This window comes from Cellulomonas wangleii, assembly GCF_018388445.1.
Lineage (GTDB): Bacteria > Actinomycetota > Actinomycetes > Actinomycetales > Cellulomonadaceae > Cellulomonas > Cellulomonas wangleii.
The window spans coordinates 3,090,931-3,148,601 of record NZ_CP074405.1 but is presented as its reverse complement, the minus strand read 5'-3'; the positions used below and the strand labels follow the sequence as shown (position 1 = coordinate 3,148,601).

Below are 57,671 nucleotides of genomic sequence, written 5' to 3'. Positions count from 1 at the left end.
CCGGTCCTGACGGTCGAGCGCCTCGACAGGCGCCCTGACCGGGTCGCCCCGCTGGTGAGCGGCCCGGCGATCGACCGCGACGTGGCGCTCGCGCTGACCGGGCTGCTGCAGGGCACCGGGCTGACCGCGCACGACGACCTGTGGACCTTGTTCGACGTCCGCCCATCTCGCTCGCCGTGGGCGTCGTTCGGAATCGGGAGGCGGAAGGTCGCTCCCCCCGCGCTCGTCGACCTCGTCGCACGGTCCGTGCGCCACGTGCGCGGTGTGCCCGTGACGGAGGCGCTGCTCGTCGTCATCGCGCCCGATGCGGGTGGTGCCGTGGACGTCCTCGAGTCCGGCGAGGACGAGGACGCGGTCGAGGTGTCGCAGGACTCGGGCTGGCCCCACACGTGGTCGCGCTTCGCGATGGCCGGCGAGCCGGTCCGGCCCGGGGCTTCCAGCCTCGTCAGGGACGACGCGCGTGCCGTGCTGGTCGACCTGGAGTCGACGTCCGTGTTCCACGACTACGAAGGAGCCCGCATGGCGGCGATGGTGGGTCTGACGGTCCCGCTCGTGGCGGACAGGGCACGGGTGCACCGCGCGTTCGGGGCCGTGCACGCCACGGTCGTCGACGCGTCGTCCGAGGTGTCGGAGAAGCTCGCCACGGTCGCGACCGTCCGTGAGTTGCTGCTCCGGCGCGAGCTCGGCGCGCTCATGGCAAGCCCGGAGCAGTTCGAGACCTGGTCGAACCCGGCGCTGCTGACGAAGCGGCTGGACGGGGACATCGCGGACGCCGACCGTGAGCTGGTCGATGCGCTGCCGCGTCTCGTCGACGCGGCCGGTGCGGAGCTGGAGAAGCGGCTCGAGTCGCGGCGGGAGATGTGGGACGACAGGTTCACGGTGCTCGGAGGGGTCGCGGCGGTGGCGACGCTGGTCGGGCTGTTCGCGGCGTTCGCCTCGTTGCCCGGCCCGGCCAGCGGGTCCTTGCTCGACTCGATGCCCGACGCGGTGGTCGCCACCGTGGTCGGCATCGCCGCAGGGCTGCTCCTCGGGTTCGGTGTCGTGGCCGGAAGGCGGCGGTCCCGATGAGCGCGGACGCCGAGGAGAAGCGTAGGTACGAGCAGGCGCAGCGCAGGTACGAGGCGGCCATGTCGCCCGAGTACCAGGCAGCACTGCGCGCGCAGACCGAGTACGACGCCACGCCCGAGGGGCAGCGGATGCTCGCAGCGGAGCTCGAGACGGCCGACCCCGCCGCGGCCCGGGGGCTCCGGGCACGCGCCACGGCGGGCGTGTCGGCACGCCGCGCATGGCGGGAGCAGGCGGGCTTCATGGGCGCGGAGGACGCCGCGGCGTCCGACGACGCCTGGCGCGCGATGGTCGCGCTGCGCCACGAGCTGGGCTACCAGGCGAGCCTGCTGGCGGCCCAGACGGAGGGGTTCGGCGATCCTCCGGACATCTCGGTGGGGCCGGTTCTCGCGCTGTTCGACGAGGTGGCTCGCCTGGACCGCGAGCAGCGCGATCCGGCCGAGGCTGAGACGGTCGACCCCCTGTCGTACGCGACGCGCGCCGACCTCGTCGCCGAGTGGGTCGACGCCGACCTCCGGCAGGCCGATCCCGGGGACGTGCCGGTGCTCATCGCGCTGGGTCTCGATGTCCGGTGGGACGTCGAGACCTCGACGGTCATCGTCCGTGGCGATCTCGATGCCGCCCACCGTTGGGGGTACGCCACGGGCGCGACGCGAGCAGACGGGAGCACCGAGGTCGTGCTCGCGCCGTGCATCGACGTGCACTTCGCCCGCTCGAACCGCTCGACCGCGTGAGGCGCGGCGCCCTGGCCCGTCACGTGTGACGGGCCAGGGCGCGGCTCCTCGGCCCGCGGGGCTGAGGGCGCCGGTCTCAGCGCGACGACGCGAGCACACCACCCGGGCCGAACGCGAGGCGGGCGAACCGCTCCCCGACGACCCGGTGCGTCGCGGCGTCGGGGTGCAGCGCGTCGGGCAGCGGGTGGGCCGCCGCGTCCGGCGTCCCGTACAGCTCGCGACCGTCCAGGTAGGCCAGGTGCGGGTCGTCCTGCCGACGCTGGGCGACGATGCGGCTCAGCTCGTCCCGGACCACCGTGAGGGTCAGCCGCCCCGCCGGGACCTCGGCCGGGTCGCCGGTGGCGACGAACCGCACCGTCCCGGACCCGAACGTGCTCGGGTCGAAGGCGCCCGGCCCGGGGGTGTCCTCGTGGATGGGGCACAGGACCGGGGAGACCACCAGCAGCGGGGTCTCGGGGTGGCCGTCACGGATCGTGTCGAGGAACCCGTGGACCGCGGCGGTGAACGTCCGCAGCCGCATGGTGTCGCCGTTGACGATGTTGATGCCCATCTTGACCGAGATCAGGTCGGCGGGGGTGTCGCGCATCGTCCGTGCGGTCTGGGGGTCCAGCAGCGCGCTGCCGCCGAACCCGAGGTTGACCAGGTCCACCCCGGCCGCCCGTGCCGCCAGCGCGGGCCACGTGCCGGTGGGGGTGGTCGCGTTGGACCCGTGGCTGATCGACGAGCCGTGGTGCAGCCACACCGGGCGGTCACCGGTCGGCACCGGGTGCACCGGTGCGTCGGTGCGCAGCGCGACGAGGGTCGCGAGCTCGTTGTGCGGCAGCCACAGCTCGACGGTCTTGTCGCGGTCGGGCAGCCCGGTGAAGGCGACCGTCCCCGGCTCGCCGGGGCGGACCTCGCGGCCGCCGGTGACCGGGTCGATCAGCAGGAGGTCGCCGCCGTCCACCGTCGCGCCGGCGACGACCTCGCCGTCGACCAGCAGCTCGTAGACGCCGGCCGGGCGGGCCGGGCCGCCCACGTACGCCAGGCGGGTGGGGTGGGCGTCGAGCTCGACGACCGTCGCGCGGGTGCGCAGGACCAGGCGCACGCCGGACGGCTGTGCCTCGGCCATGAGCAGCTGCGGGTCGGGCAGCTGGCGCCGCACCCAGGCGGGCAGCCGGTGGGGCTGCACGCCGCGGGGCGTCCGCTCGAGCTCCAGGGCGCCGTGGACGAGGTCGTCGGTCAGGGGGGTCGGGGTGAGGGAGGTCATCATCTCGTCGTCTCTCGCGGTGTCGGTGTGCGGTTCAGGCGGTCGGCCACGCGCGCAGAGCCGCGTCGAGGGCGTCGGTCGTGCGCGCCCACGACTGCTGGGCGTCCGGCGCGGAGTGGTCGAACCCGCCGATCGCCTGCAGGTGCAGGAAGCCGTTGACGGTGCTGCCGACGAACCGCACGGCGTGCGGGACCTCGGCGTCGGGCAGGTCGTACCCGCGCAGCACGCCGGCGGTCAGTGCGGAGACGCGGGCGCCCGCGGCGCCGGCCCGCGTCACGTCGACGCGCACCTGGGTGGCGGCCCAGCGGCCGGGGTGCTCCCGGGCGTAGTCCCGCATGACGTCGACGAGGGCCTGCAGCGCCTCGCGCCGCGCCCGCCCGGCCAGGGCGACGGACAGCCGGTCGCCGATCTCCTCCAGCGCGCGCACGGCGATCCGGGTGCGCAGGTCGTCGGTGCCGCGCAGGTGCGCGTACAGGCTCGCGGGCTGCACGCCGACGCGGCGGGCGAGCGCCGAGACCGTCACCTGGTCGAAGCCCACCTCGTCGGCCAGCTCGGCCGCGGCGGTCGTCAGGGCCGGCACAGTCAGGCCCGCGCGGCCTGCCATCAAGGCGTCTCGCTATACGTCACAGGATGCAGCCTATGCCCTGTAGGCACGGCTCCGACGTCGGACGACCGCGCTGCGGACGAGCGGTCGTCAGACGGGCGTCACGACGGCGCGCGGGCCGTGCGTCGCCTGCCACGCGTCCGCGACGCGCTCGAGGGGGAACGTCACCGTCGGGACCACCACGGCGCCCGACGCGATCCGCCCCAGGTAGGCGACGGCCTCGTCGCGGTAGCGGCTCATGTCGACCGAGCCGATGCCGCTGCCGCGCACCCGGAACCGGCGGCTGCGCAGCAGCGCGGCGGGCATGGCCGCCGTCGGGCCGGCGACGGCGCCGACCTCGACGTACAGCGTGCCGTCACCGGCCGGGCCGGCCGCCAGCGCGCGGAACGCGACCTCCGCTGGTGCGCCCCACAGGTAGTCCAGGACGAGGGCGGGTGCCTCGCCGTCGAGCGCCGCCGCGAGGCTCTGCACGTCGGCGTCGGCGTCACCCGTGAGCTCGACCGGCTCGGCGCCGAGGGCCAGCACGCGGACGAGCGCGTCGGCACCGCGGCCCGCCCCCACGACCCGCCCGGCGCCCAGCCGGCGGGAGTTCTGCACCGCCAGGCCGCCGGCCGTGCCCGTCGCACCGAGCACCAGGACGGTGCCGAGGGCCCCACCGCCGGCGAGGTGCTCGGTGATCGGCATCCACGACGACATCCCCGGGTTCATGCTCGCGGCGACGGCCACCGGGTCGATGCCGTCGGGCAGGGGGACGGTCCGGGTGCGCGGTGCGGCGAACCGGTCGGCGAACGTGCCCCACGGCTCGTGCACCTCACCGGCGTAGACGAGCGCACCCTCGCGGGTCCGGCCCACGCCGTCCATGCCGGGGACCATCGGGTACCGCTGCCCGCTGCTGTAGTGCGTCCCGCGGGCGCGGGAGCGCACCAGCGGGTGCACGGCAGCGGCGACGAGGTCCAGCAGCACGTCGTCGGGGCCCGCCTGCGGGTCCGGGAACTCGCCGTACCGGGGGGCCTCCTCCGGTGCCGGCACCACGGCTGCTCTCATCGCGGTCCCCCGTCCGCCCCGACGCACCGGCTCGTGCGCCGCGGGCCCGTGGCGGATGTGTCCCGGCCGCGAGGCCCGTCGCGGCGAGCCTAGGTCGGTGGTGCGACCCCCGCCACACGGCGCCGCTCAGGGCCGGTAGTACACCGCCAGCGGGTGCCCCGGGCCGTCGACGACGGTCACCGGTGTCGCGAACACCTCGGACAGGATCTCCGCCGTCATGATCTCCGCCGGGGACCCGACGTACCGCACCTGGCCCTCGGTCATGGCGACGACGCGGTCGGCCCAGGCGGCGGCGAAGTTCACGTCGTGCACGACGAGCACGACGGTCTTGCCGAGCTCGTCGGCGGCGCGGCGCAGCTGGGCCATCATCGCCACGGCGTGCTGCATGTCGAGGTTGTTCAGCGGCTCGTCGAGCAGCAGGTACTCGGTGTCCTGCGCCAGCACCATCGCGACGTACGCGCGCTGCCGCTGCCCGCCGGACAGCTCGTCGAGGTAGCGGTGCTGCAGGTCGACCAGGCCGAGGAAGTCGAGCGCCGTGTCCACGGCCGACTCGTCGTCGCGGGTCAGACGGCCCTGGGAGTGCGGGAAGCGGCCGAGCGCGACGAGCTGGCGCACCGTGAGCCGGGCGACGAAGTGGTTCTCCTGCCGCAGGATCGCCAGGCGCCTGGCGAGGTCCCGCGGGCGGGCCGTCACGACGTCCATGCCGCCGACGGTGACGCGCCCCGCGTCGGCGGCGAGCAGCCGGCCGACGATCGTCAGCATCGTGGACTTGCCTGCGCCGTTGGGCCCGACGAGAGCGGTGACGCCGCCGGCCGGGATGTCGAGCGCGACGGGACCGAGCGCGTGCACGTCCCCGTAGGACTTGGAGACGTCGACGAGGGTGATCACCGCAGGCCCTTCCGCAGGAGGTAGACGAGGAACACGAGCCCGCCGCCGAGCTCGATGACGACGGTGACGAGACCGGCGGCGTAGAACACGTGCCGCAGCACCACGTACGCGAGCAGCAGCACGGTGGACGCGATCGCCACGACCATCGGCAGCGTCCGGGCGCTGCGGCTCGTGCCGACGACCTGGTAGGTCAGCAGCGCGGCGACGAAGCCGAAGAACGTCATGGGGCCGACGAGCGACGTGGACACCGACACGAGCACCGCGACGAGCACGAGCGTCACCCGGACCTCACGCTGGTGGCGCACGCCGAGGCTGATGGCCGTCTCGCGGCCCAGCGCGACGACGTCGAGCACGTGCCGACGGCGCCACAGCACCGTGCCGACGACCACGCAGACGAGCGCACCCCAGGGCAGGTAGGACGCTGAGGACGTGCCGATCGAGCCGAACAGCCGGGCGGACAGGATGTCGAACTCGCTCGGCGTGAGCAGCCGCTGCATGAACGTCGACAGCGAGCCGAACCCCATCCCCAGCACGACGCCGACGAGCAGCAGCAGGTGCAGGTCGGCGCGCTTGCCGGTGAACAGCCACCCGTACAGCAGGGACGCGAACGCGACCATGAGCACGCTCTGCAGGGCGACCTTGGGCAGGCCGTCCGTCGCGGCGAGGGCACCGGCACCGAACAGGAACACCAGGGCGGTCTGGATCACGCGGTACAGCGCGTCGAAGCCGAGGATCGAGGGGGTGAGGATCCGGTTGTCCGTCACCGAGTGGAAGGCGACGGTGGCCACGCCCTGGCAGAACGCCACGACGAGGATCGTGCCGACCGACGTCAGCCGGCTGCGGACGATCACCCAGAACCCGCTCGACCCGGGGTCCGCCGGGTTGTCCCAGACGAGGATGCCGACGGCGGCGACGACGCCGACCAGCGCGACGAGCGCCAGGCGCAGGCCGTAGCCGCGGGCGGTGTCGCGCAGCGGGACGCGGGGGGACGGCGGGGCGGACGCGACGGCCGTCGCCGGTGCCGTGCGGAGCTCAGCCACGGCGGCGCACCCGCAGGACCAGTGCGAGGAACCCGGCCGCGCCGACGAGCCCGAGGATCATCCCGACCGGGACCTCGAACGGCATCCGCACGACGCGTCCGAGGATGTCGCAGGCGGTGACGAGCGCGATGCCGCCGAGGCACACCCACGGCAGGTTCGAGCGCAGGTCGTCACCGCGCAGGAGGGACACGACGTTCGGGACGACCAGCCCCAGGAACGGCAGGAAGCCGACCACGACGGTGGTCACCCCCGACGCGACCGCGACCATCGCGGTGCCGAGCAGCAGCACGCGGTCGTAGTCCAGCCCGAGGTTCGTGGCGACGTCGCGGCCCAGGCCCGCGACCGTGAGCCGGTCGGCGAGCACGAGGATCGCGACGCAGACCGCGGCGACGACCCACAGCAGCTCGTACTGCCCGCGCACGACCGAGGTGAACGAGCCCATGAACCACGTGCCGAGCAGCTGCAGGTAGTTGGTCGAGACGGCGATCAGCGTGGTCAGCGCGCTGACGACGGCGCCGAGCATGAGCCCGACGATCGGCACGACGAGCGTGGTGCGCACCTGCACGCGGCGCAGCACCGCGAGGAAGACCATGGTGCCGACGAACGCGGCGGCCGAGGCGATCACCATGCGTGTGGCCAGACCGACGGTCGGCAGGAGGATGACGGACAGCAGCAGCCCGAGCGCCGCCCACTCGCTGGTGCCGCTGGTGGTGGCCTCGACGAACCGGTTCTGCGTGAGCTGCTGCAGCACGAGCCCGCTGACGGCCATGGCGCTGCCGGCGAGCACGAGGGCGAGGGTGCGCGGCACCCGCGTGATCTGGAACATCGCGCCGCCGCCCTCGGCGGACAGGTCGTAGACGCCGACGAACAGCGAGGCGACGACGAGCGCGAGGGTGACGAGCACGGCGAGCAGCAGGCCGCCCGGCCGCCGCCCGTGACGGGCGGCGGCCGGCGCGGGTGCCGTGAGGGTCGAGGTCACGCGGCGGCGGAGAACGCCTGTGCGATCTGCTCGTACAGCGCGGTGTAGGCCTGGATGTCCTCGGTGACGTAGAAGTTCGGGTCCAGGTAGACGATCTGGTCCTTCATGACGGCGGTGACGGACGCGAGCGCCTCGGACGCGCCGATGAGCTCGGTCGCCGGGCGGTAGTCGCCCTCGCCGACGCCGGAGCCGTCGCGGTCCAGCACGAGGATCCAGTCCGGGTTCGCCGCGGCGATGGCCTCGACCCCGATGTCGTCGCCGTGCGTGGTGTCCTCGCTCGCCTGGTCGATCGCGGGCACGAGGCCGAGCGTCGGGAAGACCGTGCCGATGCTGCGCCCGGTGACCGGTGCGGCGTAGCTGATGTCGCCGCCCGAGGTGATGAGCCCGACGACCGTGCTGGTGCCGTCGTACGCCTCGGCGGCGTCGGCCACGGCCGCCTCGAAGTCGGCGACGATCTGCGCGGCCTCGTCCTCGCGGTCGAAGATCTGGCCGAGGATCTCGACCTGCCGGATCAGCTCGTCGGCGATCTCCTCGCCCTCGCGGGGGGCGATCTCGATGACGGTCGCGTCGGGGTTCTGCGCGACGATGTCGTCGTAGTGGTTGCCGAACCGGTAGCCGCCGATGATCAGGTCGGGCTCGGCCGCGACGATCGACTCGAGGTTCGGCTCGCGGTGCGTGCCGACGTCCAGGACGTCCTCGTTCTCGGTGTACACGGGCCAGATGCCCGAGCCCATCACGCCCTTGGGTGCCGCCACCAGCGGGACGTCCCACGCGGACAGGGTCTCGAACACCCGGTTGTCGAGCGCCACGACCCGCTGCGGGTCGACGGGCACCTCGACGGTGCCGTGGTTGTCCTCGATCGTGACCGTCGTGGCGGTGGTCGGCTCGGCCGACGCGGCCGGCTCCGCGGCGTCGGCGCCCGCACCGCAGGCGGCGAGGACGAGGGCGAGCGGGGCGGCCGTGAGGGCGACGGCCAGACGGCGGGCAGGGTGGCGGGAGTGCATGGCTGAGCTCCGGGAGGTGTGGACGGGCGCGACAAGGCGCGTCGATCCCAGGGAAGGGCACCCTAAGACGACTTAGGGGAGGCTACCCTCTGCTGGGACGTGGTCCTGCCCGGCGGACGCCCGCCGGCGCGCCCCGCAGGACGCGCCGCGGCCGTCACGTCACGTCGGGCCGGGACTCGTCGTCCGTGCCACCGGACTCACGGCGCCGTGTGATCCCGACCAGCGCCGCACCGCCCGCCACCAGCCACAGCGCGACGAGCGCGAGCCCTGCGCCCGGTCCGCCAGTGCTCGACAACCAGCCGCGGTCCGACGTCCCTGCGCTGCCCGGTCGGCCGCCCGGCGTGGCGCGGGTGGGCGTCGGGTGCGTCGTGGTCCGGCACTCCTCGTCGGCGAGCACCTCGTCGGCGAGCACCTCGTCGGCGAGTGCCGCGACCGCGAACGTCACGTCGGCGAGCGCCGCGACCGCGAACGTCACGTCGTCGTCGTCGACGCACGGCTCGGCACCCGGCGCCGTCACGACGTTGCGCAGCACCTGGCCGTTCACGTCGTCGTCGACCCGGACCCGGTACGTCAGCGTCTGCGTGCCCGCCACCGGGCCACCGCTCCAGACGAGCTCGACGCCCCCCTGGGCCACGGCGACCCCGCCCGTGGTGGTCTCGATGCTGTCCTCGATCAGCGTGGCGTCGTCGACCACGTCCGTCAGGTCGTCGGTGACCAGGAACTCGGGGATCTCGCCCCCGGGGTCGACCGGGCTCAGCGTCACCGTGTAGGTGACGACCTGACCGGGCTGGACCTCGGTGCCCGACGGCGGGTCGCTGCTCTTGACCGCCGTCCACGGGGCAGTCGCCTGCGCGTCGGTGTTGGTGACCGTGCAGGTCACGTCGTCACCGGCGGCGAGCTCCAGCACGTCGCCGTCGACCGCGACGGGCCCGGCCGCGTCCTCGCACACCCAGCCCACCTGCGTGTAGCCCTCCGGCCCGTCGACCTCGGACAGCGTGTACGCCCCGGGCGTCACGGGCACGTCCGTGACCGTGGGGCCGCGCGTCGCGCCGGTGACCGTCTCCGGGCCCTCGGCCCGCAGCGTCCACTCCTCGGGGGTCGCCGTGCCGCCCTGCTCGTTGAGCACGTCCTTGACCAGCGTCAGGCGCGGTGCGGCGAACGTGTTGGTGACGGTGCAGGTGACGGCCTCACCGTTGGCCACGGTGACGGTGTCGCCGTCGAGCGTGCCACCCTCGCAGGACCAGTCGGACGCGGTGTAGTCCGCCGGTCCGTCGGCCTCGGAGAGGGTGTAGTCACCCGCGCTGACGTCGACGCCCGTGACGGTGTCGCTGCCCGTCTCCCCGGTGACCCCGGTGGTGGGGCCGTCGGCAGTGAGGGTCCAGTCGGTGGCCTCCGCGTCCCCGCCGTGGTCGTTGACGACCTCCTTGACGAGCGTGAGCGTCGCCGGCTGGTCGTCGTTGAGGACCGTGCAGGTGACGTCCTGCCCGAGCTCCAGGAGGACGGCGCCGGACTCGACCGGCAGGTCGCCCTCGTCGTTCTCGCAGGCCCAGTCGTTCGTGGTGTACCCCGAGGGGCCGCCGGACTCCGACAGCGCGTGGCTGCCGTACTCGACCTCCGTCGAGGTGATGGCGTCGTCCCCGGTCGCACCGCTGTGGGACGTCGTCGGGCCGGTCGCGGTGAGCACCCAGTCGCGTGCGTCCGCGGTGCCGCCGTCGTCGTTCGTGACCTGCTTGACGAGAGTGAGGGTGGACGGCACGGCGGTGTTGGTGATCGTGCAGGTCACGTCCGCGCCGTTGGCGAGGGTCAACGAGCCCTGGTCCAGCGGCACGTCAGCGCCGCCCGCGTCGACGCAGCCCCATTCCCCGGCCTCGTACCCGGGGACGAACGACTCGGACAGCGCGTAGGTGCCGGCGAAGACGGCGACGGCTGTCACCCCGTCCGCCCCGTTCCCCTCGACGACCTCCTGGCCCGGGATGTCCTCCGGGGCCGCGCGCACCGTCCAGTCGGCGGGCGTCTGCGGTGCCCCGGTGGCACCGGTGTCGACGACCTTGCGCAGCGTCAGGGCTGCCGGCTGGTCGTCGTTCGTGATGGTGCAGGTCACGGCCTCGCCGTTGGCGATCGTGACCGTGGTGCCGTTCAGCGCGCCGCCCTCGCACGTCCACGCCGACGCGGTGTACCCGGCCGGGCCGTCGGCCTCGGACAGGGCGTAGTCACCGGCAGCCACCTCGACGTCGGTGACCGCGGTGCTGCCGGTCGCGCCGGTGACCCCGGTGGTCGGGCCGTCGGCGGACAGGGTCCAGTCCGTGGGCTCCGCGGTGCCGCCGGAGTCGTTGGTGACCTGCTTGACCAGCGTGAGCGTGCCGGGCTGGTCGTCGTTGACGACGGTGCACGTGATCGCCTGCCCCAGGGCGACGGTCACGGAGCCGTCCGTGACGGGCACGGTGGTCTCGTCCGTCGCGCAGGTCCAGTCGCCCGGGGTGTACCCGGCGGGGCCGGACTCCGTCAGGGCGTAGGTGCCGATCGCGACGGGCGCGTCCGTGATCGCCGGGTCACCGGTGGCGCCGGTGAGCCCCGTGGTCGGTCCGGTCGCGGTCAGCGTCCAGTCGCCGGGGACGGCCGTACCGCCGTCGTCGGCGGTGACCTGCTTGACGAGCGTCAGCGTGGCGCCCTGCGCCGTGTTCGTGATGGTGCAGGTGACGTCCGCCCCGGTGGTCAGGGTGACGGCGCCGGCCTCGACGGCGACGGCCGCGCCGGCCGCGTCGACGCAGCCCCACGTCCCGGCGGTGAAGCCGGCGACGGTCGACTCGGACAGCGCGTACGTGCCGGCGAAGACCCCGACACCGGTGACACCGTCGGCGCCGTCACCGGAGACCGGCGCCTGGCCCTCGATGCCCTGGGGCGTCGCGGTGAGCGTCCAGTCGGCCGGCGTCTGCGTCGCCCCGGTGGTCCCCGCCTCGACGACCTTGCGCAGCGTCAGGGCCGCCGGCTGGTCGTCGTTGGTGATCGTGCAGGTCACGTCCTGGCCCAGCGCGATCTCGACCGCACCGTCCGCGACCGGCACCGACGTCTCGTCGGTCGCGCACACCCAGTCGCCGGCGGCGTAGCCCGCGGGCCCGGACTCGTTCAGCGTGTAGGTGCCGATCGCCACCGGGGCCGCGGTGATCGCGGCGTCCCCGGTGACCCCGGTCAGCCCGGTCGTCGGCCCGGCGGCGGTCAGGGTCCAGTCGGTCGCGGCGGCCGTGCCACCCTCGTCGTTGACGACCTGCTTGACCAGGGTCAGCGTCGAGGGCTGCGCGGTGTTGGTGATCGTGCAGGTGACATCGGTCCCGCTGCCGATGGTCACGGCGCCCCCGTCGACGGCGACCGTGCCGCCGTCGGCGTCGACGCAGCCCCACGTCCCGGCGGTGAAGCCGGCGACGGTCGACTCCGACAGCGCGTACGTGCCGGCGAAGACCTCGACGGCGGTGACCCCGTCGGCTCCGTCACCGGACACGGCGTCCTGGCCCTCGATGTCCTGCGGTGTGGCGGTCAGGGTCCAGTCGGCCGGGGTCTGGGTCGCCCCGGTGGTCCCGACGTCGACGACCTTGCGCAGCGTCAGGGCCGCGGGCTGGTCGTCGTTCGTGATCGTGCAGGTCACGTCCTGACCGAGCCCGATCTCGACCGCGTCGTCCGTGACGGGCACGGCGCCGCCGTCGTCCGCACAGGTCCACTCACCGGCCGTGTACCCGGCGGGGCCCGACTCCGACAGCGCGTAGCTCCCGATCGCCACGGGGGCGCCGGTGACGGCCTCCTCGCCGGTCACCCCGCTCACGCCGGCGGTCGGCCCGTCCGCGGTCAGGGTCCAGTCGTCCGTGCCGGACGTCCCGCCCTGGTCGTTGGTCAGCTCCTTGACCAGCGTCAGCGTGGGCTGCTGGGCGGTGTTCGTGACGGTGCAGGTGACGCTCGCGCCGTTGGCGAGGACCACCGCGTCGTCGTCGACGGCGACCTCGTCACCACCGGCGTCGACGCACTCCCACGCGCCCGCGTCGAAGCCCGCGACGGTGGACTCGGACAGCGCGTACGTGCCGGCGAGGACCTCGACGTCGGTGACGCCGTCGGCCCCGTTCCCGGAGACCGGGTCCTGCTCGCCGGTGCCCTGCAGCGTGGCGGTCAGCGTCCAGTCGGCGGGCGTCTGCGTCGCACCGGTGGACCCGGCGTCGACGGCCTTGCGCAACGTGAGTGACGCGGGGTCGTCGGCGTTGGTGAACGTGCACACCACGCTCTCGCCGCGTCCGGCCGTGATCTCTGTGCCGTTGACGGCGGTCCCGTTCACGAGGCACTCGAGGTCGGTCTGCTCGTACCCGGCGGGCCCGGTCTCGCTGACCGTGTACGGGTGGCCGGGCCGGATCTCGAACGTCTGGGCGTCGGCCTCGGCGGCGCCGGGGGTCTCGATCTCGGTGAGCCCCTCTACCTCGGGCGTCGTGCCCGGGGTGGCGCGCAGCGTGAAGTCGGACGGCACGGCCGTGCCGCCGGCCTGGTTGACGACCTCCTTCACCAGCGTCAGCTGCGCCGTCTGGTTGGTCGCCGTGCACAGGACGCGCGCGGCGATCGGCGCGGTCACGCCCCCGTTGAGGCCGTCGGCGAAGCCGGAGATCTGGTTGCCCTCGGTGTCGACCCGGATGCAGGACCACGACCCCGTCGACGCGGGGAACTCCTGCAGGTCGGAGCGCTGGTCCACCTGCAGGTACGTCGCCGGGCCGCCGGACTCCGCGAGCTGGTAGGGGACGCCCGGGGTGATGGGCACGTCGGTCGCGCCCGCGCTCCCGCTGGTCCCGGCCGGCCCGGGCAGCTGCCCGGCGGGCGCGTCCGGCGCCGGGAGGGCCGCCAGGTCCCACAGCGTGGGGTCGGCCGTGCCCTCCTCGACGTACTTGGCGAGCGTCAGGCGGGACTCGCAGTCGACGGTGTTGCGGAGCGTCAGCGTGTTGGCGCCCTCGATCAGGGTCAGGCCGTAGCCGCCCGTGGGGACGGGGGTCGGGTCGACGGCTGCACCGTCGATCTCGACGACCTGCGGCGTGGAGACCACGCAGAGGTCCGGGTCGATGTCCGGGGCCTGCAGCACCACCTGCTCGTCGACCGTGACGCTCTCGCCGGCGACGTACCCGGGGCGGGTCACGCCCCACGCCTGGCTGGTGGCGCCGTCGGCGCCCGGACCCGTGAGCGTCAGCTCGGAGGTGAAGCCGGGCGGCTGGTTGCCGTTCGGCACCGGTGCGGCGCCGTCGATCACCCACTCCTTGTCGACGGTGACGGTGGCAGGTGCCGCCACCTGGTTGTAGACCGTGCAGCTCACGGCGTCCGTGTTCGGGACGTCGACGGTGAAGCCCGCCGCCCCGACGTTGGTGACCGTCACGCCCTGCCCCGTCACGAGGTCGGTGCAGACGGCGTTCGCCCCGGCGACGGGGAACAGGACAGCGCCCTCCTGGGCCTCCTCCTGGACCTCGATCGTCCCGGTGGCGGTCCCGCCCGCGTAGGTGATCGGGAAGTTCACGGCGCTGGTGGCGTCGGTCGTCGCGCTCGTGGTCGGCAGCGTCACCCCGGGCGTGGTCGTCGAGGCGCCGAAGGTCCACCCGGCGCCCGCGGGCGTGGCGGTCGCGAGGTCGCCGGACGCGTCGACGAGCTGCTTGACGACCGACAGGGACCCGGTGCAGTCGCCGAGCGCGAGCTGGCGCAGGGCCTGGCCCACGACGGTGTAGTCGGCGACCTGGAAGTAGTCCGCGGTCCCGGTGTTGGTGCCGTCGTACGCGGTGGGGCCCGAGATGGCGGCGAGGTTCTGGGCGGTGGCGGGGTCGCTGACCCCGGCCCCGACGCCCACGGCGAGGACGCGGGTGTCCTGCGCCTTCAGGGCGTTGGCCGAGAAGATGCCGTTCTCCATCTCGCGGAAGCGGGTGAAGTTGCCCGGACCCTCCGCAGGCTGGGAGTAGAACGTCGGGTCGCCGTCCGTGATGACCACCGCGACGTCGTACGATGCCGCGGCCTCGGCGGCCTCGGCGGCCGCGGCGATCCCGCGGTCCCAGTTGGTCCCGCCGGTGGCGGTCCACGAGGCGTAGCGGGACGTGAACTCGTCCGCGCCCGCCTGCGTCGACACCGAGGTCAGGCCGGGGTAGTTCTGGGTCGCGCCGGCCGCGGGGCTCCCCGTGGAGAACGAGAACAGGGCCATCTCGGACGGTGTGCCCACGAGCGAGTTCGTGAACGTGTCGGCCGCGGCCTTGAGGCTGACGAGCTGCTGCGACGTCACCGAGCCCGACAGGTCGAGGATCAGCGCGACGCGCAGCCCGCACTGCTGCAGGGGCGCCGGGTTCGTCCGCGACTGCTGCCACACGCCGCCCGACGCCGAGCGGTTGGTGCCGCCCGTCCCGATCATGAAGTTCGACTGCGAGGTGTACGTGTTGCCCGCGCGCAGGGTCGAGCCGGTCCGGAACTGGTACGGCGTCAGCTGCGACCCGCTGCCGTCGCCGTTGCCCGTGCGCAGGGTGGAGTTCTGCGTGAACCCCTCCGGCACGCCGGTCTGCACGACCCAGAACCGCCGGTCGCAGTTGGCGCCGGCCCCGACCCGGCAGCCGAAGAGCCCGGTCTCGGTGTCGGGGACGACGAAGCTGCAGTCGCCGTCCGCGTCGGACACGCACGTCGCCCAGGCGTCGGCGACGGGGGTCGTGGGGGCTGTCGTGCCGTCGTAGAGCTGCAGGGTCACCCCGGCCAGGCCGGAGACGCCGGTCGTGCCCTGGCGGTCGGCGCCGACCCGGACGGTGATGACCGCGTTGTCGCCGGTCGCCGGCGGGACGGCCAGCGGCGCGGCTGCGGGGGAGTTCGCCTCGGCGGGCGGGGCGCCCACCAGGGCGACCGGTACCGCCAGACCCAGCGCGAGCGCCGCCGAAGCCAGTGCTGCCCCGATCCGACGCAGGCGTCGCGAGCCGTTGTCCATGGCGTCCCCCCCAGTTCGCATGGCGCCGCGCCGCAGAGGGCGCGCTGATCGAAAGTAACAGGAACCGGACGGATCGGAACCTCGAGGCGGGGTGGAAGGGGAACGACGAGCCGTGCCGCGGGACCGCGGCCCTCCTTCTCCGGGAGGAGGGCGACCGCCGCGACGTCTCCGACGACGGCAGGTGACGACGCCGGGGTGCGTCTCCGTAGCGTCGCCGACGGACGCCCGGCACGGGCCCGCCCCCGACGGAGGAGACGCGATGATCGAGGTGGACGCGCTGACCAAGCGCTACGGCAGCACGACGGCGGTGGACGGGCTCACGTTCACCGCCCGGCCCGGGACGGTCACCGGGTTCCTCGGGCCCAACGGGGCGGGCAAGTCGACGACGATGCGCGTCGTGGTCGGGCTCGAGCGCGCGACGTCGGGGACCACGCGGGTCGACGGCAGGCGCTACGCCGACCTGCCGGCGCCCCTGCACGCGGTGGGCGTCATGCTCGACGCCCGCTCCGTGCACCCCGGCCGCACGGCCTACAAGCACCTGCTGGCGATGGCCCAGACGCACGGCATGGGCAAGGCCCGCGTCCGTGAGGTCATCGCGCAGACCGGCCTCGAGCCGGCCGCGCACCGCCGTGCCGGCACGTTCTCGCTCGGCATGGGCCAGCGGCTCGGCATCGCCGGTGCGCTGCTGGGCGACCCGCAGACCCTGGTCCTCGACGAGCCGGTCAACGGCCTGGACCCCGACGGCGTGCTGTGGGTGCGCCGCCTGGTGCGTGAGCTGGCCGCCGAGGGCCGCACCGTCCTGCTCTCGTCGCACCTGATGCACGAGCTCGCGCTGTGCGCCGACCGCGTCGTCATCATCGGCCGCGGGCGGCTCCTCGCGGACGCGACGGTGCAGGACATCGTCGAGCGGTCCGAGCGGGCCGGTGCGGTGCGCGTGCGCACCACCGACCCCGAGCCGCTGGCCCGCGAGCTGCTCGCCGCCGGCGCCCAGGTCGTGCCGCAGGAGGGCGGGGTGCTGCAGGTGCGTGGCGCGTCCGTCGACGAGGTCGGCACCGCCGCCCGCCGCTGCGGGGTGACCGTCCTGGAGCTCGCCGCCGAGTCCGGCACCCTCGAGGAGGCGTACCTGCAGCTGACCGGTGACGCCGTCGAGTACCGCACGGCCGACACCCGTGGGGGTGCCCGATGAGCGCCACCACGACGCCCCGGGAATCCCGTGCCGCGGCCGGTGCCCGCACCGACGGCCCCACGTTCGCCCGTGCCGTCGCGTCCGAGTGGACGAAGCTGACGTCGCTGCGGTCCCCGTGGTGGACGGGTCTGGTCACCGTCGTGGTGGCCGGTGCGCTCGCCTTCATGTTCGCGACCGCGTCGTCCGTCGACCCCGGGTTCGAGCCGACCCGTGACCTGGCCACCGGCCTGATGCTGGCCCAGGTGGGCCCCCTGGTGCTGGGGGTGCTGGTCGGTGCGGGGGAGTTCCGCACCGGTGCGGCGCGGACGACCTTCACGCTGGTGCCGCGCCGGTGGCCGGTGCTCGCGGCGCAGGTCGCCGTGGTCGCGGTGTTCGCACTGGTGGTGGGCGTCCTGACCGTCGCGGCCAGCGTCGTCGGGGTCCTGCCCCCGGCCGCGTCGCGCGACCTGCCGCTCGGCCTGACGGTCGGGGACACCCCGGGCGTCCTGGTGGGCATGGTGCTGCTCGTCGTGGGGGTGGCCCTGGTCGGGTACGCGCTCGGCACCCTGCTGCGCCGCACCGTGCCGGCGCTGGTCACCGCGCTCGGCGTCGTGCTGATCCTGCCCATCGTGCTGGCGATGGTGGGCGACCCCGGCGGCGGCTCCATGGGCGCGGCAGCTCCCCACAGCGTCACGGCCCCCGGCACGATCGGGGCGTTCACCCCCGGCACCGCCGGCCAGCTTCTGATCACCCCCGCCTCGTCCGGTCCGATGCCCGGCATGCCGGACCTCGGCCCCGTCGGCGGTGGCATGGTCCTGGGTGCGTGGATCGTCCTCCTCCTCGCCGTGGCTGCGGTGCGGCTGCGGACCCGGGACGTGCGATGACGACGCTCGACCCCGGCCGGGCTGCCACACGCCCGCCCCGCGGTGCGCCCGCACGCCGCGGCCCGACGTTCCTCCGCGTGCTCGCCGCGGAGTGGACCAAGCTGACGAGCGTCCCGTCGAACGGCTGGCTGGCGCTGGGGACGGTCGCGGTCGCGGCGGGCACCGCGTACGGGCTCGGCCTGTTCGTGCGGACCGGCGACGGCCGGTCCGGGTCCTGGGTGGTGGTGTCCGGGTTCGTGCTCGCGCAGCTCGGGTTCCTCGTGCTCGGGTCCGTCGTCGGGACGGCCGAGCACACCACCGGCACGGCCCGCACGACGTTCACGGCGGTGCCGCGCCGGCTGCCCGTGCTCGCGGCGCAGGCCGTCGTCGTGGCCGTCGCGGCAGGGGTGACGGCCACGGTGGCGCTGGGGGCGTCGTACCTGGCGACCACCGGGGCGCGTGGCGGGGACGTGCCCGCCGTCGACCTGGCCGTGCCGGGCACGACCCGCGCACTGGTCGGGTTCGTGGTCGTCGCCGTGGCGGTGGCCCTGCTCGGGCTCGGGCTGGGCTCGCTCCTGCGGCGGCCCGCCGACCCGCTCGTCGCCGGCGTGATGCTCGTGTTCTTCCTCGACGTCGCGCTCGGCGCCAACCCCGGCCGGGTCATGGACACGGTCCGGGCCCTGCTGCCGTCGTCGGGTGCGCGTCTGCTGCAGGACGACGCGGCGCTCGCGGCGCTGGACGCGACGACCCGCGGACCGCAGCTCGGCGTCTGGGGCGGGGGAGCGGTCGTCGGGGCGTGGGTCGTGCTGGTCCTCGCCGCCGCGGCGTACCGGTTGGGGCGCCATGACGTCCGCTGACCCGTCCACCGCCGGGCCGTCGCCCGCCGACCCGTCCCCCGCAGGGGTGGCGGCGCGCGCCACGGGCCGGCAGGCCGGTCCCACCGACGGTGCGGGATGGGAGGGTGGGCCGGTGATCCGACGCGCGGCGGTGGTGCAGGTGCCGAGCACGCGCGACGAGCCACCGCTCACCGAGGCGCAGGTGGCCGGTGGCAGCCCGGTCGCGCGGCTGGTCGCGGCGCGCCCGTGGGTCATGGACGCCACGGTCGCGGTCGTCGTCGTCCTCGTCGGGCTGGTCGGCTCGATGTTCATCTGGGAGACCGCGAACGGTGCGGTCGGCCTCGGTCTGTACCAGCCCGACTCCGGGGTCGCGCAGCGCGTGACCGTGACCTGGCTGGTCGGTACCGCCGCCGGTGCCGGCCTGCTGCTGCTGCGGCGGGTGCGCCCGATCACCGTGACGGTGCTGCTCGTGGTGGCCGCGCTGGCGTCCTTGCAGGTGGCGGGGGTGCTGGGGGTGCTCGGCGCGTGCCTCGCGTGCGCGCTGTACAGCGTCGCGGCGTCACGCGGGACGACGACGACGTGGCTGGTCTTCGGGGCCGTCCTCACGGTCGTCACGGTCGCGCTGTGGTCGTGGCAGGACCTCGGCCTGCTCGAGATGGTCCTGTGGAGCAACGCCGTGGTCTCCCAGTCGGACCCGTCGGAGTGGAGGACGGTCCTGGACGCACCGCTGTTCTCGGCCGGCCGTCGCACGGGGTCGGTGCTGCTGCTGCTCGCGCTGCTGCTGCTGGGGGTCGCCGTCGGGTCCGCGGCGCGGGCCCGACGCCAGCACGCCGCCGACCTCGTCGAGCGGTACCGGGCGCTGGCCCGGCAGCGGGACGACGGCATCGCCCTGGCCCGCGCCGCCGAGCGCGCGCACATCGCACGGGAGATGCACGACGTCGTGGCGCACAGCCTGACCGTCATGGTCGCCCTGGCCGACGGCGCCGACGCCGCGTTCGAGCGGGCGCCGGACCGGTCGCGCGACGCGCTGCGGCAGGTCGCGCGCACCGGCCGGTCGGCGCTGGTCGACATGCAGCGCGTCCTGGGGGCGCTCGGCCCGTCCGTGGTCGACGGGACGGACCGGCGCGTCGAGCCGACCGAGCTGGACCTGCCGACGGTCGTCGAGCGCTTCGCCGCCGCCGGCCTGCCCGTGACGGCGGACGGCCTGGACACCGCGCTGCCGGCGGACACGTCCGTGCGCCTCGCGGTGCTGCGGATCCTGGGCGAGGCGCTGACGAACGTGCTGCGGCACGCCCCGGGTGCCGGGTCGGTCGACGTCGCGGTGCGGCGCACCCCGACGACCGTCGAGGTCGACGTGGCCGACTCCGGCGGCACACGACCGGGGTCCGGCGGTGGCACGGGACGTGGCATCGTCGGCATGCGCGAACGCGCGGCGCTGCTCGGTGGGCACGTCGAGGCCGGCCCGCGGCCGGAGGGCGGCTGGCGCGTGCGTGCCGTGCTGCCGTGGACGGGCGAGGGCGGGGCGGACGGGGAGCAGGTGCACCGGGAGCAGCTGGACGGGGAGCCGGGCCGGGACCGGACCGACGACGGGGGACGACCGTGACGACCGTGCTGCTGGTGGACGACCAGTCGCTGCTGCGCGTGGGCTTCCGGATGGTCGTCGAGAGCGAGCCGGACCTCGAGGTCGTCGGCGAGGCGGCCGACGGTCGGGTCGCGCTCGAGCAGGTCGCCGCCCTCGCCCCGGACGTGGTGCTCATGGACATCCGGATGCCCGGCATGGACGGCATCGAGGCGACCCGGCGGATCGTCGAGGAGCACCCGGCCTCCCGGGTGCTGGTGCTCACCACGTTCGACGTGGACGACCTGGCGTTCGCGGCGCTGCGCGCCGGCGCCAGCGGGTTCCTGCTGAAGTCCGCCCGCCCCGACGAGCTGCTCGACGCGATCCGCACCGTCGACGCGGGCACCTCCGTCGTGGCGCCGAGGGTGCTGCGCCGCATGCTCGACCTGTTCGCCCCGCACCTGCCGGGGGACGGCGAGCGCGTCGACCCCGACCGTGGGCCCGACCCGCGGCTGCGCTGCCTCACCCCGCGCGAGCTCGACGTGCTGCGGCTCATCGCGGAGGGCGCGTCGAACTCCGAGATCGCGCGCGAGCTGGTCGTCTCGGAGACGACGGTGAAGACGCACGTCGGCAACGTCTTCGCGAAGCTCGCTGCCCGCGACCGCGTGCAGGCGGTGATCATCGCCTACGAGTGCGGCCTGGTGTCGGCCGGTGCCCGTCGCGCCTGAGGGACGGCGCCGTGGTCAGCCGATGACGAGCTCGCTGATCAGGTCCCCGTCCGTCGTGAAGCGGTGGTCGACCACCGCGGACGGTCGTCGGGAGGCTGTCGTGGGCGTCGGATGTCGTCGTCACGGGCACCAGGGCGGATCCTCCCCCGGGGAGAGGGTCCGGACTGCGACGGTGCTCCGCGTCGCGTCAGCCCGCTGCGGCGGCGTCAGGCCAGCGACAGGAAGAGCTTCTCCAGCTTCTGGACGTCCAGGGTCGGGGCCTCGCCGTCGGCGGTGGGGCCGTCGCCCTGCACCAGGCACTGCTTCATGCCGGACGCGATCATCGCGAACCCGGCGCGGTCCAGCGCCCGCGAGACGGCCGACAGCTGCGTGACGACGTCCTCGCAGCTGCGACCCTCGTCGAGCATCCGCACGACCGCGGCGAGCTGGCCCTGCGCACGCCGGAGCCGGTTGCCGACCTTGGTCATCTCGTCCTTGTCCAGCTCCATGCGTCCTCCTGGGAACCTGCCGCGGCACCGTGGGGTGCCGCGGCACGGGCGTGCGGGGGTGGTGGCGTGGGGGTGCGGCCCGTCAGCGGGGGCAGGTGCACTGCTGGTCGCGGGGCACCTCGGCCATGACGTCCTCGGCGTGCTGGCCGCAGCCGTCCCAGGTGGTCTTCTGGCAGGTGGCGCAGCGGACGGGGTAGCACATGGTGGCTCCTTCGAGGGGTGAGGTCAGGGTGGGAGGTCAGCGGCGGGCGGGGGTGCCCGCAGCCTGCCACGCCGGGGTGCCGGCGTGGCGGGGGTGGTTCACGCAGCGGTCCGGGGGGTCGCGGCCGGCTGGGCCAGGGACGGGTGCACGGCGCTGAGCGTCAGCCAGCCGCCGGACAGGTTGCGGGCGTCCAGACCGGCCTGGAGCAGCACGCGGGTGGCGATGTGGGACCGCACCCCGCTCGCGCAGTGCACGCTGACCGGCCGCCCGGCCGCGGCCGCGCGCACCTCGTCGAGCCGGCCGCGCAGCTCGGTGTGCGGGACGTTCAGCGCCTCGGGCACGTGCCCGCGGGCGAACTCGCCGGGCGAGCGCACGTCGAGCACGAGCGTGTCCGCCCGGGCGGCGTCGAGATCGGCGGGGTGCCACTGCGGTGTCGTCCCGTCGAGGACGTTCTGCGCGACGAACCCGAGCATGTTCACCGGGTCCTTGGCAGAGCCGTACGGCGGTGCGTACGCGAGCTCCAGCTCGGCGAGGTCGTCGGCGGTCATCCCGGCGCGCAGGGCCGTGGCCAGCACGTCGATGCGCTTGTCGACACCGTCGCGGCCCACCGCCTGGGCGCCCAGCAGGCGACCGTCGGGGGCGAAGGTCGCCACCAGGTGGATCTGCTCGGCGCCGGGGAAGTACCCGGCGTGGTGGGCCGGGTGGATGCGGACCACCTCGTGGTCCAGGCCCGCGCGGGTCAGCGCCGCCTGGTTCGGGCCGGTCACGGCCGCCGTCAGGCCGAAGACGCGCACGATCGCGGTGCCGAGCACGGGCGCCTGCGGCGTGGTGCGGTGACCGACCATGGAGTCGGCGGCGCGCCGGCCCTGCCGGTTGGCCGGCCCGGCCAGCGGGACGGGCCCGACGGCGCCGGTGACGGCCTGCGTGACCTCGACGGCGTCGCCGACGGCCCACACGTGCGGGTCGGACGTGCGCTGGTCGGCGTCGACGCGGATGGCGCCGGTGGGGCCGAGCGCGAGGCCGGCGTCGCGGGCCAGGTCGCTCGCGGGGCGCACGCCGACGTTGACGACGACGACGTCGGCGGGCAGCTCGGTGCCGTCCGACAGCGTGACCGTGACGGAGCCGTCCTCGCCGCGCGGTGCGACGCGCTGGGCCGCGACGCCCAGGTGCAGGCCCACGCCGTGGGCGCGCAGCTCGTCGGCCAGCAGGGGCGCGAGCTCCGGGTCGAGCGGGGGCAGCACGTGGTCCGCCAGCTCGACGAGGTGCACCCGCAGGCCGCGGGCGGTCAGCGCCTCGACGGCCTCGAGCCCGATGAACCCGGCGCCGACGACGACGGCCGTGGGTGCGGGTGCGTCGGCGGCGCGGCCGGTGAGCAGCTGCGTGACGCGCCCGCCGAGGGCGTCCAGGTCGGGCACCGTGCGCAGGGAGTGCACGGCCGGGTGGTCCAGCCCGTCGACGGCCGGGCGCACCGCGACGGCACCGGGGGCGAGCAGCAGGGCGTCGTAGCCGAGGGTGTACCGCCCGTCCGCGGTGACGACCGTGACCGTGCGGGCGGCGGTGTCGACGGCGGTGACGCGGCTGCCGGTGCGCACGTCGAGCGCGAGCGCGGCGGCGAGGGACTGCGGGGTGTGCAGCAGCAGGGAGCCGCGCTCCGCGATCTCACCGGACAGGTGGTACGGCAGGCCGCAGCTGGCGAACGAGACGTAGTCGGACTGCTCGAGGACGACGATCTCGGCGTGCTCGTCGAGCCGGCGGGCGCGGGCGGCGGCGCTCATGCCGCCGGCGACGCCACCGACCACGACGATGCGCCGGACGGGGTGGGGCGCGGTGCTGGTGGACATGCCGCCACGATACCCCCGGGGGTATGTGTGTGCCACGCTCGGCGGCTGTGCCGTCGGCCACGGCGGCGCCCCTCGGCGGTCGAGGTGGCCCACGTGCTCGGCGTGGGAGCGCGCGCCGCGCACCCCTGTCTCAGCGGGACGTGCCGACCGGGTCGACCGGGTCCTGGGGGTCGCGGTGGTCGCGGACCTCGACCGGGTGCTGCGCGTCGGCCCGCTCCGCCGCGTCCACCGACTCGGTCGCGGCAGCCGGCCGCCGGCGGTCCCACACCTCACGCCCCTTGTCGACGCCTGCCTGGCCTGCGGCCCGCGCGCGGTCCAGCCAGCGCCGCGCCCACGCGAACTCCGTCGCGAGCAGCGCGAGCCCGGCGAGGATCGCGAGGATGCCCGGGCCGGGCAGCACGAGCATCGCCACGCCCGTGAGCACCACCGTGCCGCCGACGACCGTCACCGCCACGACGCGCACGGGACGCGGGAGCGCGTCGATCTGCGCGCGCACGCGCGTCCACCGGTCCGACCAACCCGCCACGGCACCTCCCTGTCGGGACGCCGCTGCGCCCGTTGCTCCCTCAACGGCGGGGACCGCCGGGGCGTGCCCGGTGCGCCGGAGACTAACCCAGCCGGGCGACGACCGCCGAGGCGACCACGTCCGTGACCTCGGGCACCACGTGCAGGTTGAGCGCGGGCTCGAACAGCTCGGCCTCCAGCAGCACCAGGCCGTGCTCGACGGAGTCCACGGTGTCGACGCGCGCGTACAGCGGGACGCCGCTGCCCGTGGCCCGGTCGACCGCGCGGACCACGTCGAGCGCGAACTCGGCCTCGGCCGCGGTGACGTCGACCCGCTGCGGGTTCTCGGCGTACACGCCCCCGATCAGCCCGCCGCCCGGGGCGAGCAGCGCGCCCTTGGCGATCGCGTGCGTCAGCGTCCCGTCGACGACGTACAGCGCCTTCTCGCGTCCCTGCGACAGCTCGGGCACCTCCGGCTGCACCATCACGACGCCGCCGGCCGCGAGGACCCGGCCCGCGAGGTCGAGGGCCCGCGGGTCGTCGGCGCGGAACAGCCCGGTGTCGCGCGCCCCGGCGGACACCGCGGGCTTGAGCACCACGTGCGCGTCCGGCGCGGTCGCGGCCAGGTCGTCGCGCACGTCGTCGAGCGACGTCCGGTACGTCGTCGGGACCACGCCCACCCCGAGGTCGGCGAGCTCGGCGAGGTACCGCTTGTCGAGGTTCCAGCGCACCAGCGACGGGGGGTTGAGCACCCGCGTCGCCTGCTCGGCGACGTCGAGCCACGCGAGGAACTCGGTGAGCCGCTCCGGGTAGTCCCACGGGGAGCGCAGCACCAGCAGGTCGTGCGCGGCCCAGTCGACGGTCGCGTCGTGCCACACGACGGGCGCGGCCGCCACACCCCGTGCCCGCAGCGCGGTGACGAGCGGCGCGGTGTCGTGGTCCGGGTCCTCGGCGGGGTAGGTGTCGGTCACGACGACACCCACGCGGGGGGTTGCGCTCACGGGCGGACCCTACGACGAGCCGCCCACGCGTCCGGCATCGGTAGGGTCGCGGGTCGTGACAGCTGCGCCGGACGCCCCGGCCGGGCCGCCGCCCGGGACGCTCCCGCCGCCCGCCGCGGAGCGCGGCCGCCTCGCGGTCGCGGCCGTCGTCGTCCTGGTGGTGGCCGTGCTGGGTGCCCTGGCGCTCCGGACGACGCCGCTGCGCGCGGTGCTCGACGCGGGCGGCTGCACGGTCCTGGCGGGGGAGCGCGACGTGCGCCCGCCGGAGGTGGTCCGGGGGGCGGCCGCGCGGGTGCACGAGGCCGTCGGCGGTGCCACGGCGACCGTGACCACGACGTGCCGCCTGGTGGACACGACCGCGCCGACCGGCCTCGGCGCCCCGGACCCGGCTGCCGACCCCGCCGCGTGGGAGGTCGGTGTGGACGCGGAGGTCGTCGGGATCGAGGCGCTCCCGGCCGCGGCCGAGGCGGTGCTCGGCGCCGTCACGGCCGGGCCCGGCGCGTGGCGCCTCGACGTGCACGACGCCGCGCGGACGCTCGCCGTGGCCCTCGCGCCCGGCGGCGACGCCGACCTGGCCGTGGACGCGCTGGCGGTGCGTCGCGTGCCCGGGGTCGACGAGGTGTGGTTCGGGCCCGAGGCCGGGCGGGTGGTCGTGGCGGGCGGGGAGGCGGTCGCCGACGCGCTGGCCGCCGTCGCCGGGCGGGACCTGCCCGTCACGACGGTCGAGGCGCTCGACCACTGGCTCGAGGTGGCGCAGGTGCACCCCGGGGCCTGGCCGGACGCCGAGGCGGTGGCGCTGGCGGTCGACGTCGCGGCCTGGGAGGGCGTGTGGCGTGTCGTGCTGCGGGGCGGTGAGCCCGCGTCGCCCGACCTCACGGTCCACGCGGACGACGACGCCCACCGGTCCCACGTCGCGTCCCGGCTGGCCTCCACGCTCCGCACAGGACCGCCGCTGGGCTACCACGTGACGACCGACGCCGGCACCCTGGACGGCGTCCTTGCCGGCCCCGACGCCGCGGGTGCCGACGCACCGGACGCCGGAGCCCCGGATGCGTCCGGGGAGGCCGCGCCCGCGGGGGTGCCCGCCTGCACCGGCGACGGTCTGCGGCTCGAGGTCGCGGCCGTGGACGCGGCGCTCGGCGCCCGCTTCCTCGTGCTGCGCGCGACGTGGACGGGCGCGGCGCCGTGCGTGCTGTCGGGCGTGCCGACGCTCGCGTTCACCCGGGAGTCGGGCACCCGGACGCCCGACCTCACGCAGCTGCCGGACCTCGTGGCGCCCGACGTGCCGCCGCAGGTCGTGCTGGGACCCGGCGCCGCCGCGCTCGCGCAGGTCCGGTGGCGCGCCATGTCGACGTCGCAGGACCCCGACGTGGCCGTCGTCGTCACGGTCCGGGCGGTCCGGGACGGCCCGGCGGTCGACCTCGTGCCGCCGGTCACGCTCGACGTGCTGGCGGGTGCGACCGTCGAGGTCGGACCCTGGCGCTTCGACGAGGGTCTCCTCGACCCCGAGGAGTGACGCCGCGCCGGTGGCTCAGCCCCGGCGCCCGCGCGTCCGGGCTCCGTGCAGCGTGCCCGGACCTGCGGCGTTCCGCTCGACGGCGCCGAGCAGCCGTGCCACCCGCTCCCGCAGCGCCTCGCCGGCCGGCGGGGGACCGGTCCTGTGCCGTCAGCAGGCAGGATGGGCTCGTGCGCGCGGTCGTGGTGGACGAGTTCGGAGTGACGCCCCAGGTCAGGAGGGTCCCCGACCCCGTGTGCCCGCCCGACGGCGTGGTGGTCCGGGTGGCCGCGACGGGCGTGTGCCGCAGCGACTGGCACGCCTGGCAGGGGCACGACGACGACGTGCGTCTGCCGCACGTGCCCGGTCACGAGCTGGCGGGCACGGTGGTCGAGGTGGGTCCGGCCGTGCGCCGCTGGGCGGTCGGCGACGTGGTCACGGTGCCGTTCGTCATGGCCTGCGGGGACTGCGCGACGTGCCGCGCCGGGGACCAGCAGGTGTGCCCGCACCAGACGCAGCCCGGCTTCACGCAGTGGGGGTCGTTCGCCGAGCTCGTGGCGCTCGACCACGCCGACACCAACCTCGTGCGCGTCCCGGACGGCATGTCGCCGGTTGCCGCCGCCGCACTGGGCTGCCGGTTCGCCACCGCGTACCGCGCCGTCACCGTGCACGCGGCCGTGGCGCCCGGCGACGAGGTCGTGGTGCTCGGCTGCGGCGGGGTCGGCCTGTCCGCGGTCATGGTCGCGGCGGCCGCCGGTGCGCACGTCGTCGCGGTCGATCCGGTGCCTGCCGCCCGGCGTGCTGCGCACGAGGCAGGGGCGGCCGTGACCCTGGACCCCGGGGACGACGCGCCCGCGGCCCTCGCGGCGCGCCTCGTCGAGGCGACCGGGGGCGGGGCGCACGCGTCGCTCGACGCGCTCGGCAGCCCAGCGACCGCACAGGCGGGCGTGCTCGCGCTGCGCCGCCGTGGCCGGCACGTGCAGGTCGGGCTGCTGCTCCGTGAGGACGCGTGGACGGCGCTGCCGATGGACCGCGTCGTCGCGTGGGAGCTGTCCGTGCACGGGAGTCACGGGATGGCGGCCCACGAGTACCCGGCGATGCTCGCGGCGATCGCGGCCGGCCGGCTCGCCCCCGCGGCCCTCGTGTCGCGCACCGTCGGGCTCGACCAGGCGGCGGACGCCCTGGCGGCCATGTCGTCCGGCCGTCCGGCGGGCGACGCCGCGGGGATGACCGTCGTCGTGCCCTGAGCGGCCCGCCGCACGGCCGGTACCGGTCCGGGTTGTCGGGCTGCGTCCGTTTCCCCCGACCGGGAGGTGCGGCGGAGGGCTGTGGTTGACGTCACGTGCCCGGGTCCGGTAGACCTTGGGCCGGCGGCACAACGGCGTGACGCCGATCGCAGGACACGGGTCCGGTTCCTCGGTAGGCCGAGACCCGACGTGCTCGCCGGTCGCATCGCGACGGCGGCGAGCACGTGCGAGGTGGGAGCGCGACCACCGCCCCCGAAGGCCTCGGCAGCAGTCCCGCTCGTGGCACCCCCTCGTGGCATCCCCTCGTCGCATCCCTCGACGTGCACGAGGCCCGGACGCGCACGTCCGGGCCCCGCTCCTGCCAGGTGCGTCGCGCCGTCAGCGTCCCAGCGTGTCGATCGCCGCGACCTCGTCCGGCGTCAGCGTGAAGCCCAGCACCGCGAGGTTCTCCTCGATGCGCTCGCGTCGCACCGACTTCGGGATCACGACGACGTCGTGCTCGATGTGCCAGCGCAGCACGACCTGTGCGGGTGTCACGCCGTGCGCGCGCGCCGCCGCGACGATCGGCTCCGCGTCCAGGTCGGTGCGCTTGAGCGGGCTGTACCCCTCGACGACGACGCCACGCTCGCGGTGCGCCGCGAGCAGCGCCGGGTCGTGGTCGACGGGGGAGTAGGGGATCTGGTTGACGGCCGGGGCCTCGCCCGTCGCCGCGATCAGCTCGTCGATCTGCGCGATCGAGTAGTTCGAGACGCCGATCGATCGCACGAGGCCTTCGTCGCGCGCCTCGCGGAACCGCTGCCAGACGTCCGGGCGGGCCTCCTTGCCCGGCGGCCAGTGGATCAGCCACAGGTCGAGGTGGTCGGTCGTGAGCGCGACGAGGGACTCGGCGAGCGTCTGCCGCTCGCGCCCCGCGTGGTCCGGGGGCAGCTTCGACGTCAGGAAGACGTCGTCGCGGTCGATGCCGCGCGTGGACAGCACGCGCCCGACCTGCGCCTCGTTGCCGTAGCCGGTCGCGGTGTCGACGTGGCGGTAGCCCAGCTGCAGCGCGGCGCTGACGGCGAGCTCGGCGTCCGAGCCCTCCGCCTGCCAGGTGCCGAAGCCGAGGACGGGGATGGCGCCGCCGGGCAGGGACAGGGTGGGGGTGGGGGAGTCGGGCATGCTCCATCCTTGCCCACCGGGTGCGTCATCGCAGGTCGGGGCGCTCCGGCGCGAGCGACTTCTCGAGCGTGAGCAGCAGGCGGGTGACGGCGGTGTGGCGGTCGGCCCGGGCGGTGCGCACGGTCGACCACGCGAGGTACAGGACCGACCACACGACGCCCAGCGCCCACTCGGCGTCGAACCGGGGGTCGATCGAGCCGTCCCGCAGGCCGCGTGCGTACAGGGCGCCCAGGGCGGCGTCGTTCGTCGGGTCCTGCGCCCAGGAGTCCTCGGGGACGATGCCGGTGAACAGCACCGTCAGGAGGTCACCCAGCTCGAGGTACTCCTGCGCGACGCGCAGCAGCGCGTCCAGGGCCGTGTCGTCGTCGAGCCGCGCCCGCGCGTGCGCGGCGGTGAGACAGGCGGCGGCGTGGACGCCGACGGCGGCGAGCAGGTCGTCGCGCTCCGGGAAGTAGCGGTGCAGCGTGGTCCGACCGACGTCGGCCAGCTCGGCGACCCGGCCCAGAGAGGCCGAGGGGTCGACGGCCAGAGCGCGGATGGCGGCCTCGAGGATCGCCTGCCGGGTCCGGGCGCGGGGGCCCGTCACGGGTGGGGGTGCCTGGTTCGCCACGAGCGAACGGTACACCGGAGAACTGGTAGGGATTGCTATTGACCACAATGGAACAGGAGTGTTCCACTCGCAGGATGGTCGCCGCACCGTCACCGCCCGAGACGCCCACCGCCGCAGCCGAGCCGGACGGGCGCCGCCGCCTGCGCATCCTGCTCGAGCTGGTCCGGCCCCACCGACGCACCCTCGGCACGGGCCTCCTGCTCGGCCTCGCCGGCACCGGCCTCTCCCTGGCCACCCCCATGGTCACCAAGTGGGTCCTCGACACGCTCGGGACGGGTGAGTCCCTGGCGCGGCCCGTCGGGTGGCTGCTGGCGCTGTTCGCCGTCGGGTCGGTGGTGGGGTACGCCCAGTGGGTCCTCATGGGGACGCTGGCCGAGCGGATCGTCCTCGACGCGCGCGAGTCGCTCGTGCGCCGCTACCTGCGGGCCACGGTCGCGGCCGTCACGGGCCGCCCCACCGGCGAGCTCGTCACCCGCGTCACCTCGGACACCGTCCTGCTGCGCGAGGCGACGTCGTCCAGCATCGTCGGGCTCGTCAACGGGGTGGTGGCGCTCGTCGGCACCCTCGTCCTCATGGGCGTGCTCGACCGCGTGCTCCTCGGCACGACCATCGCCGCGATCGTCGTCGTGGGCGCGCTCATGGCCGTGCTCCTGCCCGGCATCGGCGCCGCCGAGCGGGCCTCCCAGGAGGCCCTGGGCACGCTCGGCGGCACGCTGGAGGGGTCGCTGCGGGCCGTCCGCACGGTCAAGTCCAGCCGCGCGGAGGACCGCCAGGCGGCCACCGTCCTCGGCGCCGCGCGCGAGGCGCGCGACCACGCGGTGCGCGCGGTGCGGACCGCCGCGGTCGCGTGGAGCGTGTCGTGGGGCGGCATCCAGCTCGCCATCATCGTCATCCTGGGGCTCGGCGCGTGGCGCGTCGGCCAGGGCGAGCTCGCCGTCTCCAGCCTCGTGGCATTCCTGCTCTACGCCTTCAACATCGTCGGGCCCATCACCGACCTCACGCAGTCCCTGACGCAGCTGCAGTCCGGGATCGCGGCGGCGGGGCGCATCAGCGAGGTGGCCGCGATGGACGTGGAGCCGCAGGCGGCGAGCGCGCCGGTGCCCGCACGCCCCGCGCCGGACGGCCCCGACGGCGTCCACGTCATCGAGCTGCGCGACGTCACGGCCGCCTACGGTCCGGGCCTGCCCCCGGCAGTGCGCGAGCTGTCGCTGACGGTCCCGCGGCACGGGCACACGGCGCTCGTCGGGCCGTCCGGTGCAGGCAAGACGACGGTGTTCTCGCTGCTGCTGCGGTTCCTGGAGCCGCAGTCGGGGCAGCTGCTGCTGGACGGGCGTCCGTACGCCGGCTGGAGCCACGCCGACGTGCGCTCCCGCTTCGCGTACGTCGAGCAGGAGACCCCCGTCGTGCCGGGCACGATCCGCGACAACCTGCTGTTCAGCAACCCGGCCGCGACCGACGAGGAGCTGCGCCGGGCGCTCGCGGCGGTACGCCTCGACGGCGCCTTCGACGCGCTTCCCGACGGGCTGGACACCCGGCTGACGGAGACGTCCGTCTCCGGTGGACAGCGTCAGCGCATCGCGCTCGCCCGCGCGCTGCTGTGCCGCCCGCAGGTGATGCTGCTGGACGAGGCGACGGCGCAGGTCGACGGACTCACGGAGGCCGCGGTGCACGACGCGATCCGCGTGCTGGCGACCACCGGCGCCGTCGTGACGGTCGCGCACCGGCTGTCCACCGTCGTGGACGCGGACACGATCCTCGTGCTGGAGGACGGCAGGGTCCGCGCACGGGGGACCCACGCCGAGCTTCTCGCGTCGGACCAGCTGTACCGGGACCTCGTGGAGGCGCTGCGGATCACCGATGTCCCCGCGGACGCCGACGTCGGGTGACGCCGCCGGACGTCAGCCAGGCCCACCCGCCGGCGGGCCGAGCCCCGGGTGGCGGCGCCGCAGCACGGCCGGCGCCGCCCACCACCACGACTCCCGCAGCAGGGACCCCACGAGCGCACCGTCCGCCACCCGCAGGTCGACGAGCAGCAGGTCCGTCCCGCGGTGGTGGTCGGTCGTGGAGTACACGGCGGGGTCCTCGGCGGCGAGCGCCCGGCGCTCCCCGTCGTCCTCCACGTGCACCGTCAGACGGTGGGCGTCCCACATGCGTGCCACCAGCCGGCGGTGGAACCAGGCGGGCTCGCCCCAGCTCAGCCGCTCGCCCACCTCAGGCAGGTCCAGCGCGAGCCGTCGCACGTGGTCGACGTCCATGCCGCCATGCTGCCGCGGGCGGGCACCGTGCGCGAGGCCTACTCCTCCGAGCCGGGGCCGGTGCGTCCGGGGCCGGCCTCGAGCCGCTCGCCGGGGTGGCCGGTCAGGCCCAGCTCGTCCGCGAGGTACATGAACGCCCGCGCGTACGGCTGGCCCGCGATGTCCTGCCGGACCTGGTCCCAGTCGATCTGCTCGCGCAGCGCACGTGCCATGGGCAGCAGCCACGTGAAGTCGCAGTAGTGCTCACCGAGCACGCGCATCTTGGCCGAGATGATGTCGGTGGCCGGCATCACGGGCATCCGGACCGCCAGCACCTCGAGCTGGTCGGCCCGGGCCAGCTGCTCGTGGGTCACGGGCTCGCCGACCATCCGGAAGATCACGTCGACGAGCTGGCCGTGGTGGTAGGCCTTGAACAGCCAGTTCTCGGCGGGCTGCTGCACGTCCAGGCCCGCGGCGGCCAGGGCCGCGCGGGCCGCGTCCACGTCGTCCTCCGCGACCGCGAAGTCCGCGTCGTGGCTCGGCTCCGGTGCGCCGCGCGCCCAGGCCGCGTACCCGCCCACCAGGGCGAACGGGATGTCCGCCTCCAGCAGGGCGACCGCCGTGCGGCGCAGTCCGTCCTGCAGGGCGGCACGGTCGTCCGGGGTCGCGGCGCCGGCCGGTACGGGCAGCGGCGCCGGGGCGGCACCGGTGAGGGGCGGCGGGGCGTCCGTCGGTGTCGGGGTCTGGGGCATGCACGGTGTCTACACCGGCTCGGCGTGGGCCGCGCGCCGAGCGGGACCGACCGCGCGAGGCGTGCGCCGTCCCGGCCCGCGGGGTGCGACGGGCCCGCCCACCGGTGACAATCGCGAGGTGCGGCTCGCGACCTTCAACATCCTGCACGGGCGCTCGCTCGTGGACGGGCGGGTCGACCTGGACCGGTTCGCCGACGCCGTGCGGCGGCTCGACGCGGACGTCCTGGCCCTGCAGGAGGTGGACCGCGCGCAGACCCGCTCGCACGGGGCGGACCTCACCGCCGTGGCGGCCGACGCCATGGGCGCCTCCCACCACCGGTTCGTCGCCACCCTGCACGGGGAGCCCGGCCTGTGGGTGGCCGGCACGGGAGAGGAGCAGCCCGACATTGCGGCGTACGGGATCGCGCTGCTGTCCCGCCGGCCCGTCGTGGCGTGGCACGTGCTGACGCTGCCGACGCTGCGCCGTCGCGCACCCGTGCGGTTCCCCGGTGCCCGCTGGCCCGCGTTCGTGCGCGACGAGCCGCGCACGGCGCTCGCGGCGGTCGTCGAGGACGACCGGGGCCCGTTGACCGTGGTCGGCACGCACCTGACCTTCATCCCCGGGTGGAACGTGCGCCAGCTGCGTCACCTGGTGCGGGTGGCGCGCACCCTGCCCGGTCCCACGGTGGTCATGGGCGACCTCAACCTGGCCGGGGAGCAGCCCGCGCGCCTGTCCGGTCTGCGCTCGCTGGTGGTGGCGGACACCTTCCCGGTCGCCGAGCCGGTGCGGCAGCTCGACCACGTGCTGGCCGGCCCGGGGCTGCGGGCGGCCGGTGGCGGGGAGGCGCTCGACCTCGGCCTGTCCGACCACCGGGCGCTCGTCGTCGACATCACGCGCTGAGCCGACGTGACGGCCGGGCGGGGCGGGACTGCCGGCCGTGCAGGGCAGGGGCCACCGCGCGCTCCCGCAGCCCGCGGCCCGGTGCGCGGCGAGCGGTCTCGCGCAGCGGACGTGCGGTTGCGGGCCGGCGCGACGCCGGGTCACGGTGGTGGACGTCCGACGGCGTCGGACCGGGGTACGTCGCCCCGCCCGCGGTGCGACCCGTTCGTGCACCGCAGGTGCGGGGCCGCGCGTCCCGGCCGACGTCACCAGGCCATCGGAGAGGAGCACCCGTGCTCACCCTGACCGAGAACGCCCGCACCGCCGTCGAGACCCTCACCAGCCGCGCCGGCCTGCCCGACGAGGGCGGCCTTCGCATCGCCGAGCAGGAGTCGGGAGGCTTCGAGCTCGCGCTCGTGGCCGGCCCGGACCCCGGTGACGACGTCGTGGCGCAGGGCGACGCCCGCGTCTACGTGGACCCCCGCGCGTCACGGACGCTCGCCGCCCAGCAGCTGGACGTCGAGGCGTCGGGCACCGGGACGTCGTTCACGTTGACGCCGCAGTGACCCGGTCGGCAGCCGCCGCGGCCTGACGCGGCCCGGCCGGTGCACGAGGGGCCGGCCACCACCCGGTGGTCGGCCCCTCGCCGTCCGGGTCCGGCGGCGCTCAGGCGCCGCCGAGCATCTCCTCGAACGACGGCACGGCGTCGTAGAGCCCGCCGCGGGCGACCGGCTCGCGGGCCGCGACGCGCGCCGCGAGCTCGCCCGCCGCCCGCCGGATGCGTGCCGGCAGCGGTGAGACCTGCTCGGTGCCGGCGTCGGCCCAGTCGTCGGTGGCCGCGAACACGGTGGTCGGGACCACGTCCGCCTGGAGGTACGCGAAGAGCGGGCGCAGCGCGTGCTCGAGCGCCAGCGAGTGGCGCACGGTGCCGCCGGTGGCGCCCAGCAGCACGGGCGTGGCGCGCAGCGCCTGCGGGTCCAGCACGTCGACGAACGACTTGAAGAGCCCCGCGTAGGACGCGGCGTACACGGGGGAGACGGCGACGACCCCGTCGGCACCCGCGAGCGCGCTCTGGGCGGCGGCGAGCTCGGGGCGGGCGTAGCCCGTCAGCGTCATGTCGACGACGTCGTGGGCGAGCGGGCGCAGCTCGACGACCTCGACGACGGTGTCGATGCCCCGGGCGGCGAGGTCGGCGACGGTGGCCTCGGTCAGCCGGTCGGCGAGCAGGCGCGTCGACGACGGCTGCGACAGGCCGCCGGAGACGACGACGAGGGAACGGGACGGCATGGGGTCCTCCTGGGTGGGTCCGTCAGCGGGTGGCGGCGTCCGCCGCGGCGAGGTCGTCCTCGGCGGTGCGGCCGGTCCAGTGGTCGGCGGCCGCGACGGGCTGTGCGGCCTGCTGCCCCGCGGCGCGGGCGGCGGCCACGCGCTCGGCGTGCGTCGGGGGGTTCGCCGGCACGTCCGCGGGGCGGCGCGACTCGGCCTCGCGGCGCAGCACGGGCACGACGTCCTCGGCGAGGATGTCGATCTGCTCCAGCACGGTCTTGAGCGGCAGGCCGGCGTGGTCCATGAGGAACAGCTGGCGCTGGTAGTGACCGACCTGCTCCCAGAAGGCGCCGTACCGGTCGATGACCTGCTGCGGGCTGCCGACGGTCAGCGGCGTCTCGCGCGTGAAGTCCTCCATCGACGGCCCGTGCCCGTAGACGGGCGCGTTGTCGAAGTAGGGGCGGAACTCGTCCCAGGCGTCCTGGCTGTTCTTCCGCATGAACACCTGGCCGCCGAGCCCGACGATCGCCTGGTCGGCACGGCCGTGCCCGTGGTGCTCGTACCGCTGCCGGTAGAAGCTCACCATCTGCGCGGTGTGCTCCATGGGCCAGAAGATCGCGTTGTGCAGGAACCCGTCGCCGTAGTACGCGGCCTGCTCGGCGATCTCGGGGGAGCGGATCGACCCGTGCCAGACGAACGGCGCGACGCCGTCGAGCGGGCGCGGCGTGGACGTGAATCCCTGCAGGGGTGTGCGGAACTTCCCGCTCCAGTCGACGACGTCCTCCTCCCAGAGGCGCCGCAGCAGGGCGTAGTTCTCGATCGCGAGCGGGATGCCCTGGCGGATGTCCTTGCCGAACCACGGGTAGACCGGGCCGGTGTTGCCGCGGCCCATCATGAGGTCCATGCGCCCGTCGGCGATGACCTGGAGCATCGCGTACTCCTCGGCCAGGCGGACGGGGTCGTTGGTGGTGATGAGGGTGGTCGCGGTCGACAGCACGATGTTCTTGGTGCGGCCGGCGAGGTAGCCGAGCATGGTCGTGGGGGACGACGGCACGAACGGCGGGTTGTGGTGCTCACCGGTGGCGAAGACGTCGAGCCCGGCGGCGTCCGCGTGCTCGGCGATCGTCAGCATGGCGCGCACGCGCTCGGTGTCGTCGGGGGTCCGGCCGGTCGTGGGGTCCGTCGTGACGTCTCCGACGGAGAAGATCCCGAACTGCATGGTGCACCTCGCTGGTCCAGGTCGATGCGTTTGCATCGATCAGGCACCTCAACCGCGCGGGCTGCCCGACTATTCCGCCGGCGTGGGCGTCGGCGACGGGAAGTCCGGTCGCGTGGACACGACCGTCGTCAGCCGGTCCGTGTCCGTCATCAGGGCCCGGGTCATCCCGGGTTCCTGCGCCACCAGCCCGGCGGCCACCAGCAGCAGCAGCAGGCCGAGCCGCACGCGCGTACCGCGCCGCAGGCCCCCGCCGCGGGCGCCGTCACTCGCCGACGAACGCATCGACCCTCCGGTCCTCGTGGTGGGCACGCACCGGCCGTGCCCGGCGCGTCTCGACGACCGAGATCACCTCGAGCGTCGCCAGCGCCAGCAGCGGCGGCACCAGCATCACGGCACGGCCCTGGGCCGACGTCGCCCACGTGAGCAGCGAGCCCCAGCCGCGGTGCACGTCCAGCACCACCCCCCGCACCCGCTCGACCGGCGTCGCGTTGGCGTCGGGCGCGGGGTTGGCGTCGCCCTGCGTGCGGATGTACGCCTGCAGCACCGGCGAGCCGTCGGGCTCGAGCAGGGGCTCCATCCGCCCCGAGCCGTCGTCGACCTCCTGCATCGCCGGCAGGTTGTGCAACGACACGATGCGGTGCGTGACGAGGCCGGCGGATCCCACCGGCTGGAACGTCACGATGAGGCCCGGCTTGAGCTCCGACGGCTCCGTCACCGCGTGCAGCACCACCACGTCGCCCGCCAGGAACTGCGGGGCCATCGACCCCGAGGTGACGATGAGCAGCCGCTCGCCCTGCGCCTGGAACCACAGCGGCACGGCCAGCGAGACGAGGTACGCCACGACGCCCACGGCGACCACCGCCCACAGCGCCACGCCCGTCGCCCGGCGCCACCACGGCACGCGCGGGCGCACCGTCGCCCGGGGGGCGCGGCGCTCGACGAGAGGCCGGGTGGTCGTCGTGGCGTTCACGGTCGGATCAGTTGTTGACCGTCTGCTCGGAGTCGACCTGGAACGTCAGCGCGGCGGTCGTGCTCTGGTACTCGTTGCCCGCGTCGCGCGACATGTCGACGCGGACGCACAGCGTCTCCGCGCCCGTGACCGCGGCCAGGACGCGGTCACCCGTCTGTGCGCCGGGCGTCGGGCTGCCCACGATCGGCGTCACCGCCCCCGGAAGGCCGAACTCCCGCTCCACCAGCTCGAGGGAGTCCCCGAGCACGAGGGCGTCCTCGACGCTCGTGAGCGTGCACGTGGCGTCCTGGAGGATGCGCGTGCGCAGCTGGGTGGTGAGGTCCGCGGCGTCGTCCGCGCCCTGCGCCGCCGACAGGCTCACGGCGTACCGCAGCTCCAGCGACCCGGTGTTGCGCACGGTCACGGGCGCGACCACGGTGCCGCCCGGCGCCAGCCCGCCCATGGGCATCTCGAACGACGCGCCCTCGGCGGCGAGCACCAGGGTGCCCGTCCGTAGCGCACCGGGCAGCGTGTCCTGGTCGGTGAACAGCGCCGACGTGGTCAGCGACGTCACGCCCACGGCGGCGAGCACGAGGATCGAGCCGGTGGCCCACGCGCGCCGGTGCCGTGCGACGTCCTGCCGCGACGGCGCGGGGTCGATCATCTCCTCGAGCAGCTCGTCCATCATGGGGCGGTCCCTCCTGCGTGCCCGGGGCGGTCGGCGCGTCCCGCGGCCCGCGGACGCACCCCACCCTCTTCGGCAGGACTCGGCTTCCCGGTCACGAACCTTGAGCGGACCGCCCGCGCTTCACCCGATGGGGTGAAGCGCGGGGGTGCCGGGCGGGTGCACGTCGCCGGCCGGGGCCGGCCGGGCCCACAGGTAGCCCTGCGCACGGTCGACCTCGAGGCGGGCCAGGGTGCGGGCCGTCGCCTCGTCCTCGACGCCCTCGGCGACCACGCGCAGCCCGAACGAGTGCGCGAGGTCCACCATGGCCTGCACCACGACCTCCGACCCCGCCCGGCCGCCCTCGCCCAGGTCGGCGACGAAGAGGCGGTCGATCTTCAACTCGGCCACCGGCAGGTCGCGCAGCTGGGAGATCGAGGTCGTCCCCGTGCCGAAGTCGTCGATCGCGACGGCCACGCCCAGCGCCTGCAGGCGCTCCAGCACGGGGACCACGCGCGAGGGGTCCGCGACGAGCGCCGTCTCCGTGATCTCGACCTCGAGCAGCGAGGGCGCCACGCCGTGCTCCGCGAGGAGCCGCTCGATCGTGTCGACCACGGCAGGGCTCACGACGTCGTGCGCGGACAGGTTGACCGCCACCGGGACCTGGTGCCCCTGCTCCTGCCAGCGCGCGAGCTGGCGCACCGACTCCTCGAGCGCGAACGTCGTGACACGGTGGATGAGGCCGGACTGCTCGGCCAGCGGCACGAAGACGCCCGGCGGCAGCAGGCCGCGGGTCGGGTGGCGCCAGCGGATCAGCGCCTCCAGGCCGACGGTGCGCTGCGAGGCCAGCTCGATCTTGGGCTGGTAGTGCATCTCGAGCTGCGCCGGCCGGTCGTCGGGACGCTCCCCGAGCGCCCGGTGCAGCTCACCGAGGAGCACCAGGCGGGCCGGGGACGAGTCGTCCGCGTCGGGCGAGTACACGCTGACGCCGGCGCGGTGGTGCTTGGCGGCGTACATCGCGATGTCCGCGGTGCGCATGAGCGAGGAGGCGTCGGCCGCGTGGTCCGGCAGGCACGCCACCCCCACGGACGTCTCGACGTGCAGGGCGATGTCGGTGAGCTCGAACGGCTGGGCGAACAGGCCCCGCACGCGCCGCGCCAGGCGCTCGGCGTTGGCGACCGTCCGCACGTCGGGCAGCAGGATCGCGAACTCGTCGCCGCCGAGGCGCGCCACCACGTCGTCGTCCCGCAGCGCGTGGCGCAGCCGCTCGGCCACCTGCTGCAGCAGCTCGTCGCCGTGGTCGTGCCCCAGGGTGTCGTTGATGTCCTTGAACCGGTCGATGTCGAGCAGGATCAGCCCGACGCGGGCCCCCTCGTCGGCGACGCGGTCGATCGCGCGCTGCATCTGGTCGGACAGCAGTCGGCGGTTGGGCAGCCCCGTCAGGGAGTCGAGCAGGGCGAGGCGCGCGTTCTCCAGCGCGGTCGTGCGCAGCCGGCGTGACGTCGCGTGCACGATGCGGAACAGCAGCAGCCACAGCAGCGCCAGGCTGCCGACGACGACGAGGCCGACGGTGCGCGTCGTCGAGCGCAGCGTCTCCTGGGTGGCCGTGCGGTCGAGCATGACCTCCGCCGCGCCCACCCGGTCGTCGGGGCTGACGCCGGACCGGGCGTCGGGTGTCGCCGTGTCGGCCAGCGTCACCGGCACGTAGACGTCGAGGACGGTGCGCTGGTCGTTGGACGCGCGCCCGGCGCGCACGTCGGGCTGGACCAGGGCGTCCGGCGTGCCCGACTGCATGACACGGGCCAGGCGTTCCGCGTGCGGCAGGCCGGTGGTTGCCGCGTCCGACGAGTACATGAGCCGCCCGTCGGCGCTCCACAGCCGCAGCTCGACGAGCTCGTCGTCGAACCCGCGGGTGGCCGTCGCCACGGCCGCCTGCTCGGCGGTGGACAGCACGCCGGTGGCGAACGCCGAGGAGGGCACCACACCCGCGGCGTACACCGCGACGCGCGTGGCCGAGCCGGTGCCGTCGCGCAGCGCCTGCCCCCGCAGCTGCGTGGACGTCACCAGCACCAGCGCCACGCCCACCAGCACCATCCCGACGAGGCTCACGACGGCGAACCGGCGCGTGGGACTCGGACGTCGGCGACCAGCTGGCACGTGCACCTCGCGGCTCGGGGCCCCGGTGGACGGGGGGCTCGCCCGCCAGGGTATGCCGTGGGGCCTCCGGGGTGCGGCTGCCCCCGCAGGCCGCGCGTGTCCAGTGGTGCGGGAACGCGCCGGCGACCCGGCGTGTTGTCACCGTCGGTGCCGCCGCGCGGGCGGGACCGGAAGGAGCGCGGCCGTGACCGACCCCCGCACGTACCCCGTCACCAAGTCCGACGAGCAGTGGGCGCTCGAGCTCGAGCCCCAGGAGTTCGCGGTGCTGCGCCGCGCCGGCACGGAGCGGGCGTGGACCGGTGAGCTGCTCGACGAGCACCGCGCGGGCGTGTACCGGTGCCGCGCGTGCGGCAACGAGCTGTTCCGCTCCGACACCAAGTTCGACTCGCACTGCGGGTGGCCCAGCTTCTTCTCCCCGCTGGCCGGCGACAGGGTGGAGCTGCTGACCGACCGCAGCCACGGCATGGTGCGCACCGAGGTCCGCTGCGCGCGCTGCGGGTCGCACCTGGGGCACGTGTTCGACGACGCCCCGCAGACCCCCACGGGCGACCGGTTCTGCATGAACTCCGTCAGCCTGACGTTCGAGCCGGCGGGCGCGTCCCCCGGTGACGCGGGGCCGACCGCCGGCTGAGGGCCGAGCGGGTGACGACACGCCGCGACACGCCGCCGTCGAGGAAGTCCGTCCTGGACACGACTGAAGTGCACGGCACGCCATGCCGATAATGCGGACGTGGACGAGGTCCTGACTGTTCGGCGATGGCGGCGATACGGTGCCGACCGCCTCTACGTGACGCACGAGACGGGTGCGCGCGTGGGTTCCGTCGACCTCCAGTCCGGCGAGGTCGTCGCGGACGACCCCGTCCTGGAGGCCAGGGTGCGACGCGCGGCGCAGGCGTACCTGCGCTCGGACGTCCCCGAGCTCGTGCTGCCCGTCACCTCCGCGCTCGCCTCGATCGACGCCCTCGAGGGCGTCGGCCCGGGGGCGTGGCCGGGCGAGGACGAGGACCATCCCCGCGGCGAGCGCGGCAGCCCGGTGGGCTCGCGGCTGGAGCGGCTCGCCGAGGAGGGCTGGCAGGTCCTGCACGACGTGCCGCTGGGGCGCCAGGGCACGGTCGTCGAGCACCTGCTGCTGGGGCCGGGCGGCATCTGGACCGTGACCGAGCGGCGCCACCCGGGCAGTCACGTGCGGGTCGCGGGGCGGACCCTGCAGGTGGACGGCCGTGCGCTGCCGTACCTGCGCGACGCGCGGCTCGAGGCGGGCCGGGTGCAGGGTCTGCTGCAGTCCGCCGGGTGCGCGGGGGTGAGCGTGCGTGCGGTGCTCGTGGTCACCGGTGACCTCGACCGCGACGTGCAGGACCCGCCGCAGGACGCGCTCGTGGTGGCGCGGCACGAGGTGCCGAACGTCTTCCGCCGGCTGCCCGAGCGGCTCGACCCGGCACGGGTCCCGGCCATCGCGCAGGTGGCCCGCCGCCGCACCACCTGGGCGCGCTGACCGCGCGGCGACCGCTGCGGGAGGATGGGCGCATGAGCGACGAGCCCGTGCTGCGTGTCGAGCGGGAGCTGGGGCTGTTCCTGCGCCGCGCGCGGGCGGCCTCCGCCGGTGTGGCGCGGTCCGTGCACCCCGACCTCGACGGCTCCGCGTACCTGCTGCTGTCGGCCGTCGCCCGGACGCCGGGGACCCGGACCAGCGACCTCGCGGAGCTGCTGGGGGTGGGGCGCGGCACGATGTCGCGCCAGGTGACCCGGCTGGAGCGGCTGGGCCTGCTGGTGCGGCGCCCGGACCCGCACGACTCGCGCAGCCAGCCCCTCGAGCTCACGGCCGAGGGGGAGCGGCGGATGGCCCACGCGCGTGCCGCGCGCCAGGAGTACCTGCACCGCTCGCTCGAGGGGTGGCAGGACGACGAGCTGCTGCGGCTCGCCGACCTGCTGGGGCGCCTCAACGACGACCTGGTCCGGGGCGCGGGGCGGCCCGCCGACCCGCACTGAGGCGGGCGGGCCGGGCCGTGCGCGCCGGCCCCGGAGGGGCGGGCTGCTCGTCAGCGAGCCGCGGCGGGCTGCCCCTGGTCGGCCTGCGCGGCGAGCCGCTGCTCCAGGCCCGACGCCCGACCCAGCGGGACCTCCCGCAGCGCCAGCACGGCGACCAGCGCCAGCAGCGCGACGGGCGCCCCGATGAGGAAGAGCTCGGCCACGCCGGTCCCGAACGCGTGCTCGACCACCTGGCGGACCGGACCGGGCAGCGTCGCGAGGTCCGGCAGGGACGCCGCACCGCCGGACCCCAGGGCGGCGGGGTCGGCGCCGAGGTCCGTCAGCCCGTCGGCGATCCGGTGCGACACGCGCGTGGACAGCACGGCACCCAGCGCTGACACGCCGATCGCCCCGCCGAGGGTGCGGAAGAACGCGACCGTCGCGGTGCCGGCGCCCATGTCGGTGATCGGCAGCGTGTTCTGCGTCGCGAGCACGAGGTTCTGCATGAGCATGCCGACGCCGGAGCCGATGACCAGCATGGACAGCCCGACGAACGTGAAGCTCGTGCGCTCGTCGATGGTGCCCATGAGCGTCAGGCCCGCGGTCAGCAGGACCGCACCGGCGACCATGATCTTCTTGTAGTGCCCGCTGCGGGAGATCGCCCGCCCCGAGAGCGTCGAGGCGACGAACGTGCCCAGGACCATGGGGATGGTGAGCAGGCCCGACTCGGTCGGGGTCTTGCCGCGGGCCAGCTGCATGTACTGGCTGAGGAAGACCTGGGTGCCGAACAGTGCGATCCCGACCGCGACCGACGCGAGGACCGTGAGCACCACGGTGCGGTTGCGGAACAGGTGCAGCGGGATCATCGGCTCGGCCGCGCGCGACTCGACCGCGACCACGGCCACGATGCCGAGGGCGGAGCCGCCGACCATGACCGCGGTCTGCCACGACAGCCAGTCGAACGAGGACCCGGCGAACGTCACCCACAGCAGGAGCGTGGCGATGGATGCCGAGAGCAGGACCGCGCCCGCCCAGTCGATCTGCACGCGCCGTCGGGCCAGGGCGGGCAGGTGCAGCGTGCGCTGCAGCACGACGATCGCCGCGACGGCGAACGGCAGGCCGACGAAGAAGTTCCAGCGCCAGCCGGCCGCGTCGGTGATGACGCCGCCGAGCAGCGGGCCGCCGACCATGCCGACGGCCATGACGGCACCCATGAGTCCCATGTACCGCCCGCGCTCGCGAGGGCTGATGATGTCGGCGATGAGCACGGTGCCCAGCGCGGTCAGGCCGCCGGCGCCGATGCCCTGCAGGGCGCGCATCCCGATGAGCATCTCCGTGGTGTGGGCGAGCCCGGCCAGCGCCGAGGAGATGACGGAGACTGCCAGCGCCAGCTGGATGAGCAGCTTGCGGTCCACGAGGTCGGCCAGCTTGCCCCAGATCGGCGTCGAGACGGTGGTGGTCAGGAGCGTCGCGGTGACGACCCACGTGAACGCGGACTGGCTGCCGCCGAGGTCCGTGATGATGCGGGGCAGGGACGTCGACACCACGCTCGTCGCGAGGATCGAGACGAACATCCCCAGCAGGATCCCGGACAGGGCCTCGAGGACCTCGCGGTGCGTCATCGGTGCGGGGGAGGCCCCGGCGGGGGTGGGGCTGTCGACGGTGGTGCCGTCGACGGGGGGAGTGCTGCTCACAGACGGTGCTCGCTTCCGGGCGCGGGGACGGGTCGACCGGGCGTCGTCGGCGGTCGGGCTGGGGGTCGGACGGGCTGAGGGCGGCCGCGGCCGGCCGGGCGGACCGGGCGGGTGAGCGGTCGAGAGGGCGCGGTCGGGTGCAGGTGCCGACAGTTGCTCCAGGCAACTCTACGTCCGATCGTTACCCCGGGCAACATCTTTGGGGTGGTCCGTCACGGTGCGCCGCCGCGGCCCCGCGGGTGCGGGCCGGGCGGCGCACCGCTCCCGCAGGTCAGGCGGACGCGGGCCGGCCGCGCCGCTGGACCTTCAGGCCCTCCATGTCCTCGAGCTGCACACCCTTGGTCTCGGGCACCTTGGTCAGCACGAAGAAGAACGAGATGAGCGCGAAGCTCGCGTACATCGCGTACGGGATGGACGCACCGAAGCGGTCGAGCATCTCGGGGAACGACAGCGTGATGAGGAAGTTGGCCACCCACTGCGCCGACGCGGCCACGCCGAGCGCCGCCGCACGGATGCGGTTGGGGAACATCTCGCCGAGCAGCACCCACACCAGCGGGCCCCACGTCGCACCGAAGAACACGACGAACGCGTTGGCCGCCACCAGGGCGATCACGCCCCACGAGCCCTCCAGGCTGATCGCGTCGCCCGTCCCCGTGGCCTTCGTGAACGCGAACGCCATCGTCCCCAGCGCCACGGTCATCCCCAGCGAGCCGATGAGCAGCAGCGGGCGCCGCCCGACCTTGTCGATGAGCCCGATGGCGATGAACGTCACCAGCACGTTGGTCACGGCGGTGAAGGTGGAGATGAGGAACGACTGGCTCTCCTCGAACCCGACGGCCTGCCACAGCGTGGTGGAGTAGTAGAAGATCACGTTGATGCCGACGAACTGCTGGAAGACCGACAGCAGGATGCCCACCCACACCACGGGCAGCAGCCCCAGCACCGGGCCGCGCAGGCTCGCCTGGTTCGCCAGCTCCTGGTCGGTGCGGATCGTGGTCTCGATCTGCGCGACGCGCTCCTCGGGGTCCTCGTCCGCACCGAGGACGTCCGCGAGGACCGCCTTGGCCTCCTCGCGGTGCCCCTGCGCCACGAGGTAGCGCGGCGACTCCGGGATCCGCAGCGCCAGGATCCCGTACACGGCAGCGGGGACGACGCACACCAGGAACATCCACCGCCACGCCGCGAGCCCGAACCACAGCTCCTGCGACGCGCCCCCGGCCGCCGTCGCGAGCAGCTGGTCCGACAGCAGGGCGGCGAAGATGCCCAGCGTGATGGCGAGCTGCTGCAGGGACCCGAGCCGGCCCCGCAGCGACGCCGGGGCGATCTCCGCGATGTACGCGGGGGCGATGACGGACGCGATGCCGATGCCGATGCCGGCCACGACGCGCCAGATCGCCAGGTCCCACGCGGAGAACGCGAACGCCGAGAGCACCGAGGAGACGAAGAAGAGGACGGCGCCCAGCACCATGACGCGCGTCCGGCCCCAGCGGTCGGACAGCCGGCCCCCGAGCCACGCGCCCAGGGCCGACCCGAGCAGCGCGACGGCCACCACGAACCCCGTGACGACGCCGGACAGCTCGAACGTGCCCTCGACCGCGTCCACGGCGCCGTTGATCACCGAGGAGTCGAACCCGAAGAGGAACCCGCCGACGGCGGCCGCGACCGCCAGGCCGATCGCCTTGCCCTTGTACTTCGTCGCGCCCGCAGGCGACCTCTGCCCCGATCCCGCGTCGCCCATGGTCAGCACACCCCCCGCCAAGTCCGGGCCCCTCCCGGTCAGACTTACTGTGGCCCTGCCCCGTGCGGTGCGCACGCGGGGCGGGGCGGCGGTACGGCGGGTGGCGACTGGTGCGTCGCCCGCCGCCGGGGGATCATGCCGCGATGAGCACGGACGGGAACGGGACGGGCGCGGCGGCGGGCGGCTCGGGGGGTGGGCGGCGGCACCACCGTCCCGTCGTCATGGACCCCGCCGCGGCCGACGAGCTGCCGGGCGACGTGGACCCGGCGCTGCGCGACGAGATCGCGCACACCACGGCGGGTGCGCTCGTGCGCCACGGCCGGGCCACGGAGGACCCGCAGGTGGTGGCGCGCCTGGTGGCGCTCGTCGAGACCGAGGGGCTCGACGAAGTGGCGGCGATGTGGGCGGACAGCCCGCCCGAGACGCTGCCGGGGGCGCTGTGGCGCCTGTACGTGCTGCGCGAGTGGGTACGGCGCGACCCGGCGACGGTCGCCGACCGGTACCGCCAGGGCGTGGCCGCCGCACCGGTGCACGACGCGGTCGCCGGCGTGGTCGACGCGCCCGGACCGCAGGACGTGCGCGCGGTCGCGGACGCCGTGCTGTCCGGCGTGTACACCGGCGACCTCGCCGTCGCGCTGGAGCGCGCGGCGGCGTTCTGCCAGGTCCTGGCCACCGGTGCCGCCTTCGACGCGGACCACCTCGAGGAGCTGGACCCGCGGGCGGCCGTGCGCCAGACGCGCGGCGCCGCCTCCCTGGTCCGCACCGCCGAGGAGCTCGTGCGCGCGGCGCAGCTGTGGCGGCTCGACCGGCTCGAGTGACGCCCGCCGCGTACACTGGTCACGCGACGCCGGGTCGGTAGCCCCGGGCTCCATCATCAGCCGCTTCGAGCGGCCACGCGCCGAGAGGCGCTCCGGCCCGGCGTCGTCTCGCACGCGAGGGTGCACCACGGGGCGGCGTCCCGCATGAGACCTCGGTCCGTCACGAGCCCTGTTCTGCGCCCGTTACGCTGAGCAACGGCCCCATCCCCGGGGCTCATCACCAGTCGACGACCCGGAGCCTTCCGTGCGCCTGCGCCTGACACCGCGCGACACCTCGTACTTCGACCTCTTCGCCGCGTCCGCGACGCATCTCGTCACGGGTGCGAACCTGCTGGCGGAGATGCTCGGCGCCGACCGCGCCACCCGCAAGGAGATCAACAAGCGGATGGCGGAGGCCGAGCACGCCGCCGACGACGCGACGCACACGATCATGCGCCGCCTCAACCAGACGTTCGTCACCCCCTTCGACCGGGACGACATCTACGACCTGGCCTCGAGCCTCGACGACTGCATGGACTACATGGACGAGGCGTCCGACCTCATCGTCCTGTACAAGGTCGACGAGCTGCCCGCGCGGGTGTCCGACCAGGTGCAGGTCCTGCAGCGTGCCGCCGAGCTCACCGCCGAGGCGATGCCGCGGCTGCGGTCGATGGACTCGCTGCAGGAGTACTGGGTCGAGGTCAACCGCCTCGAGAACCAGGCGGACAAGTCGCACCGCAAGCTGCTCGCGCAGATGTTCGACGAGATCGCCGACCCGATCCTGCTCATGAAGCTCAAGGAGATCGTCGAGAAGCTCGAGGACGCGGCGGACGCCTTCGAGAAGGTGGCCAACACGGTCGAGACGATCGCGCTCAAGGAGTCCTGAGCACCCGTGGAACCTGTGCTCGTCGTCTTCGTCGTCGCGCTCGCTCTCGGGTTCGACTACACGAACGGCTTCCATGACGCCGCCAACGCCATCGCCACGTCGGTCTCGACGCGCGCGCTGACGCCGCGCGCGGCGCTGATCATGGCGGCCGTCATGAACTTCGCCGGCGCCCTGCTCGGCACCGAGGTGGCCGAGACCATCGCCACGTCGATCGTCGACCTGCAGGGCGAACCACCGCACTCAGCGCTCGTGGTCGTGCTCTGCGCACTCGTGGGCGCGATCACGTGGAACCTGGTCACGTGGTGGTTCGGCCTGCCCTCGTCGTCCACGCACGCCCTCATCGGCGGGCTGGTCGGGGCGGGGCTCGCCGCCGGCTTCGGCATCTACGGCTCGGCGATCGTCGACAAGGTCGTCCTGCCGATGATCTTCTCGCCGCTCATCGGCTTCGGCCTGGCGTTCGCCGTGATGGTCGGGCTGCTGTGGCTCATCCGCAACCGCCCCCCGACGCGCGTGAACCGCCGGTTCCGCATCGCGCAGACCGTCTCGGCCGCCGCCATGGCGCTCGGGCACGGCCTGCAGGACGCGCAGAAGACGATGGGCGTCATCTACCTGGCGCTCCTCACCGCCGGGTGGGCCGACCCCGACGAGGGCATCCCGCTGTGGGTCAAGCTCGCCGCTGCCGCCGCGATCTCGGCCGGCACCTACGCCGGTGGCTGGCGCATCATGCGGACGCTCGGCCGCAAGATCATCGAGCTCGACCCGGCGCGCGGGTTCGTCGCCGAGTCGGTCTCCGCGGTCGTGCTCTACGTCAACGCCTTCGCGCTGCACGCGCCCGTCTCGACGACGCACACCATCACGTCCGCGATCATGGGCGTCGGCGCCACCAAGCGGCTGTCGGCCGTGCGCTGGGGCGTCGCCAAGAACATCGCGGGTGCCTGGATCCTCACGATCCCGGCTGCCGCGCTGGTGGCGGCCGTCGTCTTCTGGGTGCTGCACCCGATCCTGGGCTGAGCGGCGTCAGGCCGCCGGGACGGGCGACCGGTGGCGCTCGACGGCCAGCACCCGCACCCCGCGCGGTGTCAGGCCGGCGTGCGCCACCAGCAGCTCCGCCGGGGCCAGGAACGGGTTGCCGTGGGGCAGCGCGTCGGCCACGGGGCGGCGGCTGTGCTCGGCCAGCACGTCGAGCACGGTCGGCAGCACCGGGCGGTGGGTGCACAGCACCGTGTCCCGGCGGCCGTCCAGCAGCTCGCGGACCGTCCCGCCCACGCGGGCCGGTGAGGCGTCGTGCTCGGCCTCGGTGAGCACCTCCGCCACCTGCGGGTCCACCCCCGCGGCCGCGGCGTAGGGCGCCACCGTCGCCGCGCAGCGCTCCCACCGGCTCGTCACCACGTGCTCCACGCCGAACGCGGCCAGCGCCGGCGTCATCGTCGTCGCCTGGCGCCGCCCCAGGCCCGTCAGCGGACGGTCGTCCTCCGTGCCGTCCCAGAGGCTGCGCTTGCGTGCCTGCCCGTGGCGGGCGACCACCAGCGCGTGGGTGTCCAGCCGGCCCTTCTCGTGGGCCTCGACGAGCGCGTCCAGCGGGCGGCTGTCGGCGCCGCGGGTGAGCCGGTGGCCCGCCTGCGCCACGTCGAACCACTCCCAGAAGTCGATCTCGGACCGGTCGGCGTGTGGCACGGGCGGTCGCGCCCGCAGCGGCGCCTCGTCACCCCGTCCGGCCACGCGGGCGGCCCAGTAGTGCACGACCTTCTGCCGTCCGTCGGCCAGCCGGTACTCCAGGCCGGGCAGAGGCAGCCCCAGGACGACCGCCAGCCCGGTCTCCTCCTCGACCTCGCGCACCGCCGCGACCGGCGGCAGCTCGCCCGGGTCCAGCTTGCCCTTCGGCCAGGACCAGTCGTGGTAGCGCGGGCGGTGCACGAGCGCGACCTGCAGCCGCCCGGCCCGCTCCCGCCACACGAGCGCGCCGGCCGCCTCGACCGGACCCGCGGCGACGGCCTTCACCGTGCGGCGCCCGGCCGCCGCCTCTGCCGGTGGATGAGGACCTCCTGCAGGTCCGTCAGCGGCCCGTCCGCGCCCTGCGTGTGACGGACCCACTCGCCGTCGGTGCCCAGGTGCCAGGACGACGTGCCGTCGTCCATCGTCTCGTCCAGGTACTCGACGAGCTCGGTGATCTGGGCCGGGTCGGCCACCCGCACCAGCGCCTCCACCCGGCGGTCGAGGTTGCGGTGCATGAGGTCGGCCGACCCGATGAAGACCTCGGGGCCCTCGAAGCCGTCGCCGTCGTCGGGGGTGGCGTGGGCGAACGCGAAGACGCGGGAGTGCTCCAGGAACCGGCCCAGGATCGAGCGCACCCGGATGTTCTCCGACAGCCCCGGCACGCCGGGGCGCAGCGCGCAGATCCCGCGCACGTTGATGTCCACCGGGACGCCGGCCTGCGACGCGCGGTACAGGGCGTCGATCGTGGTCTCGTCGACCATCGAGTTGACCTTGATCTTGATCCAGGCGGGCTCCCCGCGGCGGGCCGCCGCGGCCTCCCGCTCGATGCGCTCGACCAGCCCGGTGCGCACCGAGCGCGGCGCCACCAGCAGGCGGTGGAACCGCGACTTCGGCGCGTAGCCGGACAGCTGGTTGAACAGGCGCGTGAGGTCCTGGCCGACGTCGGGGTCCGCGGTCAGCAGGCCCAGGTCGGTGTACAGCCGGGCGGTCCGCGGGTGGTAGTTGCCCGTACCCACGTGGCTGTAGCGCCGCAGGCCGTCGGCCTCCTGGCGCACCACCAGCGAGAGCTTGCAGTGCGTCTTCAGCCCGACGATGCCGTACACCACGTGCACGCCGGCCTGCTCGAGCTTGCGGGCCCACGAGATGTTGTTCTGCTCGTCGAACCGCGCCTTGATCTCCACGAGCGCCAGGACCTGCTTGCCGGCCTGCGCGGCGTCGATCAGGGCGTCGACGATCGGCGAGTCGCCCGACGTGCGGTACAGGGTCTGCTTGATCGCCAGCACGGCCGGGTCCGCGGCCGCCTGCTCGAGGAACGTCTGCACCGACGTCGAGAACGAGTCGTACGGGTGGTGCAGCAGGATGTCGCGGGTGCGGATGGCCGCGAAGACGTTCGTCGGGGTCGCGGACTCCACCTCCGCGAGCTGGCGGTGCGTCGCCGGCACGAACCGGGGGAACTGCAGCTCGGGACGGTCCAGGTCGGCGATGAGGTTCAGACCCGTGTGGTCGAGCGGGGCGGGCAGCTCGTAGACGTCGTCCTCGGACATGCCGAGCTCGCGCACCAGGAGCTTGCGGACGCGCGGGCTGATGCCCTCCGCGAGCTCCAGACGCACCGGAGGGCCGAAGCGGCGGCGCAGCAGCTCCTTCTCCATCGCCTTGAGCAGGTTCTCGGCGTCGTCCTCCTCGACCTCCACGTCCTCGTTGCGCGTGATGCGGAACGTGTGGAACTCGCGGACCTCCATGCCGGGGAAGAGCATGTCGAGGTGCTGGGCGATGACGTCCTCGACCGGCACGAACGACATCGGTCCGCGCTCGGGTGCCGCCGTCTGGGGGACCGGGGCCGAGGGCCGGCCGGCCGCGTCGACGGCGATGTACCGCGGCAGCAGCGGCGGCACCTTCACGCGCGCGAAGTGCTCCTTGCCGCTGGCGGGGTTCACCACGCTGACCGCCAGGTTGAGCGACAGCCCCGAGATGTACGGGAACGGGTGCGCCGGGTCCACCGCGAGGGGGGTGAGGACCGGGAAGATCTGGCGACGGAAGAACTTGTGCAGGCGGTCCTGCTCCGCGTCGCCCAGGTCGTCCCAGCGCACGATCGTGATGCCCTCGGCCGCCAGCGCGGGCTGCACGTCGGTCGACAGCACGCGCGCGTGACGCTCCATCAGGGCGTGCGCGCGCTCGCTGATCGCCTCGAGCACCTGGCGCGGCGACAGTCCGGACGCCGCCGTGACGGCGATGCCCGTCGCGATGCGGCGCTTGAGCCCCGCCACGCGGACCATGAAGAACTCGTCGAGGTTGGACGCGAAGATGGCGAGGAAGCGCACGCGCTCGAGCAGGGGCAGGCTCTCGTCCTCCGCCAGCTCCAGGACGCGCTGGTTGAAGGCGAGCCAGGACAGCTCGCGGTCGAGGAACCGGTCGTCGGGCAGGGCGCCGGTGCCCGTGGTCAGCGGCTCGGCAGCGGTCTCCACGTGCTCGGCGATCCGCTCGGCCAGGGCAGGATCGATCGCAGGGGCGTCGGTCATGAACCCATCGTGGCATCGCCGCGGGGCGTCGTCGTGTCGTCCGACGCGCGCACCGTGACGACGTCCCCCGACGGGGTACCAGCGGGCGGCGGCCCGTACATGACGTCCACGGCCGTGCGGGTGAACCCGGCCCGCTCGTACGTGTGCACCGCGACGGTGTTCTCCGCGCCCGTGTACAGGATGACGGTGCGCAGCCCGCGGTCGCGCAGGTGCGCCAGGCCCAGCGCCGTGAGCGCGCGTCCCATGCCCAGGCCCTGCGCGTCCGGGTCGACGCCGACCACGTAGATCTCGCCGACCTCCTCACCGGGCGCGCCGTCCGGGGCCTCGCCGGCCGGGTGCACCTTGGTCCACACGGACCCGAGCAGCTGCCCGTCACGCTCGGCCAGCAGGAACCCTGCCGGGTCGAACCAGGACTCGCCCTCGCGGGCGCGCAGGTCGGCGGACGTCATGCGGCCCTGCTCGGGGTGGTGGGCGAACGCCCGGGCGTTGACCCGCCGCCACGCGTCCTCGTCCTGCCCGGGGACGAACGCGCGGACCTGCACGCCGGGCGGCAGCGCCGCGCCCGGTGGTGGGGTGCCCACGACGTCCGTCGCCATGCGCCACAGCTCCCGCACGACGACCATGCCCGCGCTGCGTGCCGTCGCACGCGCGGCCGGCAGGTCGCCGTGCGCCCACACGTGCAGCCGACGTCCGGGCACCGTCGCGGCCTCCTGGGCCGCGCGCGCCAAAAGTGCACGGGCGACGCCGCGGCGCCGGTGCGCGGGGGCGACGACCAGCTCGGCGCGCACCGTGCTGCTGCTGCCCACGTCGAGCTGGGCGTAGCCGGTGACGGGCCCGTCGGGGTCGGCGCCGTCGTCCGCCACGAGGAGGTGGACGACCGGGGCCTGCGGGTCGAGCAGCCACAGCAGCGGCTGCTCGGACAGGGGGGCCACGCCGTCGGCGCGGGCGGCGTCCTGGTGGAGCGTGCGTACCGCTGCCGCCCGAGCGGGCGGCAGCGCTCCGGTGACGGCGGTGATCGTCGGGACCTCGGTGCCGGGGGCCATGCGTCCATCCCACCACGTGCCGTGCGCCCCGTGGTGCCGGGCGCGCGACGGGCCCGGACGGGTATGGACCGACGTCCAGGATCTGCCGGTAGCGTGGTCGCGCCATGCCTCAGCCCCCCGTCGCCGCGCCCGCTGCCGGTGGCCGTCGTGCGCTCCGTGCGCCGCTGGCCCCGCGGGTGGTCGACGTCGACGTCGTCGTCGTGGGGGCGGGGCAGGCAGGGCTCTCCGCCGCGTACCACCTGGCCCGCACGGGGCTCGTCGCGGTCGGGTCGCGCGGCTGGGAGCGGGCGCGCGGCACGTTCGTGGTGCTGGACGCGAACCACCGCGCCGGGGGCGCCTGGCAGCACCGCTGGCGCTCGCTGACCATGGCGGACGCGCACCACGTGCACGACCTGCCGGGGATGCCGCTGGCGGTCGCCGACCCGGCCGAGGCGGCGGCCGACGCGGTGCCCTACTACTTCGCCCAGTACGAGGAGGCGTTCGGCCTCAACGTGCAGCGTCCCGTGCGGGTCGAGCGCGTCGACCGGGCACCGGACGGTGACGAGCCCCGGTTCCTCGTCACGACGCGGCACGTCGACCACCCCGACGCCGTCGTCGTGTGGTCGGCACGCGGGGTCGTCAACGCGTCCGGCACCTGGGGCAAGCCGTTCTGGCCGGCGTACCCCGGACGCGGTGCGTTCCGGGGTCGGCAGCTGCACGCCCGCGACTTCCGCAGCGCCGCCGACCTGGCGGACGGGCACGTGGTGGTGGTCGGCGGCGGCACCTCGGCCGTGCAGCTGCTGCTGCAGGTCGCGCAGGTCACCTCGACCACCTGGGTGACCCGCCGCCCGCCCGCGTGGGTCGACGAGGACTTCACACCGGAGCTGGGCCGCGACGCCGTGGCCCGGGTGGACGACCGCGTACGCGCCGGGCTGGTGCCCGAGTCGGTCGTCTCCGTCACCGGTCTGCCGCTGACCCCTGCGTACCGCGCGGGGATCGAGGCCGGTGTGCTGCGCGCGCGCCCGGTGTTCACGCGCATCGTCGGCGACGGCGTGGTGTGGGAGACCGCGGGCGCGGCGGAGCCGACCCCCGCGGCGGACGGACGGTCGGGGACCGGCGGCTGGGTGCCGGGCCCGCCCTTCGTCGAGGCGCGCACGATCCTGTGGGCGACCGGGTTCCGGGCCTCGCTCGACCACCTGGCACCTCTGGGGCTGCGATCCCCGGGCGGCGGCATCGCGATGGACGGCACCCAGGTCGTGGCCGAGCCCCGCCTCCAGCTCGTCGGGTACGGGCCGAGCGCGTCGACCGTCGGTGCCAACCGTGCAGGCCGGGAGGCGGCGCGCCGGCTGCGGCGCGAGCTGCGCTGGTGAGCCGGACCCGCCCGGCCTGAGCCGCACGCCGCCGGTACGCCCGTCGACCCCGCCCCGGGGGGGGAGGGGGCGGGGCCGACGGGGTGGGCGTGCGCGCGGCGCACGCCCGGTCAGGGGGTGGTCAGCGGCAGGTGACCGGGACGGTCCCGGTCGGGGCGGTGCCCGACCCGATGAACCCGTAGGTGACGGTCCGGCCGGCGCCCAGGGAGCCGTTCCACGCGGCGTTGGTGGCGGTCACCGTCGTGCCGGTCGTGCTGAACGTGGCGCTCCAGCCCTGCGCGACCCCCGCGCCGCCCGGCAGGGTGAACGTCGTCGTCCAGCCCTCGAGCGCCCGCGAGCCCGCCGTGACGTCGACGGTGCCCTGGAATCCGCCGGGCCACGCGTTGGCGACCGTGAGCCGCGCCGTGCAGGCGGTGCCCGTGCCGGGCGTCGGCGTGACGGTCGGCGTGACGGTCGGGGTGGGCGTCACCGTCGGGGTCACGGTCGGGGTGGGCGTCACCGTCGGGCTGGCCGTCGGCGTGGGCGTCGCGCCGGAGAAGAACGTCGCCGTCCGGGCCGTCTGCTCGATGCCGTTCACGCCGTCGAAGATCAGCGTGCCCCACGTGGTCTTCCGCGCCGGGTCGAAGGCGGTGACCATGTCGAGGTACTCGACGCCGCCACCGTTGCCGGACCACGACCAGCCGTAGTACCCGATGCCGCGCTCGACGGCCTCGCGCATGATCGTCGCCTCGTCGGGGTTGCCGTCGGAGTGGTCGTACCCGAACTCCCCGATGACCAGCGGCAGGCCCTTCGCCTCGAACGCGTCGAGGTACGAGGTGATGGTCGACGCCTGCGCGTACACGCCGTACATGTGCACGGAGAACAGGGTGTTGCCGTCGGGGTCGGCGGCGGCGACGGTCTGCGCCTGGTCGCGCATGATGCCCTTCCAGTCCTGCCCCCACATCGGCGCGTCGACGACGATGTTGTGGCGCAGGCCCGCGGCGCGCAGCTTCTTCACCGCGGCCGCCGTGTCGGCGGCCCAGCCGGCCGACACGGCGTCGTCGTTGCCGTACGGCTCGTTGCCGATGTTGACCTGGACGAAGTCCTCGGTGCCCTGGAGCACGGGCTTCAGGGACACCCAGTAGTCGGCGGCCGCGTCGAGGGTGACGGCGCCCGACTGCTCGCCGTAACCGGTGGTGTCGTGCACCTCCAGCATGCAGACCAGCTGGTTGGCGCGGCACTGCGCGATCACGTCGGCGACGTCGGCGGCGTCGTTCTGCGTCCACCGCCCGCCGTCGGACAGGACGACCCGCAGCGCGTTGGCGCCCGCGGCGCGGATCGCCGGGATCGCCCGGTCGGTCTCGTGGGGGTACCAGGTGTGGGCGTGGCTGACGCCGCGGGCGACGAACGGCGTGCCGTCCTGCTCGACCAGCTGCGTGCCCGAGATGTGCAGGCCGACGGGGTCGGCCGCGGTGGCGGTGGTGGCCGCGACGGTCAGCCCGCCGAGTGCCAGGAGCGCGGTGCCGCAGGCAGCGGCTGCGCGCAGGGAGGTGCTCTTCATCGACGTCCTCGTTCCGCGAAGGTGTCCGGGGCGCGCTGTTCGTCGCCGGTGGTGGTGCGGCGGCGGGCGCGGCCGTCAGACAACCAGCAGCCCTGGGGCCACTCCATCGGTGAAGCGTTTCGCCGCGGCATCGCGCGGAACCGCTTCAACGACGCCCGTCGTGCGCCCGTGACCCGGCACGAGAACGGCCCCGGGGCAGTGCCCCGGGGCCGTCCTCACACGATGCGGGCGTGCGTCAGTCCGCGGCCGCGGCGGCCGGCTTCGCGAGTCCCTGGGCGATGAGGTCCATGACCGAGGAGTCCGCGAGGGTGGTCGCGTCACCGACCTGCCGGTGCTCGGCGACGTCCCGCAGCAGGCGCCGCATGATCTTGCCGGAGCGGGTCTTCGGCAGCTCGGCGACCACGAGGATCTGCCGCGGCTTGGCGATCGGGCCGATCTCCTTGGCCACGTGGGTGCGCAGCGTCTCCTGCACGGCCGCGGCCTCGGCGTCGGCAGCCTCCGTGGCGTCGCCGCGCAGGATGACGAACGCGACGACCGCCTGGCCCGTCGTCTCGTCCGTCGCCCCCACCACGGCGGCCTCCGCCACCCACGGGTGCGACACGAGCGCCGACTCGATCTCCGTGGTCGACAGCCGGTGGCCGGACACGTTCATCACGTCGTCCACGCGGCCCAGCAGCCAGATGTCCCCGTCGGCGTCCTTCTTGGCGCCGTCACCGGCGAAGTAGAGGTCGGTGAAGCGCGACCAGTACGTGTCCTTGTACCGCTCGGGGTCGCCCCAGATCCCGCGGAGCATCGCGGGCCACGGCTCGGTGACGACGAGGTACCCGCCACCCCCGTTCGGCACAGGCTTCGCGTCGTCGTCCACGACGTCCGCCGCGATGCCCGGCAGCGGCACCTGCGCGGACCCCGGCTTGGTCCCGGTGACGCCGGGCAGGGGGCTGATCATGATCGCGCCCGTCTCCGTCTGCCACCACGTGTCGACGATCGGTGTGCGGTCGCCGCCGATGACCCGGCGGTACCACATCCACGCCTCGGGGTTGATGGGCTCACCGACCGACCCGAGCACGCGCAGGGAGGACAGGTCGAACTCCCCGGGGATCTCCTCGCCCCACTTCATGCAGGTGCGGATGGCGGTGGGGGCGGTGTAGAGGATCGTCACGCCGTACTTCTGGACGATCTCCCACCAGCGGCCGCGGTGCGGCGTGTCCGGCGTGCCCTCGTAGATGACCTGCGTGGCGCCGTTGAGCAGCGGCCCGTACACGACGTACGTGTGCCCCGTGATCCAGCCGACGTCCGCCGTGCACCAGTACACGTCGGTCTCCGGCTTCAGGTCGAAGACGTTGAGGTGCGTGTACGCCGCCTGCGTGAGGTAGCCGCCGGTCGTGTGGAAGATGCCCTTGGGCTTCCCGGTCGTGCCGGAGGTGTAGAGGATGAACAGCGGGTGCTCCGCCTCCACGTCCACGGGCGTGTGCTGCGCGGACGCCGCCTCGACCGCGTCGTGCCACCAGACGTCGCGGCCCTGCGTCCACTCCACGGGCTGGCCGGTGCGCCGCACCACGAGCACGTGCGCGACGGTGGGGGCGCCCTTGGCGAGCGCCTCGTCCACCGCGGGCTTCAGCGCGGACGGCTTGCCACGGCGGAACCCGCCGTCGGACGTGACGACGAGCTTGGCCTCGGCGTCCAGGATCCGCGAGCTCAGCGCCTCGGCCGAGAACCCGCCGAACACCACGGAGTGGGGGGCACCGATGCGGGCGCACGCGAGCATCGTCACGACCGCCTCGGGGATCAGCGGCAGGTAGATCGCGACCCGGTCGCCCGTGCCCACGCCCAGGGCCGTGATCGCGTTGGCCGCCTTGGAGACCTCGCGCTGCAGGTCCGCGTACGTCAGCGTGCGGGTGTCGCCGCCCTCGCCCTCGAAGTGCAGGGCGACACGGTCGCCGCGCCCCTCCTCGACGTGCCGGTCCACCGCGTTGTACGCGGCGTTCAGCCGACCGTCGGCGAACCAGCGGGCGAACGGGGCGTCGGACCAGTCGAGCGTCTGCGTGAACGGCGTCGACCAGGTGAGCAGCTCGCGCGCCTGGTCCGCCCAGAAGCCGGGCCGGTCCGCGTTGGCCCACGCGTACACGTCGGCGGTCGCGTTGGCCTGGGCGGCGAACTCGGCCGAGGGCGGGAAGCGACGCTCCTCGGACAGCAGGTTCTCCAGCCCCGCGGAGGGCTCCGCAGTCGGCGGCGGGGGGTTCGTCGGGGGGGCAGACGGTTCGGTCACGGTGTCTCCTACGCAGCGGCTTCGGTGCGATGGTGGGTCTGACCAGTGCGGTCCTCGTCCCCGGACCTTAGTCCCGGGAGCCGTCCGCGCGCACCGCCTCGCGGCGCCGACCGTGCCCTCAGGCCGCCCGGTTGCGCTCGCGGAAGGCGCCGAGCCGCACCCCGTGGCGTCGGGCGAGCGCGACCGTGACGCCGCCGGTCAGCAGCAGCACGCCGGCCGCGATCGACGTCCCCGACGTGCCGGCGACGGTCACCTGCGACGCGGTGAGGTGCCACGCGTCGGACCCGACGACCTCGAGCGTGGTGGAGCGGGCGATGCCCGGCGCGTACAGCTGCACCCCGCCGACGACGCCCAGCACGAGGCCCGCCGTCAGGGGGACGGCCGCGGTCCACAGGCCCAGCAGCAGCAGCGCCGCGAGGAGCACGGCGCCCGCACTGACCAGCACGATGCCCAGCAGCTCGAGCGAGGCGTCCCAACCGTCGGCCTGGACGCGCAGGATGCGGCTCTGGCCCAGCAGCAGCAGACCGAGCGCGGCGGGTGCCAGCAGGAGGCCGACCAGCACGCCGAGCACGTGCGTGCCCGTGCGGGGTGTGCGCGGGGCGTTCGGGTCGGGGAAGAGCTCGTCGTCCGCGGTCGAGCGGTCCGCGCGCGTCCGGGCGCCGCGCTCGGCGTGGTCGGTGCCGTCGGGGTCGGGTGCGGTCCGTGCCTCCGGTGCCTCACCGGCGGGGGAGGCGGCCGGCGCGGGCCGTCCGGCGGTGGGCGTCGGGGCGCGCACGGGGTCCGGGGCGTCGGCGTCGGGCGGCGTG

Annotated in this window: 49 protein-coding genes (2 of these 49 only partly in view); 19 read left to right on the top strand and 30 right to left on the bottom strand. The window is 74.8% G+C overall.

The window, feature by feature from the left end; translation table 11 throughout:
- Positions 1-1,068, top strand: partial view of a hypothetical protein gene (locus KG103_RS14475; protein WP_207339228.1) — the 3' portion only. 249 nt of this gene lie to the left of the window's left edge; 1,068 of the gene's 1,317 nt are visible here — the last part of the coding sequence; its start codon lies off the left edge, out of view; its stop codon occupies positions 1,066-1,068.
- A complete protein-coding gene (locus KG103_RS14470; RefSeq protein ID WP_207339227.1) occupies positions 1,065-1,799 on the top strand; it encodes a hypothetical protein in 735 nt (244 codons plus the stop codon). The genes KG103_RS14475 and KG103_RS14470 overlap by 4 nt, the downstream gene beginning before the upstream one ends.
- A 76-nt stretch (positions 1,800-1,875) precedes the next feature.
- Here KG103_RS14470 and KG103_RS14465 read toward each other — a convergent pair whose 3' ends face one another.
- The 8 genes from KG103_RS14465 to KG103_RS14430 form a co-directional block, all read right to left on the bottom strand.
- The gene (locus KG103_RS14465; RefSeq protein WP_207378113.1) at positions 1,876-3,048 is read right to left on the bottom strand and encodes an SGNH/GDSL hydrolase family protein; all 1,173 of its coding nucleotides are present in this window, start codon (positions 3,046-3,048) and stop codon (positions 1,876-1,878) included.
- A gap of 34 nt (positions 3,049-3,082) precedes the next feature.
- Entirely contained in the window at positions 3,083-3,652 is a 570-nt protein-coding gene (locus KG103_RS14460; RefSeq protein ID WP_207339225.1) for a TetR/AcrR family transcriptional regulator, read from the bottom strand.
- Positions 3,653-3,742: 90 nt separating this feature from the next.
- A complete protein-coding gene (locus KG103_RS14455) occupies positions 3,743-4,696 on the bottom strand; it encodes a quinone oxidoreductase family protein (RefSeq protein WP_207339224.1) in 954 nt (317 codons plus the stop codon).
- A 126-nt stretch (positions 4,697-4,822) separates the two neighbouring features.
- Positions 4,823-5,584, bottom strand: a complete 762-nt coding sequence (locus KG103_RS14450; RefSeq protein ID WP_207339223.1) for an iron ABC transporter ATP-binding protein — start codon at positions 5,582-5,584, stop codon at positions 4,823-4,825.
- Complete coding sequence (locus tag KG103_RS14445) at positions 5,581-6,624, bottom strand: iron chelate uptake ABC transporter family permease subunit (RefSeq protein WP_207339222.1); 1,044 nt, start codon at positions 6,622-6,624, stop codon at positions 5,581-5,583. Before KG103_RS14445 ends, KG103_RS14450 begins: the two co-directional genes overlap by 4 nt.
- Positions 6,617-7,603: an ABC transporter permease gene (locus tag KG103_RS14440; RefSeq protein ID WP_207339221.1), complete on the bottom strand. Its 987-nt coding sequence runs from the start codon at positions 7,601-7,603 to the stop codon at positions 6,617-6,619. Before KG103_RS14440 ends, KG103_RS14445 begins: the two co-directional genes overlap by 8 nt.
- The gene (locus KG103_RS14435) at positions 7,600-8,607 is read right to left on the bottom strand and encodes a siderophore ABC transporter substrate-binding protein (protein ID WP_207339220.1); all 1,008 of its coding nucleotides are present in this window, start codon (positions 8,605-8,607) and stop codon (positions 7,600-7,602) included. Before KG103_RS14435 ends, KG103_RS14440 begins: the two co-directional genes overlap by 4 nt.
- Positions 8,608-8,761: 154 nt before the next feature.
- Positions 8,762-15,562 (bottom strand): prealbumin-like fold domain-containing protein, encoded by a 6,801-nt coding sequence (locus tag KG103_RS14430; protein WP_207339219.1) that lies wholly within the window; start codon positions 15,560-15,562, stop codon positions 8,762-8,764.
- Positions 15,563-15,821: 259 nt separating this feature from the next.
- Between KG103_RS14430 and KG103_RS14425 the strand changes: the two genes are divergently transcribed.
- The 5 genes from KG103_RS14425 to KG103_RS14405 all read left to right on the top strand — a co-directional run bounded on the left by KG103_RS14425 (position 15,822) and on the right by KG103_RS14405 (position 20,712).
- Positions 15,822-16,748: an ABC transporter ATP-binding protein gene (locus KG103_RS14425; RefSeq protein ID WP_207339218.1), complete on the top strand. Its 927-nt coding sequence runs from the start codon at positions 15,822-15,824 to the stop codon at positions 16,746-16,748.
- A complete protein-coding gene (locus tag KG103_RS14420) occupies positions 16,745-17,611 on the top strand; it encodes a hypothetical protein (protein ID WP_207339217.1) in 867 nt (288 codons plus the stop codon). Before KG103_RS14425 ends, KG103_RS14420 begins: the two co-directional genes overlap by 4 nt.
- Positions 17,608-18,447 (top strand): hypothetical protein, encoded by an 840-nt coding sequence (locus KG103_RS14415; RefSeq protein ID WP_207339216.1) that lies wholly within the window; start codon positions 17,608-17,610, stop codon positions 18,445-18,447. Before KG103_RS14420 ends, KG103_RS14415 begins: the two co-directional genes overlap by 4 nt.
- A gap of 112 nt (positions 18,448-18,559) precedes the next feature.
- Entirely contained in the window at positions 18,560-20,029 is a 1,470-nt protein-coding gene (locus KG103_RS14410) for a sensor histidine kinase (RefSeq protein ID WP_249670609.1), read from the top strand.
- Entirely contained in the window at positions 20,026-20,712 is a 687-nt protein-coding gene (locus KG103_RS14405; protein ID WP_207339214.1) for a response regulator, read from the top strand. Before KG103_RS14410 ends, KG103_RS14405 begins: the two co-directional genes overlap by 4 nt.
- A 206-nt stretch (positions 20,713-20,918) precedes the next feature.
- Here the strand turns inward: KG103_RS14405 and KG103_RS14400 are convergent, their stop codons facing one another.
- The 4 genes from KG103_RS14400 to KG103_RS14385 form a co-directional block, all read right to left on the bottom strand.
- Complete coding sequence (locus KG103_RS14400) at positions 20,919-21,200, bottom strand: metal-sensitive transcriptional regulator (RefSeq protein WP_207339213.1); 282 nt, start codon at positions 21,198-21,200, stop codon at positions 20,919-20,921.
- Positions 21,201-21,500: 300 nt separating this feature from the next.
- Entirely contained in the window at positions 21,501-23,243 is a 1,743-nt protein-coding gene (locus KG103_RS14395) for an FAD-dependent oxidoreductase (RefSeq protein WP_207339212.1), read from the bottom strand.
- A gap of 130 nt (positions 23,244-23,373) precedes the next feature.
- A complete protein-coding gene (locus KG103_RS14390) occupies positions 23,374-23,769 on the bottom strand; it encodes a PGPGW domain-containing protein (protein ID WP_207339211.1) in 396 nt (131 codons plus the stop codon).
- A gap of 82 nt (positions 23,770-23,851) precedes the next feature.
- A complete protein-coding gene (locus KG103_RS14385) occupies positions 23,852-24,748 on the bottom strand; it encodes an ATP-grasp domain-containing protein (RefSeq protein WP_207339210.1) in 897 nt (298 codons plus the stop codon).
- A gap of 55 nt (positions 24,749-24,803) precedes the next feature.
- On the opposite strand from KG103_RS14385, the gene KG103_RS14380 reads away from it, so the two are divergent.
- Together KG103_RS14380 and KG103_RS14375 are read left to right on the top strand one after the other, a co-directional pair.
- Positions 24,804-26,264, top strand: coding sequence for a DUF4232 domain-containing protein (locus KG103_RS14380; RefSeq protein WP_207339209.1), 1,461 nt, complete (start codon positions 24,804-24,806; stop codon positions 26,262-26,264).
- Positions 26,265-26,434: 170 nt separating this feature from the next.
- Positions 26,435-27,490 carry an alcohol dehydrogenase catalytic domain-containing protein gene (locus KG103_RS14375; RefSeq protein ID WP_207339208.1) on the top strand — a complete coding sequence of 352 codons (1,056 nt, stop codon included), beginning with the start codon at positions 26,435-26,437 and terminating at the stop codon, positions 27,488-27,490.
- Positions 27,491-27,868: 378 nt separating this feature from the next.
- On the opposite strand, the gene KG103_RS14370 is transcribed toward KG103_RS14375, so the two are convergent.
- Positions 27,869-28,648, bottom strand: coding sequence for an aldo/keto reductase (locus KG103_RS14370; RefSeq protein WP_207339207.1), 780 nt, complete (start codon positions 28,646-28,648; stop codon positions 27,869-27,871).
- Between the two features lie 25 nt (positions 28,649-28,673).
- A complete protein-coding gene (locus KG103_RS14365; protein ID WP_207339206.1) occupies positions 28,674-29,258 on the bottom strand; it encodes a TetR/AcrR family transcriptional regulator in 585 nt (194 codons plus the stop codon).
- Between the two features lie 74 nt (positions 29,259-29,332).
- Between KG103_RS14365 and KG103_RS14360 the strand changes: the two genes are divergently transcribed.
- Complete coding sequence (locus KG103_RS14360; protein WP_243656162.1) at positions 29,333-31,144, top strand: ABC transporter ATP-binding protein; 1,812 nt, start codon at positions 29,333-29,335, stop codon at positions 31,142-31,144.
- Positions 31,145-31,156: 12 nt separating this feature from the next.
- Here KG103_RS14360 and KG103_RS14355 read toward each other — a convergent pair whose 3' ends face one another.
- Together KG103_RS14355 and KG103_RS14350 are read right to left on the bottom strand one after the other, a co-directional pair.
- Entirely contained in the window at positions 31,157-31,513 is a 357-nt protein-coding gene (locus KG103_RS14355; protein WP_207339205.1) for an MmcQ/YjbR family DNA-binding protein, read from the bottom strand.
- Positions 31,514-31,551: 38 nt separating this feature from the next.
- Positions 31,552-32,244, bottom strand: coding sequence for a nucleotidyltransferase family protein (locus KG103_RS14350; protein WP_207339204.1), 693 nt, complete (start codon positions 32,242-32,244; stop codon positions 31,552-31,554).
- Positions 32,245-32,362: 118 nt separating this feature from the next.
- Between KG103_RS14350 and KG103_RS14345 the strand changes: the two genes are divergently transcribed.
- Positions 32,363-33,124: an endonuclease/exonuclease/phosphatase family protein gene (locus KG103_RS14345; RefSeq protein ID WP_207339203.1), complete on the top strand. Its 762-nt coding sequence runs from the start codon at positions 32,363-32,365 to the stop codon at positions 33,122-33,124.
- A gap of 272 nt (positions 33,125-33,396) precedes the next feature.
- Positions 33,397-33,669: an iron-sulfur cluster assembly accessory protein gene (locus KG103_RS14340; RefSeq protein WP_207339202.1), complete on the top strand. Its 273-nt coding sequence runs from the start codon at positions 33,397-33,399 to the stop codon at positions 33,667-33,669.
- Positions 33,670-33,769: 100 nt separating this feature from the next.
- On the opposite strand, the gene KG103_RS14335 is transcribed toward KG103_RS14340, so the two are convergent.
- The 6 genes from KG103_RS14335 to KG103_RS14310 form a co-directional block, all read right to left on the bottom strand.
- Positions 33,770-34,390 (bottom strand): CE1759 family FMN reductase, encoded by a 621-nt coding sequence (locus KG103_RS14335; RefSeq protein WP_207339201.1) that lies wholly within the window; start codon positions 34,388-34,390, stop codon positions 33,770-33,772.
- Positions 34,391-34,412: 22 nt separating this feature from the next.
- A complete protein-coding gene (locus KG103_RS14330; RefSeq protein WP_207339200.1) occupies positions 34,413-35,588 on the bottom strand; it encodes an LLM class flavin-dependent oxidoreductase in 1,176 nt (391 codons plus the stop codon).
- Between the two features lie 69 nt (positions 35,589-35,657).
- On the bottom strand, positions 35,658-35,870 hold the full coding sequence (locus tag KG103_RS14325) for a hypothetical protein (RefSeq protein WP_207339199.1): 213 nt from the start codon (positions 35,868-35,870) through the stop codon (positions 35,658-35,660).
- The gene (locus tag KG103_RS14320) at positions 35,851-36,558 is read right to left on the bottom strand and encodes a S24/S26 family peptidase (RefSeq protein ID WP_249670608.1); all 708 of its coding nucleotides are present in this window, start codon (positions 36,556-36,558) and stop codon (positions 35,851-35,853) included. The genes KG103_RS14325 and KG103_RS14320 overlap by 20 nt, the downstream gene beginning before the upstream one ends.
- Before the next feature lie 7 nt (positions 36,559-36,565).
- Positions 36,566-37,225, bottom strand: coding sequence for a TasA family protein (locus tag KG103_RS14315; protein WP_207339198.1), 660 nt, complete (start codon positions 37,223-37,225; stop codon positions 36,566-36,568).
- Positions 37,226-37,345: 120 nt separating this feature from the next.
- On the bottom strand, positions 37,346-39,310 hold the full coding sequence (locus tag KG103_RS14310; protein ID WP_249670607.1) for a putative bifunctional diguanylate cyclase/phosphodiesterase: 1,965 nt from the start codon (positions 39,308-39,310) through the stop codon (positions 37,346-37,348).
- A gap of 232 nt (positions 39,311-39,542) precedes the next feature.
- On the opposite strand from KG103_RS14310, the gene msrB reads away from it, so the two are divergent.
- The 3 genes from msrB to KG103_RS14295 all read left to right on the top strand — a co-directional run bounded on the left by msrB (position 39,543) and on the right by KG103_RS14295 (position 41,344).
- Positions 39,543-39,989, top strand: a complete 447-nt coding sequence (msrB, locus tag KG103_RS14305; RefSeq protein WP_207339197.1) for a peptide-methionine (R)-S-oxide reductase MsrB — start codon at positions 39,543-39,545, stop codon at positions 39,987-39,989.
- A 180-nt stretch (positions 39,990-40,169) separates the two neighbouring features.
- A complete protein-coding gene (locus tag KG103_RS14300) occupies positions 40,170-40,850 on the top strand; it encodes a nuclease-related domain-containing protein (RefSeq protein WP_249670606.1) in 681 nt (226 codons plus the stop codon).
- Positions 40,851-40,882: 32 nt separating this feature from the next.
- Positions 40,883-41,344 carry a MarR family winged helix-turn-helix transcriptional regulator gene (locus tag KG103_RS14295; RefSeq protein ID WP_207339195.1) on the top strand — a complete coding sequence of 154 codons (462 nt, stop codon included), beginning with the start codon at positions 40,883-40,885 and terminating at the stop codon, positions 41,342-41,344.
- A 50-nt stretch (positions 41,345-41,394) separates the two neighbouring features.
- On the opposite strand, the gene KG103_RS14290 is transcribed toward KG103_RS14295, so the two are convergent.
- Positions 41,395-43,017: an MFS transporter gene (locus KG103_RS14290; protein WP_372434843.1), complete on the bottom strand. Its 1,623-nt coding sequence runs from the start codon at positions 43,015-43,017 to the stop codon at positions 41,395-41,397.
- A 271-nt stretch (positions 43,018-43,288) separates the two neighbouring features.
- A complete protein-coding gene (locus KG103_RS14285; protein ID WP_207339194.1) occupies positions 43,289-44,755 on the bottom strand; it encodes a sugar porter family MFS transporter in 1,467 nt (488 codons plus the stop codon).
- A 221-nt stretch (positions 44,756-44,976) separates the two neighbouring features.
- Between KG103_RS14285 and KG103_RS14280 the strand changes: the two genes are divergently transcribed.
- From KG103_RS14280 to KG103_RS14270, 3 genes are all read left to right on the top strand, one after another.
- Positions 44,977-45,573 carry a hypothetical protein gene (locus KG103_RS14280; protein WP_207339866.1) on the top strand — a complete coding sequence of 199 codons (597 nt, stop codon included), beginning with the start codon at positions 44,977-44,979 and terminating at the stop codon, positions 45,571-45,573.
- A 244-nt stretch (positions 45,574-45,817) separates the two neighbouring features.
- Entirely contained in the window at positions 45,818-46,438 is a 621-nt protein-coding gene (locus KG103_RS14275) for a DUF47 domain-containing protein (RefSeq protein ID WP_089798286.1), read from the top strand.
- A 6-nt stretch (positions 46,439-46,444) separates the two neighbouring features.
- A complete protein-coding gene (locus tag KG103_RS14270; RefSeq protein ID WP_207339193.1) occupies positions 46,445-47,449 on the top strand; it encodes an inorganic phosphate transporter in 1,005 nt (334 codons plus the stop codon).
- A gap of 6 nt (positions 47,450-47,455) precedes the next feature.
- Here the strand turns inward: KG103_RS14270 and KG103_RS14265 are convergent, their stop codons facing one another.
- Genes KG103_RS14265 through mshD form a run of 3 tightly spaced genes read right to left on the bottom strand, consistent with a single transcriptional unit; the run spans position 47,456 to position 51,710 of the window.
- A complete protein-coding gene (locus tag KG103_RS14265; RefSeq protein WP_207339192.1) occupies positions 47,456-48,436 on the bottom strand; it encodes an NUDIX hydrolase in 981 nt (326 codons plus the stop codon).
- The gene (locus KG103_RS14260; RefSeq protein ID WP_207339191.1) at positions 48,433-50,667 is read right to left on the bottom strand and encodes an RNA degradosome polyphosphate kinase; all 2,235 of its coding nucleotides are present in this window, start codon (positions 50,665-50,667) and stop codon (positions 48,433-48,435) included. Before KG103_RS14260 ends, KG103_RS14265 begins: the two co-directional genes overlap by 4 nt.
- Entirely contained in the window at positions 50,664-51,710 is a 1,047-nt protein-coding gene (gene mshD / locus KG103_RS14255) for a mycothiol synthase (protein WP_207339190.1), read from the bottom strand. The genes KG103_RS14260 and mshD overlap by 4 nt, the downstream gene beginning before the upstream one ends.
- A gap of 104 nt (positions 51,711-51,814) precedes the next feature.
- On the opposite strand from mshD, the gene KG103_RS14250 reads away from it, so the two are divergent.
- Complete coding sequence (locus KG103_RS14250; protein ID WP_207339189.1) at positions 51,815-53,059, top strand: NAD(P)-binding domain-containing protein; 1,245 nt, start codon at positions 51,815-51,817, stop codon at positions 53,057-53,059.
- Between the two features lie 121 nt (positions 53,060-53,180).
- Here KG103_RS14250 and KG103_RS14245 read toward each other — a convergent pair whose 3' ends face one another.
- From KG103_RS14245 to KG103_RS14235, 3 genes are all read right to left on the bottom strand, one after another.
- Positions 53,181-54,599, bottom strand: coding sequence for a cellulase family glycosylhydrolase (locus KG103_RS14245; RefSeq protein WP_207339188.1), 1,419 nt, complete (start codon positions 54,597-54,599; stop codon positions 53,181-53,183).
- Positions 54,600-54,834: 235 nt separating this feature from the next.
- Entirely contained in the window at positions 54,835-56,865 is a 2,031-nt protein-coding gene (gene acs / locus KG103_RS14240) for an acetate--CoA ligase (protein ID WP_372434842.1), read from the bottom strand.
- 118 nt (positions 56,866-56,983) lie between these two features.
- Positions 56,984-57,671, bottom strand: partial view of a hypothetical protein gene (locus KG103_RS14235; RefSeq protein WP_207339187.1) — the 3' portion only. Its footprint extends 122 nt past the window's final position; 688 of the gene's 810 nt are visible here — the last part of the coding sequence; the start codon falls outside the window, past its right edge; its stop codon occupies positions 56,984-56,986.

Excerpts from the sequence above, each read along its gene's own strand:
- KG103_RS14470 (WP_207339227.1), top strand. The coding sequence starts at position 1,065 with ATGAGCGCGGACGCCGAGGAGAAGCGTAGGTACGAGCAGGCGCAGCGC.
- KG103_RS14465 (WP_207378113.1), bottom strand. The coding sequence starts at position 3,048 with ATGACCTCCCTCACCCCGACCCCCCTGACCGACGACCTCGTCCACGGC.
- KG103_RS14460 (WP_207339225.1), bottom strand. The coding sequence starts at position 3,652 with ATGGCAGGCCGCGCGGGCCTGACTGTGCCGGCCCTGACGACCGCCGCG.
- KG103_RS14455 (WP_207339224.1), bottom strand. The coding sequence starts at position 4,696 with ATGAGAGCAGCCGTGGTGCCGGCACCGGAGGAGGCCCCCCGGTACGGC.
- KG103_RS14435 (WP_207339220.1), bottom strand. The coding sequence starts at position 8,607 with ATGCACTCCCGCCACCCTGCCCGCCGTCTGGCCGTCGCCCTCACGGCC.
- KG103_RS14430 (WP_207339219.1), bottom strand. The coding sequence starts at position 15,562 with ATGGACAACGGCTCGCGACGCCTGCGTCGGATCGGGGCAGCACTGGCT.
- KG103_RS14425 (WP_207339218.1), top strand. The coding sequence starts at position 15,822 with ATGATCGAGGTGGACGCGCTGACCAAGCGCTACGGCAGCACGACGGCG.
- KG103_RS14420 (WP_207339217.1), top strand. The coding sequence starts at position 16,745 with ATGAGCGCCACCACGACGCCCCGGGAATCCCGTGCCGCGGCCGGTGCC.
- KG103_RS14415 (WP_207339216.1), top strand. The coding sequence starts at position 17,608 with ATGACGACGCTCGACCCCGGCCGGGCTGCCACACGCCCGCCCCGCGGT.
- KG103_RS14400 (WP_207339213.1), bottom strand. The coding sequence starts at position 21,200 with ATGGAGCTGGACAAGGACGAGATGACCAAGGTCGGCAACCGGCTCCGG.
- KG103_RS14395 (WP_207339212.1), bottom strand. The coding sequence starts at position 23,243 with ATGTCCACCAGCACCGCGCCCCACCCCGTCCGGCGCATCGTCGTGGTC.
- KG103_RS14370 (WP_207339207.1), bottom strand. The coding sequence starts at position 28,648 with ATGCCCGACTCCCCCACCCCCACCCTGTCCCTGCCCGGCGGCGCCATC.
- KG103_RS14360 (WP_243656162.1), top strand. The coding sequence starts at position 29,333 with ATGGTCGCCGCACCGTCACCGCCCGAGACGCCCACCGCCGCAGCCGAG.
- KG103_RS14355 (WP_207339205.1), bottom strand. The coding sequence starts at position 31,513 with ATGGACGTCGACCACGTGCGACGGCTCGCGCTGGACCTGCCTGAGGTG.
- KG103_RS14350 (WP_207339204.1), bottom strand. The coding sequence starts at position 32,244 with ATGCCCCAGACCCCGACACCGACGGACGCCCCGCCGCCCCTCACCGGT.
- KG103_RS14335 (WP_207339201.1), bottom strand. The coding sequence starts at position 34,390 with ATGCCGTCCCGTTCCCTCGTCGTCGTCTCCGGCGGCCTGTCGCAGCCG.
- KG103_RS14330 (WP_207339200.1), bottom strand. The coding sequence starts at position 35,588 with ATGCAGTTCGGGATCTTCTCCGTCGGAGACGTCACGACGGACCCCACG.
- KG103_RS14325 (WP_207339199.1), bottom strand. The coding sequence starts at position 35,870 with ATGCGTTCGTCGGCGAGTGACGGCGCCCGCGGCGGGGGCCTGCGGCGC.
- KG103_RS14315 (WP_207339198.1), bottom strand. The coding sequence starts at position 37,225 with ATGATGGACGAGCTGCTCGAGGAGATGATCGACCCCGCGCCGTCGCGG.
- KG103_RS14295 (WP_207339195.1), top strand. The coding sequence starts at position 40,883 with ATGAGCGACGAGCCCGTGCTGCGTGTCGAGCGGGAGCTGGGGCTGTTC.
- KG103_RS14285 (WP_207339194.1), bottom strand. The coding sequence starts at position 44,755 with ATGGGCGACGCGGGATCGGGGCAGAGGTCGCCTGCGGGCGCGACGAAG.
- KG103_RS14280 (WP_207339866.1), top strand. The coding sequence starts at position 44,977 with ATGGACCCCGCCGCGGCCGACGAGCTGCCGGGCGACGTGGACCCGGCG.
- KG103_RS14260 (WP_207339191.1), bottom strand. The coding sequence starts at position 50,667 with ATGACCGACGCCCCTGCGATCGATCCTGCCCTGGCCGAGCGGATCGCC.
- mshD (WP_207339190.1), bottom strand. The coding sequence starts at position 51,710 with ATGGCCCCCGGCACCGAGGTCCCGACGATCACCGCCGTCACCGGAGCG.
- KG103_RS14250 (WP_207339189.1), top strand. The coding sequence starts at position 51,815 with ATGCCTCAGCCCCCCGTCGCCGCGCCCGCTGCCGGTGGCCGTCGTGCG.
- KG103_RS14245 (WP_207339188.1), bottom strand. The coding sequence starts at position 54,599 with ATGAAGAGCACCTCCCTGCGCGCAGCCGCTGCCTGCGGCACCGCGCTC.